The 57,671-nt window shown below is 46.7% G+C and carries 46 protein-coding genes, 1 pseudogene and 1 other annotated feature (2 of these 48 running past the window's edge); of the genes and pseudogenes, 32 read left to right on the top strand and 15 right to left on the bottom strand.

The features are described 5' to 3' along the window. Positions 1 to 1,179, top strand: the 3' portion of a protein-coding gene (locus tag M1D71_RS17820; protein ID WP_458123057.1) for a multi-tm2 domain protein. Its footprint begins 111 nt before the window's first position; the window shows 1,179 of its 1,290 coding nt (coding positions 112-1,290); its start codon lies off the left edge, out of view; the stop codon is at positions 1,177 to 1,179. Positions 1,180 to 1,330: 151 nt separating this feature from the next. On the opposite strand, the gene M1D71_RS17815 is transcribed toward M1D71_RS17820, so the two are convergent. The 7 genes from M1D71_RS17815 to M1D71_RS17785 all read right to left on the bottom strand — a co-directional run bounded on the left by M1D71_RS17815 (position 1,331) and on the right by M1D71_RS17785 (position 8,757). Further along, complete coding sequence (locus tag M1D71_RS17815; protein WP_458123056.1) at positions 1,331 to 1,984, bottom strand: methylthioribulose 1-phosphate dehydratase; 654 nt, start codon at positions 1,982 to 1,984, stop codon at positions 1,331 to 1,333. 3 nt (positions 1,985 to 1,987) lie between these two features. Then, positions 1,988 to 2,665, bottom strand: a complete 678-nt coding sequence (locus M1D71_RS17810; RefSeq protein ID WP_458123055.1) for a 2-hydroxy-3-keto-5-methylthiopentenyl-1-phosphate phosphatase — start codon at positions 2,663 to 2,665, stop codon at positions 1,988 to 1,990. After that, positions 2,662 to 3,885, bottom strand: a complete 1,224-nt coding sequence (locus M1D71_RS17805; RefSeq protein WP_458123054.1) for a 2,3-diketo-5-methylthiopentyl-1-phosphate enolase — start codon at positions 3,883 to 3,885, stop codon at positions 2,662 to 2,664. Before M1D71_RS17805 ends, M1D71_RS17810 begins: the two co-directional genes overlap by 4 nt. Further along, positions 3,882 to 4,742 (bottom strand): pyrroline-5-carboxylate reductase, encoded by an 861-nt coding sequence (gene proC / locus M1D71_RS17800; protein WP_036607595.1) that lies wholly within the window; start codon positions 4,740 to 4,742, stop codon positions 3,882 to 3,884. Before proC ends, M1D71_RS17805 begins: the two co-directional genes overlap by 4 nt. 36 nt (positions 4,743 to 4,778) lie before the next feature. Further along, positions 4,779 to 6,026: a glutamate-5-semialdehyde dehydrogenase gene (locus tag M1D71_RS17795; RefSeq protein WP_458123053.1), complete on the bottom strand. Its 1,248-nt coding sequence runs from the start codon at positions 6,024 to 6,026 to the stop codon at positions 4,779 to 4,781. Positions 6,027 to 6,082: 56 nt separating this feature from the next. After that, positions 6,083 to 7,186 carry a glutamate 5-kinase gene (gene proB / locus M1D71_RS17790; protein WP_458123052.1) on the bottom strand — a complete coding sequence of 368 codons (1,104 nt, stop codon included), beginning with the start codon at positions 7,184 to 7,186 and terminating at the stop codon, positions 6,083 to 6,085. Between the two features lie 83 nt (positions 7,187 to 7,269). Then, positions 7,270 to 7,484: a binding site (T-box leader), on the bottom strand. Between the two features lie 64 nt (positions 7,485 to 7,548). Further along, positions 7,549 to 8,757, bottom strand: coding sequence for an aminotransferase class I/II-fold pyridoxal phosphate-dependent enzyme (locus M1D71_RS17785; protein WP_458123051.1), 1,209 nt, complete (start codon positions 8,755 to 8,757; stop codon positions 7,549 to 7,551). A gap of 83 nt (positions 8,758 to 8,840) precedes the next feature. Between M1D71_RS17785 and M1D71_RS17780 the strand changes: the two are divergent. The 3 genes and pseudogenes from M1D71_RS17780 to M1D71_RS17770 all read left to right on the top strand — a co-directional run. Then, positions 8,841 to 9,005 (top strand): annotated as a pseudogene (locus tag M1D71_RS17780) (ABC transporter substrate-binding protein); the annotation flags it as partial. Between the two features lie 11 nt (positions 9,006 to 9,016). Next, positions 9,017 to 9,166, top strand: coding sequence for a hypothetical protein (locus M1D71_RS17775; RefSeq protein WP_458123050.1), 150 nt, complete (start codon positions 9,017 to 9,019; stop codon positions 9,164 to 9,166). A 134-nt stretch (positions 9,167 to 9,300) separates the two neighbouring features. Then, complete coding sequence (locus tag M1D71_RS17770; protein WP_458123049.1) at positions 9,301 to 10,122, top strand: carbon-nitrogen family hydrolase; 822 nt, start codon at positions 9,301 to 9,303, stop codon at positions 10,120 to 10,122. Between the two features lie 510 nt (positions 10,123 to 10,632). Here M1D71_RS17770 and M1D71_RS17765 read toward each other — a convergent pair. Further along, on the bottom strand, positions 10,633 to 11,553 hold the full coding sequence (locus tag M1D71_RS17765; RefSeq protein ID WP_458123048.1) for a LysR family transcriptional regulator: 921 nt from the start codon (positions 11,551 to 11,553) through the stop codon (positions 10,633 to 10,635). Positions 11,554 to 11,916: 363 nt separating this feature from the next. On the opposite strand from M1D71_RS17765, the gene M1D71_RS17760 reads away from it, so the two are divergent. The 5 genes from M1D71_RS17760 (at position 11,917) to leuD (ending at position 18,627) form a co-directional block, all read left to right on the top strand. Next, positions 11,917 to 13,815 (top strand): beta-glucoside-specific PTS transporter subunit IIABC, encoded by a 1,899-nt coding sequence (locus tag M1D71_RS17760; protein WP_458123047.1) that lies wholly within the window; start codon positions 11,917 to 11,919, stop codon positions 13,813 to 13,815. A 36-nt stretch (positions 13,816 to 13,851) separates the two neighbouring features. After that, entirely contained in the window at positions 13,852 to 14,691 is an 840-nt protein-coding gene (licT, locus tag M1D71_RS17755) for a BglG family transcription antiterminator LicT (RefSeq protein ID WP_458123046.1), read from the top strand. A 46-nt stretch (positions 14,692 to 14,737) separates the two neighbouring features. Beyond that, on the top strand, positions 14,738 to 16,195 hold the full coding sequence (locus M1D71_RS17750; RefSeq protein ID WP_458123045.1) for a glycoside hydrolase family 1 protein: 1,458 nt from the start codon (positions 14,738 to 14,740) through the stop codon (positions 16,193 to 16,195). 376 nt (positions 16,196 to 16,571) lie between these two features. Beyond that, positions 16,572 to 17,993 carry a 3-isopropylmalate dehydratase large subunit gene (gene leuC, locus M1D71_RS17745; RefSeq protein ID WP_458127287.1) on the top strand — a complete coding sequence of 474 codons (1,422 nt, stop codon included), beginning with the start codon at positions 16,572 to 16,574 and terminating at the stop codon, positions 17,991 to 17,993. A gap of 31 nt (positions 17,994 to 18,024) precedes the next feature. Next, positions 18,025 to 18,627: a 3-isopropylmalate dehydratase small subunit gene (leuD, locus tag M1D71_RS17740; RefSeq protein WP_458123044.1), complete on the top strand. Its 603-nt coding sequence runs from the start codon at positions 18,025 to 18,027 to the stop codon at positions 18,625 to 18,627. A 198-nt stretch (positions 18,628 to 18,825) separates the two neighbouring features. Here leuD and M1D71_RS17735 read toward each other — a convergent pair whose 3' ends face one another. The 3 genes from M1D71_RS17735 to M1D71_RS17725 are packed head-to-tail and all read right to left on the bottom strand — an operon-like array spanning position 18,826 to position 22,106. Further along, positions 18,826 to 20,298 (bottom strand): serine hydrolase domain-containing protein, encoded by a 1,473-nt coding sequence (locus tag M1D71_RS17735; protein ID WP_458123043.1) that lies wholly within the window; start codon positions 20,296 to 20,298, stop codon positions 18,826 to 18,828. Positions 20,299 to 20,349: 51 nt separating this feature from the next. Continuing rightward, positions 20,350 to 21,447: a HAMP domain-containing sensor histidine kinase gene (locus tag M1D71_RS17730; RefSeq protein ID WP_458123042.1), complete on the bottom strand. Its 1,098-nt coding sequence runs from the start codon at positions 21,445 to 21,447 to the stop codon at positions 20,350 to 20,352. After that, positions 21,432 to 22,106 carry a response regulator transcription factor gene (locus M1D71_RS17725; protein ID WP_458123041.1) on the bottom strand — a complete coding sequence of 225 codons (675 nt, stop codon included), beginning with the start codon at positions 22,104 to 22,106 and terminating at the stop codon, positions 21,432 to 21,434. Before M1D71_RS17725 ends, M1D71_RS17730 begins: the two co-directional genes overlap by 16 nt. A 276-nt stretch (positions 22,107 to 22,382) precedes the next feature. Between M1D71_RS17725 and M1D71_RS17720 the strand changes: the two genes are divergently transcribed. The 20 genes from M1D71_RS17720 (at position 22,383) to M1D71_RS17625 (ending at position 51,923) form a co-directional block, all read left to right on the top strand. Continuing rightward, positions 22,383 to 23,789 carry an N-acetylmuramoyl-L-alanine amidase gene (locus tag M1D71_RS17720; RefSeq protein WP_458123040.1) on the top strand — a complete coding sequence of 469 codons (1,407 nt, stop codon included), beginning with the start codon at positions 22,383 to 22,385 and terminating at the stop codon, positions 23,787 to 23,789. A gap of 259 nt (positions 23,790 to 24,048) precedes the next feature. Further along, positions 24,049 to 25,458 carry an N-acetylmuramoyl-L-alanine amidase gene (locus M1D71_RS17715; protein WP_458123039.1) on the top strand — a complete coding sequence of 470 codons (1,410 nt, stop codon included), beginning with the start codon at positions 24,049 to 24,051 and terminating at the stop codon, positions 25,456 to 25,458. 35 nt (positions 25,459 to 25,493) lie between these two features. Beyond that, positions 25,494 to 26,177: a GerMN domain-containing protein gene (locus M1D71_RS17710; RefSeq protein ID WP_458123038.1), complete on the top strand. Its 684-nt coding sequence runs from the start codon at positions 25,494 to 25,496 to the stop codon at positions 26,175 to 26,177. Between the two features lie 72 nt (positions 26,178 to 26,249). After that, the gene (locus M1D71_RS17705; protein WP_458123037.1) at positions 26,250 to 28,988 is read left to right on the top strand and encodes an S-layer homology domain-containing protein; all 2,739 of its coding nucleotides are present in this window, start codon (positions 26,250 to 26,252) and stop codon (positions 28,986 to 28,988) included. A 163-nt stretch (positions 28,989 to 29,151) separates the two neighbouring features. Next, positions 29,152 to 29,841 (top strand): endonuclease III, encoded by a 690-nt coding sequence (gene nth, locus M1D71_RS17700; protein ID WP_458123036.1) that lies wholly within the window; start codon positions 29,152 to 29,154, stop codon positions 29,839 to 29,841. A gap of 28 nt (positions 29,842 to 29,869) precedes the next feature. Beyond that, entirely contained in the window at positions 29,870 to 30,142 is a 273-nt protein-coding gene (locus M1D71_RS17695) for a hypothetical protein (protein ID WP_017687779.1), read from the top strand. A 414-nt stretch (positions 30,143 to 30,556) separates the two neighbouring features. Next, complete coding sequence (locus tag M1D71_RS17690) at positions 30,557 to 34,246, top strand: dynamin family protein (RefSeq protein ID WP_458123035.1); 3,690 nt, start codon at positions 30,557 to 30,559, stop codon at positions 34,244 to 34,246. Positions 34,247 to 34,570: 324 nt separating this feature from the next. After that, complete coding sequence (locus M1D71_RS17685) at positions 34,571 to 36,343, top strand: ABC transporter ATP-binding protein (RefSeq protein ID WP_458123034.1); 1,773 nt, start codon at positions 34,571 to 34,573, stop codon at positions 36,341 to 36,343. Then, entirely contained in the window at positions 36,340 to 38,190 is a 1,851-nt protein-coding gene (locus M1D71_RS17680) for an ABC transporter ATP-binding protein (protein WP_036613270.1), read from the top strand. Before M1D71_RS17685 ends, M1D71_RS17680 begins: the two co-directional genes overlap by 4 nt. A 458-nt stretch (positions 38,191 to 38,648) precedes the next feature. Continuing rightward, positions 38,649 to 39,836 carry a formate-dependent phosphoribosylglycinamide formyltransferase gene (purT, locus tag M1D71_RS17675; protein ID WP_458123033.1) on the top strand — a complete coding sequence of 396 codons (1,188 nt, stop codon included), beginning with the start codon at positions 38,649 to 38,651 and terminating at the stop codon, positions 39,834 to 39,836. After that, complete coding sequence (locus M1D71_RS17670; protein ID WP_253438357.1) at positions 39,826 to 40,284, top strand: GNAT family N-acetyltransferase; 459 nt, start codon at positions 39,826 to 39,828, stop codon at positions 40,282 to 40,284. Before purT ends, M1D71_RS17670 begins: the two co-directional genes overlap by 11 nt. Positions 40,285 to 40,598: 314 nt before the next feature. Further along, positions 40,599 to 41,384: a CAP domain-containing protein gene (locus M1D71_RS17665; protein ID WP_458123032.1), complete on the top strand. Its 786-nt coding sequence runs from the start codon at positions 40,599 to 40,601 to the stop codon at positions 41,382 to 41,384. A gap of 291 nt (positions 41,385 to 41,675) precedes the next feature. Beyond that, a complete protein-coding gene (locus tag M1D71_RS17660) occupies positions 41,676 to 42,545 on the top strand; it encodes a GDSL-type esterase/lipase family protein (protein WP_458123031.1) in 870 nt (289 codons plus the stop codon). Further along, the gene (locus M1D71_RS17655) at positions 42,546 to 43,511 is read left to right on the top strand and encodes an ABC transporter ATP-binding protein (protein ID WP_458123030.1); all 966 of its coding nucleotides are present in this window, start codon (positions 42,546 to 42,548) and stop codon (positions 43,509 to 43,511) included. Further along, positions 43,504 to 44,493 (top strand): ABC transporter permease, encoded by a 990-nt coding sequence (locus tag M1D71_RS17650; protein WP_458123029.1) that lies wholly within the window; start codon positions 43,504 to 43,506, stop codon positions 44,491 to 44,493. The genes M1D71_RS17655 and M1D71_RS17650 overlap by 8 nt, the downstream gene beginning before the upstream one ends. Positions 44,494 to 44,569: 76 nt before the next feature. Continuing rightward, a complete protein-coding gene (gene parE / locus M1D71_RS17645; protein ID WP_458123028.1) occupies positions 44,570 to 46,549 on the top strand; it encodes a DNA topoisomerase IV subunit B in 1,980 nt (659 codons plus the stop codon). A 12-nt stretch (positions 46,550 to 46,561) separates the two neighbouring features. After that, positions 46,562 to 49,024 (top strand): DNA gyrase subunit A, encoded by a 2,463-nt coding sequence (gene gyrA / locus M1D71_RS17640; protein WP_458123027.1) that lies wholly within the window; start codon positions 46,562 to 46,564, stop codon positions 49,022 to 49,024. Between the two features lie 229 nt (positions 49,025 to 49,253). Continuing rightward, the gene (locus M1D71_RS17635) at positions 49,254 to 49,694 is read left to right on the top strand and encodes a MarR family winged helix-turn-helix transcriptional regulator (RefSeq protein WP_062835119.1); all 441 of its coding nucleotides are present in this window, start codon (positions 49,254 to 49,256) and stop codon (positions 49,692 to 49,694) included. 274 nt (positions 49,695 to 49,968) lie between these two features. Next, a complete protein-coding gene (locus tag M1D71_RS17630; RefSeq protein ID WP_036613308.1) occupies positions 49,969 to 50,415 on the top strand; it encodes a MarR family winged helix-turn-helix transcriptional regulator in 447 nt (148 codons plus the stop codon). Further along, complete coding sequence (locus tag M1D71_RS17625) at positions 50,412 to 51,923, top strand: DHA2 family efflux MFS transporter permease subunit (RefSeq protein ID WP_458123026.1); 1,512 nt, start codon at positions 50,412 to 50,414, stop codon at positions 51,921 to 51,923. Before M1D71_RS17630 ends, M1D71_RS17625 begins: the two co-directional genes overlap by 4 nt. 110 nt (positions 51,924 to 52,033) lie before the next feature. Here M1D71_RS17625 and M1D71_RS17620 read toward each other — a convergent pair whose 3' ends face one another. The 3 genes from M1D71_RS17620 to M1D71_RS17610 form a co-directional block, all read right to left on the bottom strand. After that, complete coding sequence (locus M1D71_RS17620) at positions 52,034 to 52,378, bottom strand: MGMT family protein (protein WP_458123025.1); 345 nt, start codon at positions 52,376 to 52,378, stop codon at positions 52,034 to 52,036. Between the two features lie 116 nt (positions 52,379 to 52,494). Then, on the bottom strand, positions 52,495 to 53,229 hold the full coding sequence (locus M1D71_RS17615) for an RluA family pseudouridine synthase (RefSeq protein ID WP_458123024.1): 735 nt from the start codon (positions 53,227 to 53,229) through the stop codon (positions 52,495 to 52,497). Positions 53,230 to 53,231: 2 nt separating this feature from the next. Continuing rightward, positions 53,232 to 54,095 carry a class I SAM-dependent methyltransferase gene (locus M1D71_RS17610; protein WP_036613317.1) on the bottom strand — a complete coding sequence of 288 codons (864 nt, stop codon included), beginning with the start codon at positions 54,093 to 54,095 and terminating at the stop codon, positions 53,232 to 53,234. A gap of 292 nt (positions 54,096 to 54,387) precedes the next feature. On the opposite strand from M1D71_RS17610, the gene M1D71_RS17605 reads away from it, so the two are divergent. From M1D71_RS17605 to M1D71_RS17595, 3 genes are read left to right on the top strand one after another with little or no spacing between them, the layout of a single operon-like run. Further along, positions 54,388 to 54,840, top strand: a complete 453-nt coding sequence (locus M1D71_RS17605) for a flavodoxin (protein ID WP_145322341.1) — start codon at positions 54,388 to 54,390, stop codon at positions 54,838 to 54,840. Between the two features lie 5 nt (positions 54,841 to 54,845). After that, entirely contained in the window at positions 54,846 to 55,652 is an 807-nt protein-coding gene (locus M1D71_RS17600; RefSeq protein ID WP_458123023.1) for a hypothetical protein, read from the top strand. A 52-nt stretch (positions 55,653 to 55,704) separates the two neighbouring features. Next, on the top strand, positions 55,705 to 56,271 hold the full coding sequence (locus M1D71_RS17595; RefSeq protein WP_336764461.1) for a nitroreductase family protein: 567 nt from the start codon (positions 55,705 to 55,707) through the stop codon (positions 56,269 to 56,271). A gap of 24 nt (positions 56,272 to 56,295) precedes the next feature. On the opposite strand, the gene M1D71_RS17590 is transcribed toward M1D71_RS17595, so the two are convergent. Next, positions 56,296 to 57,671, bottom strand: partial view of a 4-hydroxyphenylacetate 3-hydroxylase N-terminal domain-containing protein gene (locus tag M1D71_RS17590; protein WP_458123022.1) — the 3' portion only. It continues 82 nt past the right edge of the window; the window shows 1,376 of its 1,458 coding nt (coding positions 83-1,458); its start codon lies off the right edge, out of view — the gene reads right to left on this strand; it ends in the stop codon at positions 56,296 to 56,298.

The raw sequence follows: 57,671 nt of genomic DNA, 5'->3' as shown, positions 1-57,671 counted from the left end.
TTCGGAACAGCTGTTGGCTCATTCATGCTAGCAATGGTCACTAATGAACAAGATTTAATGATTTTCGGTGCACTTGGTGCTGCTTTCTTCTGGGGGATCAGCATGCTGGACATCGTGATTGTTCTGCTCCGTGCACCTTCTGCCCGAGAAGCACATTATAGGGGATACGGTGCACCTTATGAAGCACCACACCAAGGAGCCGCTTACCAGGGAGCATACATGGGTCAGCACGGGCCTATGGAGCAGATGAATGAAGATGAGCTGCATCAACATCCTGGTGGTGAATATGGTCATCCTGAGGGTCCCTATGGTCAACCCATGTATCGAAAAGGTAGTGAGGGTGAACGGTTCTTCACCATTTTGCTCTCATTTGTTCCGGGATTGGGCCACCTTCATCTGGGATTGTTGCATCGCGGGTTGTCGTTCCTGATGGCGTTCTTTGGTTCATTTGCCATGATGGTTTTCGTGGCTTCGATCACCAATGAATCGGTATTTCTAATGTTCTTACTCATTCTGCCAGTAATATGGGTATACTGCATGTTTGATGCGGTACAGCACGTCCATCGTAAGCAGGCTGGTGAGGTGTTGCAGGATCGGACATTATTCGAAGAATTGGAGATGGGCAGAGTAGCCGGACGACGTAGCAAAGTGCTTGCAACGCTGCTATCCGCTTTTCCAGGTGCGGGTCATCTATATCTGGGATTGCAAAAAAGAGGCATGCAGTTGATGTTCCTGTTTCTCGGCAGTATCTACATTCTGGACCTGCTTCATTTATCGGTGTTCCTGTTCATGATTCCGTTGATCTGGTTCTACAGCTTTTTTGACGGATTACAGTGCTCCAGTCGTTATGGACGCGAGCCATTGGTTGATCAGCCGATCTTCAAGGATTGGGCCCGCCATCAGCGCCTGATTGGATTCGGGATTGCGGCGCTTGGACTATATTACCTAACGATCCGGCTTGTCATTCCACAGCTGAATGAGCTGTTCCCGAATGCCTTTATGACGTATGAGATCCGTTCCTATTTGAACACCGTCATTGTTTCCTTGCTGCTCATTTTTGGCGGCTTGAAATTGCTGTTTGGTAAGCAACGGGAATTGGGAACGAATCGCTCGTTTCATCGAAATGACGAAGAAGCAGACAGTCTCTTTTTATTCAAGGATCGGGATGATCGACTGTAGAGTGACCTAAAGAAAAGTTACACTGACACCACGATGACAGAGCAACCTTTCTAATCGCTGTTATCCCACAAACAAAAAACACGCCGTGGCCTATGTATATCAGCCTTGGCGTGTTTTTAGTTGTGCAGCTTTGATTTCGAATAAATGATTGCTATTTCGTAGCACCCTTCAGCAGAAGTTGACGGTACATCACTTCGAATAGGAATTCGAAAGCCTCCAGATGACGTTTCGCTTCAAAAGCATCCTTGCCCCACGCATATATGCCGTGGTTACGAAGCAAGATTCCCGGAACTTTGGCATCAAGCACATCCGGTACCAATTCAGCAATGGACGGAATGTCCGCAAAGTTAGGCAGGACCGGTACACGAATCTCCGCATTTTCTTCCCAGATGTTGAATGCTTTAATCAGTTCAATACCTTGAATCGGCACATGACCTTCTGTTCCAAAGAATTCACTGATCAGGTTATTAAACACGGTATGCACGTGGAATACAGCGCCACAACCCGTCAAACGATAGATTTCGCAGTGAATCAACGTTTCTGCACTTGGTTTCAACGTTGTCGTTTCGATCGCTTTGCCGTGCTTGTCCACAAAAAGGAAGTCTTCCGGTGTGCGAAGAGATTTGTCTTTGCCAGAGGCGGTAACCGCAAAATAAAATTGTTCTGGATCAAAGTCTCCTACACGCATCGACAGATTGCCACTTGTACCCGGGAACCAGTTACGACTGGCGAACAGTGCTTTAATATCAGCCAGTTCTTCAAGGACCTGACGTTTGTGTTCCAATGTAATCTTTTCAAAGCCCATCGTTTACAGCACTCCTTGTGTTTGCTTCTGTTTCATATCTTCGATGATATCGTAAAAGGTTGCGAATGGCACATGGTCTACACCCAGCTCAATACACTTGTCCGTTAGAATGGAACGGGAATAGACGAGATCCGCGATCTTGGCACCTTCAAAATCCGTCAGACTGTCTCCAATGAGGATTCGATTGAATTGTTCTTCCGGGAAGGTACGAATCACGGTCGTTTTACACATGCCGCAGCCATTCTCACAAGGAGGCTGGCAGGGGTTCGGCCATTCAATCCGAATGGTTTCACCCGAGAAGTCAGCTCCATTGCAATAGACATGATCCTGCGGGATATCGAACGGTGCGAGTAAGGGGTCAATAAAAAAGTCCATGCCGCCACTCGTCACATTGAATTCGATACCTTCGCTACGGACATATTCAAGAAACTCGCTGAATCCTTCGCGGATCCCCGCTTGTCCAAGCACAAATTCCACAATCTCGTCTTTCTGCGATGCAGGCAACAGAGCGAACATGGCCCCAACACCTTCGCGCAGCGAAATTTTTTGCTCAATCGTCTCTTTCATAATCGCTTCAATGCCCTTAGGCTTGAAATGTTTCATGATCGCTACGATGTTGTCCGATAGGGTAATCGTCCCATCAAAGTCACAGAAAATAACGGTTTTCTTATCACTTCTCATCGTTCGCCACCCCACAGATCCAGTGCGCTTTTCAACTCCGGATGCTCGGTTGCATACTGAGCGAGTGGAATGGAACGCTGGGCTGCCTCGATAGCCTGCAGGAATGCACGTCCGCCTGCCTCAGTGCCCATAGGATGCCCATGTATACCTCCACCAGCATTAACGATGACATCTGTGCCAAAGTCGCGCAAAATAAGCGGTACAAGGCCTGGATGGATACCGGCTGAAGGTACGGGCATACTGGTTCGTACTGGCAGATCAGCTGTCAGTAATTGCTCCGTGATCGCCATATTTTCTTCCTTCGGCATCGTAACCGAACCATAAGGAGAAGGGAAGAGCACCAGATCGGCACCCGCTAGACGCATCAACTGGCCTAGTACAACTGAAGCCGACATGCCGTAATGTGGTGAAGGATACAGTGCACCTGCAAGAGCAGGGTGAGCCATAATCGGCACATTAATATCTGGATCACTGCTGAGTTCATGCAGCACATCATATCCGTAGGACAATACGTTGAATAGCAGTGCATTGGCTCCTGCACCAATAGCGCGTTCAGCTTGCTCTTTCAGACGAGATGTAGGTCCCGTAAGATTGGTTGCATACAGAAGTTTCTTACCTGTCTCCTGGCGTGCCTGTTCGGCAGCTTTCATGCAGACCTCGACTCTTTTTTCAATAGGTGTCAATTTATTCTCGAACAGAATTTCATCGTCCTTGATCAGATCAACGCCACCAAGAGCCTGACGAATGAATTGTTCACGCAGTTCATCTGCGTCCAGCCCAATAACCGATTTGAAGATACTCATTAACAGTGGACGGTCATGTACACCAAGCAGATCACGAACACCATTTAGTCCAAATTTGGGTCCCGGGAATGCACGGAGGAAACCATCCGAGAAACCAAGCTTTGTCAATTTGATCCGTCCATCCATTGAGATCTTGCCAAAGACCGTTACGAGCAGGGCAGGGATATCACGGCTGAAGTTCACATCAGGATATCCGATGGTAATATCGGCGTAACGCTCCCCTGCGGCCATGCCATCAGCTTCATGGACTTCTACGCTGATCACTTCACCCAGATGCTTTTGCATGGCTTCACGCTGGGCCTGTGGCAACTCAGTCCAGCTACCAACGGTCATGCCGATGGCGATGGATTGAGCCTTCTTGCGAAAGTCTGCATGATCATCATGCAGACGATATGTGGCTGTGCACATGTTGTTCATTTTAAATCCCCTTCCAAAGCAGCTCCCATCTCCCGTGAGCGCTCTGCACAGCGGTTGACGGCTGCGATTACATTTTCAAAGAAATCTCCTTCGTCCAGCGTCTTCAATGCTGCCTGGGTTGCCCCTCCCGGGGAGGTCACATCACTACGCAGCTTCATCGGCTCCAAACCGGTTTGTTGTACCATACGTGACGCGCCCAGCACCGTCTGAACAGTGAGATCGCGAGATTGCTGGCTGGATAAGCCACCACGAATACCTGCGGCAATCATGGCCTCCATTAAATAGTATACATAAGCAGGGCCGCTTCCGGAAATACCTGTGAGCACTTCAAGTTTATCTTCAGGCACAATGGTCACGATTCCAACCGCTTCAAACATGGTCATTACCGTACTGCGCTGATCATCCGTAATCTCCGCAGAGAAAGCAAGACCGGTTGCGCCAAGTCCGATGGTACTGGAAGTATTCGGCATGGTTCTGGCAATCGGCTGTTTGCGACCGAGCAAGGACTGCATCGTGCGGATCGATAATCCGGCAATGACAGACACGATCAGTTGATCAGGTGATAACAGCGGACCCAGTTCGCGCAGCGCTGCGGCAGCATCTTTGGGTTTCATACAGAGTACAATGACCGGAGTGGAGGCAAGATGATCCAAGGATTGTGAGGCAGTTCCGGTATGTACAGCATAACGGGTGCTGAGCTCCTCCTGACGTTTCTGGTTGCTACGGTTCAGCATCGTAATATCCTGAGGACGAACGACCAGGCGGGAGATCAGTCCGCGCACGATGGCCTCAGCCATCGCGCCTGCTCCGTGGAAAGTAATCTTCTGTTGTAGTAACGTCTGCTGCTCTTGACTCATATTTATCGTTCCTCCTATATAACTGGTGCTGGGATATTATTGACGAATCTGTCCATTGCCGGTAATCCGATATTTGGTTGACGTGAGTGCTGGAAGTCCCATCGGTCCACGTGCATGCAGTTTCTGGGTACTGATCCCGATTTCGGCTCCATAGCCAAATTCGTATCCGTCGGTGAACCGTGTGGACGCATTGTGATAGACGGCTGCTGCATCCACATCATGCATGAAGCGTTCTGCATGAATTGTATCTCTGGTTACGATACATTCGGAATGTTTGGTTCCGTAATGTGCGATGTGCTGCATCGCTTCGTCCAGGTTCTCGACCACACGGATATTTAAAATATAGTCGTTGTACTCGGTCGCATAGTCTTCCTCGGTTGCCTCAAGAGCGGAAGGGACAAGACGGCGCACCGTGTCGCAACCTTTCAAAACCACATTGGCCTCACGGAATTGCTCGGCAAGAGCAGGCAGATGCTCTTCCGCGTATGCGGCATGCAGCAGTAACGTTTCCATGGAGTTACATACCGATGGACGTTGTGCCTTGGCATTGATGGCAATTTCGGCTGCCATGACTGGATCGGCTGACTCATCCACGTAGGTATGGCAGATGCCTGCCCCAGTTTCGATGACAGGTACTGTCGCATTAGCAACCACATTACGAATGAGTGAAGCCCCTCCGCGTGGAATGATGACGTCCAGCAGTCCGTTCAATTTGAGCATTTCATCCACGGAAGCACGATCTGCATCCTCAACGAGTTGCAGCGCATCAGCAGGCATGTCTGTCGTTGCCAATGCCTGATGCAGCACCTCTACAATTTTGCGGTTGGAGGACAGGGCAGAGGAGCCGCCGCGCAGAAGCACTGCATTACCTGTTTTGAGACATAATCCCGCTGCGTCCACGGTTACATTAGGTCGAGCTTCGTAGATGATACCGATCAGACCAATCGGCACTCTCCGTTTTTCAACATGCAATCCGTTAGGGCGAGTGAATGTCTCCAGCACTTCACCGACTGGATCAGGCAGATCCGCAATCTGACGTAATCCTTCAGCAATGCCAGCAATGCGCTCCTTATTGAGGGCGAGTCGATCCAGCATGGATTCCGGTGTACCTTGTTCTCTGCCTCGTACCAGATCTTCGGCATTTGCCGTAATGATGGAATCCGTCTGCGTAATCAATGCATCTGCCATGACACGCAGGGCTGTATTTTTCTGTTCTGTATTCAATCGGTTCAGTTGTGGAACCGTGGCTTGGGCTTTGCTGGCTTTTTCTCTAACTTCACTCATCTTAATTCCTCCTCATATATATAAAGTTAAAATTTTAAATTAATATAGCTTCATCTTTATTTTAACGTAATCCATTCGTCTCTATGAATAACTTCGAGTCTGTGGATGCTAGCGAGTTGTTTCATCACTTCGCCACTGGGAAGGCCGGCAATGAGTCGAAGCTGGTCATCATCATAATTGACAATACCGCGACCTAGCAAGGTTTCATCCATTCCAATGACTTCTACGACGTCTCCGGCATGGAATGTTCCCAGTACTCGCTTGACCCCTACAGGTAGAAGACTGTGGCCCCCATGGACAAGTGCTTCTTCAGCACCATCATCCACAACAACTGTTCCCAGCGGAGTAGACATGAACCCGAGCCACTGCTTTTTACGGGATAGCGAAGCGAGTCGTGTCTCAAAGTACGTTCCTTTGCCCGTGCCATCAACCGCCTGCTGCATATCTCCAGGTACTTTCACACTTCCGACGAATACAGGTACGCCTCCACGTGTCGCAACCTTGGCTGCATCGACTTTGGATCGCATTCCACCTGTACCAACCGATGATCCTGAACCACCGGCAAAAGCGTAGATCTCAGCCGTTATCTCGGGGATACGGTCGTAACGCATGGCAGACGGATCTTTCCGCGGATCTGCGGTGTACAGCCCGTTGGTATCGGTAAGAATGATCAGATGCTGTGCCTTGACCAGGTTTGCAACCAACGCGGATAACAGATCGTTATCACCAAACTTCAATTCATCCACCGATACCGTATCATTCTCATTGAAAATCGGAATCACTCGCTGTTTGAGCAACTCTTCTACGGTCATGCCTGCATTACCCATGCGTTTACGACTGTGAAAGTCTGTGCGGGTTAACAGAATTTGCGCCGTAGTAACGCGGTGCGCTGCAAAAGCCTGTTGATATGCCTGCATCAGTAATGCCTGCCCAACGGCCGCTGCGGCTTGTTTCTCATGCAGAAGTTTGGGACGCTGAGGGTAGCCGATCTCCCGGAATCCGGCCGCTACCGCTCCAGAGGTGACCAAGAGCACTTCATGACCCTGATCAGCCAATGCTGCAATTTCTCCGGCAAAAAAAGTGATCGAACTGCGATCCAGACCGCCTTCTTCCGTTGTAAGCGAGCTGCTTCCAATCTTAACTACAATACGTGAAGTCATGGTTTCACTTCCTTAAACATGATTAATAAGTGCTTCTTGGAGCAGGCTTTTGCGGGTACAAAAAAAACTCCCGCCCTTTAGTTAAAAAGGACGAAAGTTCGTTACTTCCGCGGTACCACCTTTATTGATGATTAGATCATCCGGCTTCATGCCCTGTAACAGAAGGCACTGTCCTGTACGTAACAGGCCGCTCAGGGGTAGGTTTCAGAGAAGAGTCGCGGTAAATTCTTTCAGCAGGGTGGAATTTACTCTCTGGGCGCGACTGATATTCTCTTACTGGTCCCGTCATCACGTTTCGTTCAATATTTCTTATAACATACCATGGAAACTTGGCATATGCAAAGGGGTTATGGTCCTGTAAATTACTTGAATAAATTCAGCTTGCCAATCCGCTCCACAGCTTCGCATAATCGGTTTTCATCACTTAGCAGTCCTGCGCGCACATAGCCTTCACCATGCGAACCAAAACCAATACCTGGAGCTACGGCCACCTTGGCTTCTCGCAGTAACAAGTCTGCAAATGAAGCGGAGGTATAACCGGCAGGTACAGGCAACCAACTGAAGAATGAACCTGCTGGTTTCGAAGCTTGCCAGCCAATCGAGGATAGAGCGTCATAGAACGCATTGCGACGGGATTCGTAACGTGAAACCAGCGAGGCAACACATTCCTGGGAGCCAGTCAGTGCTTCCGTTGCCGCAGCTTGAATCCCACCGAAAAGACTGACATAGATATGATCCTGAAGCAGATTGATTTTAGAGACAATCTCTGCGTTACCAAGTGCGAATCCAACACGCCATCCAGCCATATTATATGTTTTGGATAACGTATAGAACTCAATGCCCACTTCTTTGGCACCAGGAGCTTGCAGGAAACTTACTGGACGATGTCCGTCGAATCCAATCGCACCGTAAGCAAAGTCGCTGGCAACTACGATTTGATTTTGAAGGGCAAATTCAACCGTATCTTCGTAGAACGAAAGGGGTGCCGTCGCTGACGTTGGGTTGTTGGGATAGTTCAGGAACATCAGCTTGGCCTTCTCCCGATCTTCCGCAGTAACGGCTTCGTAATCAGGCAGGAATGCGTTGGACTCCAGCAAAGGCATAAATGACATGTTTGCTTTGGCGAGTGCAACACCAGACCAGTAATCCGGGTATCCCGGATCTGGAACGAGAACGGTGTCTCCGGGGTTAAGCAGTACCTGGGGTAACTGAACCAATCCTGTTTTGCCTCCGAACAGAATCGCTACTTCAGTCTCGGGATCCAGATCAACGTTGTAATCTTCCTTATAACGTTTGGCGACAGCTTCCTTCAGGAAAGAGTATCCTCTAAAAGGGGAGTATTTGTGGTAGAGGGGATTTTCAGCCGACTCTTGCAGTGTTTTCACAATATGGGGTGGTGTCGGTGTGTCCGGGTTCCCCTGACCCAGATTAATCACGTCCTGACCACTTGCGATTTCGCGATTTACATTTTGAACAAGGGTAGCAAAAAATTGCGTTGGCAACTGTGCCATCACATCAGAAGTCGGTATCGTAAAGGCTGAACGAGCAGTTATATGGTCTGAATGGGTCATTATATTCATCACTCCGGTTATTAAAAATGGCAAATAGTTCTCATTAATTTATCACGCCAATCCCGAGCTGTATAGAGGGAAATCTACTTGCGAACGGATTAAAAGAAGGGGAGACCGCTTCGGTATTCAGGGTGTATCCCGGGAATCGCCTGTTTGTCATGGCGGGTGCAGGATTGCCCCAGTTGTTATTGTTATATGGAAAAGACGGGCTGAAGCCAACTGCGGAAATTCAGAAAGTATTAGATGAAGGTGAACCGACATGAAGGCTTTGGATGCCGATGGGGAGCGTACGAAGCAGATATGGGCGAAGATCCATACAGCGATTGAAGAAGGGGAAACGGCATCTGTATTTACAGATCATCGGGGTGCACGATTATTTGTTATGGGCAATATCGGTGAATGTGGGTGATGCGCTCACGATCCATCGATTGCTGACCCTACTCCCTGAGTTGTTATGTAGAAGTTTATAACGGAAACAGGGTTGCAGTCCTTAAGATGATCAAGCTATGATAGCAGGTATTACGGTTCAGAGGAGTGCTTGTCATGACAGAACAACAACATGGGGAAATGCGTGTAGCCCTGATTCAGGGCGATATTCAGCTCGGAGACCCTGAGGCCAATCATAAACATATGCAGTCGTTGCTTGAACGTGCGGTAGAACAATATCCGGATCTGGGGCTGGCTGTGTTGCCTGAGATGTGGAATACGGGCTACGCTCTGACGCAAATTCATGAACTCGCTGACCCGGAAGGCCAGAAATCACGGGAGTGGTTATCTGCTTTTGCTCAAAAACATCAAATCTCCATCGTGGGCGGTTCAATCGCCGAGAAGCGGGATGGACAGATCTACAATACAATGTACGCTTATAATCGTGAAGGAAAACAGGTAACACGATACGATAAATTACATTTGTTTCGCCTGATGGATGAAGAGAAATATCTACAGCCTGGTGCGGAACCTGAAATTTTTGAATTGCAGAACGGTCTTACAGCTGGTGCTTCGATCTGTTACGACATCCGGTTTCCGGAACTGGCCCGCACACTTGCTCTAAACGGGGCCAAGGCCTTGATTGTACCTGCGGAATGGCCGAATCCTCGTCTGCACCACTGGCGTACCTTGCTTACAGCACGAGCCATTGAGAATCAAATGTATGTAATCGCCTGTAACCGTGTGGGTAAAGGGGGAGAGACCGAATTTTTCGGGCATTCCCTCATCATTGATCCTTGGGGTGAGATTGTGGCTGAAGGTGGCGAAGGGGAAGAGATCGTGACCGGAATCATTCGTCCTTCCCTGGTAGATGAGGTTCGAGGCCGTATTCCCGTATTTGAGGACCGTAGACCTGGCGTTTATTTTGGCAAAAAATAAAAAAGCGGAATAAAATTTTTCGTAGAAGTGTTTATTCATCCAGGACGCGGGTAATGATAACTATCCCGTCACCAAGGAGGATGATCAATCAATGGACAACCATGTGAAAGATACGCTCAGGAGACTGGAACAGGATAACACAAGGGAAGATCACTTAAGGGCATTCTTAGAGAATGGAGCAGGAGGGCTATCACCCCCTGATTCAACTGTTCAGGACGAAGGCCGTGTAATGAATCAGCAAAACAGGCTGACAAGCGATCGTAATTTGCGAAAATAAACCGCCAGACATGAAGTTTTCTTATGTACGTTTCTACGTTAACATTATAAATAAGCATCGAAGCTAAACAACTTAACAAGCAACATTGTACTGGAACCAGTTACTGTGATTGCAAAGTAAGAACTTTATCCTGCGGATGCGGGAAACGAGTAAAACAAAGGCTTGGCCCATAGGGGTCAAGCCTTTGTTTTGGTTCAGTACCATATGCCCTCCATATCCATAGGAACAATTCATTAGTCCCCTCTAGACAGTTCGGCAACGGTTTGTTGAAACGTATGGATGAAGGCCTCGGCTGCTTTTGACAGTACTCTTCCTTGACGATAAGCTACAACAAGTGTTCTGCTTGGAGTAGGCTCAGCAAGTGGCACATACACAGGCACGAATTCACTGCGCGGTGCACGGGCAATAAAGCGTGGAACCAGTGTAATGCCCATACCTGTGGCGACCAGCGACTGAACGGTTTCAATATTTGTACTCTCAAACACAACTTGGGGATCAAAACCGGCCTGCTCACAGAGATCAAATGTAAGTTTGCGGAAACCCTGTCCTTTTTTCAACACAACAAAGGGTTCATCACGAAGCTCTTCAATTCGCACAGGAATCGGATGTTCCGGATCTGCCCTGCGTGCCAGAGGGTGATTCGGGGGGACCGCCAGATCAATCCGTTCCTCTCCAATGGTTACATAAGACAAGCTTGGCTCTTGTAAAGGAAGAGATAGCAAACTCAGATCAGCTTTGCCGCTTGCTGTCAATTTCTCCAGTGTAAGCCCGGAGTCTTCCAATAAGGTAACCTCAATCTCCGGATAAGCTTGTTGGAACGCTGGAAGCACATGTGGGAGCAAGTGTGAGCCCGTGATCGGCATGCTGCCCACTACGACTTTACCTTTGCGAAGCTGGGAGATGTCTGACATTTCCTGACGCAATAGCTCCATGGCATCTACGATCTTTTGGGCTTGCTCGACAAACGTAACACCGGCATGGGTTAACTCCACCGTACTTGTATTTCGCTGAAAAAGGAGTACTCCCAATTCTTTTTCCAATTTGGATAATTGCTGACTTAATGAAGGTTGGGCAATATGCAGCTTCTCTGCTGCCCGGGAGAAATTGCGCTCGGCCGCGATTTGCAGCGTATATTGAAGTTGTCTGAATTCCATCGTCATCGGTCATTCCTTTCGTTATGCCACCATTATATCACTACAGATGAAGAAATCATTAATTTCGCTTAATCGCTTGCACTACATCAGAAAAGTTGTTATACTGATTTTGAAAACGCTTAAGAGAATCACTTACCCGGGTAAAACAAAATCAACGTTTTCATATGTATCAGCTTTAAGCTTCAGCACGGATACATTTCAAATGTCATATTCTTTTTTGTTCATATAATTGAATAACAGTTCATCCAACGATGGCGTGTTACTGTTCGGCAGGCAAGACCTAGATTGGGTGGGAAGATTTATTTTTCCTACCCTTTTTAGGTCTTTTTTTGTTTCCTACATGAAATATTGCGGAGGTGCACCATGAATCACAAACAATTAGCCCAATCGATTATGGAGCTAGTCGGTGGCAATGATAATATCAACACGTTAATTCATTGCTCTACCAGGCTCAGACTTACCCTGAAGAATCCGGATATGGCGAAGACCCAAGAAATTAAGAGCCTCGATGGCGTTATTGGCGCAGTGAATAGCGGCGGACAATATCAGATAATTATCGGTAATGACGTTGCATACGTCTACAATGAACTTGCCAAGATGGTGGATACTCAGCAATCAAACGAGATTCAGGAGAAACAAAAAGCGGATTATAGCCCCAAAGGTCTGTTTAATACCTTTGCCAGTGTCATTGCAGGCATTTTCCAACCTATTATCCCAGCTATTGCTGCCTCGGGCATGCTTAAGGCACTGTTGCTACTGGCGACCGTGACCGGCTTGATGTCCAAAGAGAGCCAGACATATACCGTTTTGAGTGTCATGTCTGATGCTGCCTTTTACTTTCTTCCGATTCTACTGGCCTATTCCAGTGCAAATAGATTTAAAACCAATCCCTTTGTTGCCGTTCTGTTTGGTGGCATCATGTTACACCCGAATATGATTGGTCTGCTTGGCGGTGAAGATCCGGTGTCCTTTATTGGCATACCTGTTGCATCCGTTCAATATGCGACATCCGTGGTACCGATTATTCTAACGGTCTGGTTCATGTCTTACATTGAAAAGTTCGCGGACAAGATCTCACCAGGGCCGGTCAAGATTTTCCTTAAACCGTTGATTGTTATTCTCATTGTTGCTCCAGTTGCTCTGATTGTACTTGGACCTTTGGGGATGTATCTCGGAACGGGAATGTCCAACCTGATCTATTGGATTCAGGATAAGATTGGATGGTTGACCGTTGTCATTATGGCTATATTGATGCCTCTAATTGTCATGTTCGGTATGCATAAAGTATTTTATCCTATTATTTTTGCAGCCTTGGCTTCACCTGGATACGAGACACTGGTGCTGGTCGCGATGCTGGCATCCAATATGGCGCAGGGAGCAGGCGCACTGGCGGTGTCATTCAAAACCAAAGATATCAAGCTGAAACAAGTCGCTTTGTCTGCAGGAATTTCAGGTGTATTCGGTATCACGGAACCCGCTCTGTACGGTGTACATTTAAGGCTCAAGAAAACACTGTTTGCCTGCATGATCGGCGCCGGAGTCGCTGGGTTGTTCGCAGGTATTGTGAATCTTAAAGCATATGCTGCCGTGGGTCCGGGGATTGCCTCCATGCCCATGTTTATCAGTGAAGATCATATGAATATTATCTATGCGATCATTACCATGCTGATCTCTGCCATTGTCGCGTTTGTCGCCGTATATGTCATTGGATTTCAGGATGTTGTTCCAACAGCAGTGTCGATGGCAGGCAGTCCCACAATCAAAGCGAGAGGCGAATCTGAAATCCAGCCATCCACAGGGATCAAATCGAAAAAGATCGTTTTTGCTCCATTGGAAGGCAAAGTGCTGCCTTTAAGAGAGGTGAAGGACGAAGCCTTCTCACAAGAGGCCATGGGACAAGGTATGGCGATTCAGCCAAGTGTTGGAAAGGTGTTTGCCCCGTTTGATGGTACCGTTGAGACGGTGTTTCGTACCAAACATTCCATCGGTCTGAGATCAGTAGAGGGAGTTGAACTTCTGATTCATGTCGGATTGGATACGGTGAAACTGAAAGGCCAGCATTTTGATGTAAAAGTAAACGAAGGAGAACAGATCTCTCATGGTCAGCTCCTGATCGAATTTGATCTTGAGGCAATACAAGCCGCAGGTTATGACACCACGACCCCTGTAATTGTGACCAATTCATCGGATTATCTGGAGGTGTTGGGCAATGAAACTGCATCGATAACAGGACCGGGGAAACCATTAATTACGGTGTTATAACCCGCTGAAATATGAATGAAAGGCAGGCAGCCTGATATGGAAGTCGTAAAAATACTGAATTCGAGCATTGTTCTCGCCAGACGTGGTGAGGATGACAAGGAAATTATTGTGATGGGAAAGGGCATCGGCTACAAGAGCAAACCGGGAGATGTCGTGAGTGAGGATGAGATCGAGAAGATCTATGTCCTTGAAAATGAAACGATCTCCTCAGATCTCACTGCCCTGATGAAGGAAACGCCAAAAGAATATCTGATTCTGGCTGATGAAATCATCTCCCATGCCAAACATACATTGTCCCGCCATCTGAGTGATCATCTCTATGTCGCATTAACGGATCACCTGTATATGGCCATGAAGCGATTCAAGGACAATATGACGATCCAGAACCGAATGCTGTGGGAAGTGAAAAAGTTCTATCCACAGGAGTTCAGTATCGGGTTGCACGGCCTGTCTCTCATTCAAAAAGAGCTTGGTCTCACCCTGCCAGAAGAGGAAGCGGCCAATATCGCCTTTCATCTCGTTAATGCCCAGCAGAATGATGACAATATGAATCAGGTCATGTTGATGACTAACACCGTCAAGGATGTACTTAATATTATCAAAATTCACTATCACGTGGAGCTGGATACACACAGCATCAACTATTCACGCTTTTTGACCCATTTGCAGTTCTTCATTCAACGGCTCTTTGAGCATAAAACATTAAATACGCAGGATCATGAGCTCTTTGAGCAGATCGCGAGTAAATATCCGCAGGAAGAAGCCTGCGTACTTCTGATCAAGGATTATATTGAAGCCCGGTTTGAACATACGATCTCCAATGAGGAGATGATGTATTTGATTATTCATATCAATCGGGTCATGAGTCGTAATTAAGCAAGAATGAAAAGAGTCACAGCGTTAATCCAAGGAGGAATACACAATGACCAATACAACAAGAACGTTTCCAGAAGACTTTCTATGGGGAGGGGCAATAGCTGCCAATCAGGCGGAAGGAGCCTGGAATGTGGACGGCAAAGGTCTGTCAACAGCCGACATTGCTATCTATCGAAAAGGTGTGGCCAAGAGTGAGTATAAGAAACACAATGCAATCAATGAAGAACAAATCAAGACTGCGATGGAGTCTACCTCGGATAGAGAGTATCCGAAACGCAGAGGCATTGATTTCTACCACCGTTACGAGGAGGATCTGGCCTTGTTTGGGGAGATGGGTCTAAAAACGTTGCGCCTATCTATTGCGTGGACCCGAATTTTCCCAAATGGTAACGAAACAGAGCCGAATGAAGCCGGTTTGCAGTTCTATGACCGTGTTATTGATGGCATGCTGAAACAAGGAATTGAACCATTGATTACGTTGTCTCATTATGAAATGCCGATGTATCTGGTGAATAACCACGGTGGATGGACGGATCGGACAGTCGTCGATTATTTTGTTCACTTTTGTAAAACCGTGTTCACCCGTTATAAGGGCAAAGTGAAATATTGGATTACATTTAATGAAATTGACAGCATTGTTCGTCATCCGTTTACCAGTGGTGGCATTGTTCCAGAGCGTTTTGAGAATGTGGAGCAGGCGGTATACCAAGGGTTACACCATCAATTTGTAGCAAGTGCGCTCGCAGTGAAGTACTGTCATGAGATCATTCCAGGTTCCCGGATCGGATGTATGCTTACCAAACTGACGACGTACGCTCATACATGTAATCCCGAAGACGTACTCGTTGCTTCCCGGGATAATCAATTCAATCTGATGTTCACGGATGTACAGGTGCGCGGAGCGTATCCGTACTTTACAAAGAGATTTTTTACCGAAAAAGGAATTCATCTGGATATGCTTGAGGGGGATGAGGAGATTCTGAAAGTACACACTGTGGACTTTATCTCATTCAGTTATTATATGTCCCTCGTCTCGAGTGTGGATGGCGACCGATTGGAACAGGTGAGTGGCAATACAACTGGAGGGGTGAAGAATCCGTATCTCCACACCAATGATTGGGGCTGGCAGATTGACCCGGTAGGTTTGCGTATCTCATTGAATGAACTGTATAGCCGTTACGAGGTGCCCTTGTTTATCGTTGAAAATGGGATTGGAGCTGTAGATACGATTGAAGCCGATGGTAGCATTCAGGATAATTATCGTATTGATTATTTCCGTTCTCACATTGAACAAATGCATGAAGCGATTCTGGACGGTGTTGAACTGTTGGGCTATACCAGTTGGGGAGTGATTGATCTGATCAGTTATTCTTCTTCAGAGATGGAGAAACGATATGGCTTTATTTATGTAGATCAGGATAATGACGGCAATGGAACACTGGAGAGAAAACGCAAGAAGAGTTTCCATTGGTACAAAGATGTGATTGCGAATAATGGCTTGTAATACGCGAGTAGGACAAGCACTCCATAAGACGTGTTGACTGGAATGGATCATCTAATGAGTCTAATGAGGAAGTGGGAAAGCAGCTCTGGATTCAGGGCTGTTTTTTCCTGTTTTAGATAAAAGCATTGACAGCGAAGAAGCGGGAACGTAGTATAGACTTTATATGATAATGATAATTGTTATCAACTGAAACCTCTGCTATGAGCAGTGGTTTATTTGCTTTTCCCTCATTATAGGTTAAACCTATTACATCTATAGATATTATATCTTGGAACAATGAAGGACAGGGTGATATATTTATGTCATTCAAGAGCTTCACTTTTTAGAAGAAACACGAGGCTCTTCCAAGGACCGAACTTATGATGAGGTGAAAATGATGAGTAAAAAAACGATGTTTGAGAAAATTTGGGAAAATCACGTAATTCATCAAGAAGAAGGCAAACCGAGCATTCTGTATATCGATCTGCATCTGGTGCACGAAGTAACTTCTCCGCAGGCATTTGAAGGACTTCGTCTGAGTGGGCGTAAAGTTCGTCGCCCTGAGCTGACATTTGCGACAATGGACCACAACGTTCCAACAAAAGATCGTTTCAACATTACAGACCCAATCTCCAAGCAACAAATTGATACACTTTCGCAAAACTGCCGTGATTTCGGCGTGAAATTGTATGATCTGGACACAATTGATCAAGGCGTTGTGCACGTTATGGGACCTGAACTCGGTCTGACTCACCCAGGCAAAACGATTGTATGTGGTGACAGTCATACGTCCACACACGGTGCGTTTGGTGCACTGGCATTCGGAATCGGAACAAGTGAAGTTGAGCACGTTATGGCAACCCAATGTTTGCAACAAGCGAAAGCCAAAACAATGGAAGTTCGTTTTGTCGGCAAACGTAACCCGGGTGTAACCGCGAAGGACATGATCCTCGCAGTTATTGCCAAATACGGTACAGACTTTGCAACAGGTTATGTTATTGAGTACACAGGCGAATCCATCCGTGAGTTGAGCATGGAAGAGCGTATGACGGTCTGCAACATGTCCATCGAAGGTGGAGCAAGAGCAGGATTGATCGCTCCGGATGAAACAACATTCGAATATCTGCGTGGACGTGAATACGTACCAGCGGATGCCAAATTCGATGAAGCTGTAGCAGGTTGGAAACAGCTTGTAACCGATGAAGGTGCCGAGTTCGACCATGTGGTTGAAATCGATGTGGAAACATTGATTCCGCAAGTAACTTGGGGAACAAGCCCTGGCATGGGAACCGACATTTCTTCGAAAGTTCCTGTTCCGGCTGAATTGCCTACAGAAAACGAACGCAAAGCGGCTGAAAAAGCACTTGAATATATGGGACTTGAACCGGGAACACCAATCGCCGAGATTCCAATTGACTATGTATTTATCGGTTCTTGCACCAATGGACGGATCGAAGATCTGCGTGCAGCAGCACAAGTGGCTAAAGGTCACACGGTATCCAGTCGGGTTACAGCAATTGTTGTACCAGGCTCAGGACGAGTTAAAATCCAAGCAGAACAAGAAGGTTTGGATAAAATCTTCACGGAAGCCGGATTTGAATGGCGTGATGCGGGATGCAGCATGTGTCTGGCGATGAACCCGGATGTATTGAAGCCAGGACAACGTTGTGCTTCGACTTCCAACCGTAACTTTGAAGGACGTCAAGGACGCGGAGGACGTACGCATCTGGTGTCTCCGGCAATGGCAGCGGCAGCAGCAGTTAAGGGCCACTTTGTGGACGTACGGGACTGGAATTTCAAAACGGAAGCAGCGATCTAACCAATAACGGACAGAAGGGAGAACGTTTAATATGGAAGAATTCAAAACATTACAAGGCATCGTTGCACCGGTAGACCGGGTCAATGTAGATACAGATGCAATCATTCCGAAACAGTTTCTGAAACGGATTGAGCGTACAGGATTTGGACAATTTTTGTTCTATGAATGGCGTTTTGATGAAGAGGGGAACAACATTGCTTCCTTCGAAATGAACAAACCTCGTTACGAGGGAGCATCCATCCTGATCTCGCGTGCCAACTTTGGCTGCGGATCTTCCCGTGAGCATGCGCCATGGGCGATTATGGACTATGGATTCCGTTGTGTCATCGCACCATCGTTTGCGGATATCTTCTATAATAACTGCTTTAAGAACGGAATCTTGCCCATCAGGCTGTCGGAAGAGCAGGTTGAGGACCTGTTCCAGCGTACAGCAACACATGAAGGCTACGAGATGAATGTGAGTCTGGAAAACAAAACGATTACTGATGCATACGGACTGCATATCGATTTTGATCTGGATGAGCACCGTCGTCAATTCCTGTTGCAAGGATTGGACGACATCGGTCTCACCCTTCAACATGATGATGAGATTGCTGCATATGAACAACGCCACGCGGCAAAACTGTTCGGTTAATCTCTAAAGTATCCTATAACAAAAAGCTTCTGCCTCCGAAAGGAACCTTGTTCCGATCAGTGAGACAGAAGTTTTTTGTAGTTTCAGAAGCTAAATTAGCTTAATAAGTCAGCTATACATAGAACTCCTGATTCTTCTTGGCCGAATACTTCAACAGATACAATAACAGCCGACTAAATAGAGGAATCTAAAAATCGATTACTGAGGTAACTTCAAATGGTCGTTTTTTGTATTCTGAAAATAGACATAGATATAACAAGCCAAATGCACGAAATTCACAAGTGACCATATCATAAGCCATATGATTGGAGATGACAGGGTAGTCCAGATGCCGAACCAAGGCAGCACACGTCCTCCGCCGATAAACGTAACCAATGGGGACAGAGACAAGAGAATTAGAACCGGGATCAGTCTACCGACCGTGATCAGAATCAATTTGCTGATCGTTAGGCGTTGGTTGTTCCGACTTATGCGAAAATAGGCGTATATACCCCATACAAGCGTAGCGATGATCAGCGCAATCATGATCGTTTCCATATTCCGACCGTTTACAAAAGAGGTGTGGGGTTCAAGCCCCCTCATAATATCCGCTATTCCATCAATAAATGCCGAGTAATTCACATAAGCGTTTATACCAGAATTAAACATTACGGCTATGCCCATTTGCTCGTTCAAATAAACCAGTTCTTCTGACTTATAGGTCCAGAAAATGCCGCTGTGGGAGATCGTTCGACCGCTAGACCCATCTTGGTTTGCCAGCCAGCCTATGCCGTACGGACCGATAGCTCCTGCGGCATGGTATTGTTTCATCAACACAGGGGAAACGAGGCGGCCGTGATATTGGGAAAGCATCCATAGGGACATGTCTTCTGCGGTTGAAACGATGCCGGCGGGGCCCTCAATGAACCAAAGCGGTTCGGATTGACCTATAGAGCGTCCCAAACTCAAGTAATGACCTAGCGGAATAGTATTATTCTCATAGAATTGCTGCGTCGTGCTGACACTGAAGGTATGATTCATTCCTAGCGGTTCAAAAATATGTTCTTTCAGGTAATCCGAAAAGCGCTCTCCGCTAACGCTTTCCACGAGGTTCGCCAGCAGCGCGTAATTGGGATTATGATAGCTGTAGGTTGTTCCGGGGATATGGGCAAGTTGAACCGTGTTTAATAATTGGTTCGCCTCAGCCAGCGATTGGAATTGCGGAGTCTTTGTCATATCGGGCTTTATCTTGTCATTGAGACCACTGGTCTGATTCAGTAAATGACGGACCGTGATGTCAAGAACGCGGGGATCCTGTGGAGAAAGCTCTGGAAAATAGGAAGCGTAAGTAGCATCCAAGTCGATCCGACTCTTGTCCACCAGCTGCAGAACGGCCAATGCAGTAAAGGACTTGCTTAGTGAAGCAATGGGAAAAGGGGTATGGCCCGTAACCTTCTGGCCATCCGCGAATGTCCCATAGCCTTTTGCGTAAAAGACCTCATCGTTATTGGCAATTGCCAGTGAAGCAGCCTTAATGTGATTGGCCTTCATGCTCCGGTTCATATATTCGTCGATTTTCTGCAGAACTTCTGTCTTGTCTTTAGCTTCATTGGCGGATAAGGGGGTTGCCCACGTGGTACATAACAATAAGCAGCTAATTGTGATATACATTCTTTTTTTCAGTTTTAGCATGATAACACTCCTTGAATTCAAGATAAGGAGATGTTATCAGATCATTTTCAACTATTTATCAACTTGGGTCCCAATACTTGCCGTCACGCTTCCGCCTCCGTTAGGACCGTTTGTAATCTGGAGATTCCCTTCATGTTTTTCGCAAAACACCTTGCAAACGTAAAGGCCCAGCCCGCGATGTTCGCTCGCATCCCATACTTCTCCTCGGTAAAAAGGGAGTATAGCCTTACTCAGGGCTTCGTCAGAGAAACCAGGACCGTCCTCTGAGACGGTAATCTTCATCATGCCCTCCTGAACGTCATAGTGGACGTTCACTTGACTGGCTGCGTATCTCGCCCCATTAGCCACCATATTCTCGAAAATCTGCATGACGAGATAGGCATCTACATGTATTGAGGCAATATCATATTCCACGGAAGAGACAAAACGTATACCAAACTGTTTCACGATTTGTTCAGCGCTGCCGTCCAGCAAAGCCGTCAATGAGATCGTATCCATCGACTGGAAGTTCAACGGGACATCCTCCAGCCTCTGAATCGAGTTCATGGCCTCTGCATAGCTCTCCAGACGCAAAATGTGAAGGTTCATGGTATGGATCAGGTCCAGCACCTTTTCTTCCGACAACTTCTTCTCGGGAAGATAGGTGGCGAGAAGCTCGGCGTTTCCTTTTAACACTGACAGGGGTGTTCGCAGATCATGGGCAAAAATAGCATTGATCTGCTTGCGCTCTTCAACCGACCGCCAAAGCGTCTCAAGGTTTTTTTCCAATTGTGAGCGCATGTTTTCAAATACCGCGATCAGCTCGCCCATCTCATCCTGGCTGTCATAGGAAATGCGGAAGCCTAGATCGTTGGCCGAAATGTTCTCGGAAGCCCGTTCTAATATCTCCAGCGGACGTTTTAGCTTCCATCTGTAAAATAAAACGGCCATGGTGACAATTCCAGTCGCTACGGTCAGCAGAACCGCCGTGACGAGGGAGGGCAGCACCCAATCCGTTTCTCCGAAACGCAGCCGTAGAATCTCCGCCCAAGCAAACTCCATGGTTATGATGGCCAGCACGGCAATGAGTGTGACCACACACAACAGTATAAAAGATTGCAGTAAGGATAATCGCTTTAAAAACAGGAGTCTAGTCATGAACTCGGCCATTTGTACCCTACTCCCCAAACGGTCTCGATTTGGTTATCACAGCCGTATTCCTTTAATTTGTAGCGAATTCGCCGGATATGCTCTGCGATCACGTTACTGTCGCCTGGCTCGTCTATACCCCAAATCTTTTCGTATATGCGTTCCTTTCCAAACACCATACCAGGATGCGTGGACAGCAATTCGACAATATCAAACTCTTTTTTGGGCAGTGAAATTCGCTTATCCAGGTAGTAGAGCTCCCTGGCCGTATAGTCAATGACCAAATCATCGTTAAACCTTACTGAAGATTTAGTCTGGATTCGCTGTTCCCTGCGTATATGTGCTTCGACCCTGGCCCCCAACTCGCGAATGCTGAAAGGTTTCAAGATATAGTCATCGCCTCCGGCACGAAATCCCGCTATTTTATCAGTATCTTCGATACGGGCCGTTAAGAATAAGATCGGGCAAGAGACGAAGTTACGAATTTTTTCACATAATTGAAGGCCGTTTTGTTCAGGCATGTTGATATCTAACAAAACGAGATCGGGTTGTTTTTCCACTTTCCGCAGCGCTTCCCGGCTGTCCTTGGCCGTCATCACGGAATAACCGTTAATTTCAAAATAATCAGTCAGTAGCTTTCGAAGATCTGCTTCATCATCCACGATCAATATTTTAGGCATCAAGTCTCAATCTCCTGTATTCAAGTATTTGAACTCAGCATAGCAAAAATGGATGAGGAATGTAATTTCCATATGATTTCGGTAACTGGAATAATGGAGAAAGTAACCTTTTTGCCACTCTGTTTCCGACTAAATATGACAACGTTGTAACCGGATGATCAGACAATATCTGATAAACTGATTAGTAGATTATGGAAGGTTACATATTGTCATTGATGTTACGCTGCAGAGAATCAGGTCGGATGTTCAAAAGACAAAAAGAATGGTGGATGAGGTATGAAAAAATGGTCGGCAGCAGTCGTTTTTCTTCTGTTCCTATGTTTATTCCCAGTCATGGCCCATGCAGACACCACTCCCTCGATTGTACTCGACGGTGTAACCATTAACCAGCAGACGGGTGCACCTGCAGAGAATATCGGGAAAACGGTCATGGTTCCAATTCGAATTGTATCCGAGAACCTGGGTTATAAGGTGAAGTGGGAGAAGGAAACTCAGTCTGTCCAGGTTCAAAAAGGAAACAGCATGATCCAAATGACGGCTGGCAAAGATGCAGCTACAGTGAATGGAAACGTGGTGAACTTGGATGCGCCTCCACTGATCAAACAGGGAACTACGCTTGTTCCGTTACGCTTTGTTGGGGAAGGCATGGGACTGCGTGTTGGCTGGGACAATGGAACCAAGACAGTAAGCCTATTTAGTATTCCTCCCGTAGTTGAAACGGAAGGTGACAGTGACCCCGTCGAGGCACCTGTCCCGGATGGTTTGACAGAACTGCAAGGGATCAGCTTCAGCGGAGATCGCTTAATTGTAGCGACAAACGGTACTATTAGCCCGAAAGTTTCCAGTATTGGTGGGCCAGACCGTATTATTGTTGATCTGCCTGCAGCGACATTTTCTCAGGAATTTATTCAAGGACAAGCCTCTAATCCGGATGGCAGCGGACAGATTCTCGTTACGGATTCATCTCTGGTGTCCAAAGTTCGATATGCCATGTTCAGCAAGACGCCTTCCACCGTGCGTGTCGTTCTGGATCTAAGTCAGAAGGCAACAGCCAAATGGTCTGTTGGAGATAACAATGTCTTGCTCGTTGATCTGACAGCCACGAGTGGAGAACCCACAAGCCAACCGACAGTACCTACGAATGACGGGAAAACGACAGTAGTCATTGATCCGGGACATGGTGGTCGTCAATCTGGTGCAGTGAGTTTGTCAGGAGCTTATGAGAAGGATTTCAATCTGGCTGTAGGACTGAAGGTACAGGCAATCCTTCAAAAATACCCAAATATTCAAACAGTCATTACACGCCAGGATGATACAGAACTTTCGCTCAAACAGCGTGTGGATATTGCTGGATTGAATCAGGCAGATGTTTTTGTATCCATTCATGGAAACAAATTCACTACACCGGTACCAAACGGCATTGAAACGCTCTACAGTCGTAAAGAAAGTAAAACTTTGGCTGACACTCTTCACAAATATGTATTGCCGGTAACAGGACTCAAGGATCGTGGGGTTAAAACGGCTAGTCTGCATGTGACGCGTGAAACAACCATGCCTGCTGTGTTACTTGAACTTGGTTTTTTAAGTAACCCTACCGATGAAGCAGTTATGCTCACGGAAGAATACCAGGACAAATGTGCACAGGCAATTGTGGACGGAATTGTTGAATTTTTGGGACTGTAAATTGAATTGTGCGCAAATATGAAGGTTAGGGTAGTACGTTGTTTAGAGATGTATACTTGATAAATAAGGAAAAAAGAAGACATTAAAATGTAAAAAAAAGCTTGATCTGACAACGTTTTTTTTCTGTTATGTTGGAATATATTCGCAACTTTTGAGCGCGAGGGGCGTCTAATAGGTGTCTGGTAATGCCCAAGCGGTCAGTCGGAGTTGGAAAATGACAACATGCGGCAAAAAAATATGAGAATGGTAGGGGTGAAGGATGAAGAAGTTCGGTTTTTTGGTACTGTTATTTGTCTTTGGGCTCGTATTCCCGGGCTATAGTCACGCAGCAACAGACACGAAAATTATCCTAGACGGAAAAGAAATCGTACAGCCATCGGATACAAAAGCGGAAATTATCAACAGCAAGGTGATGGTTCCGATCCGGGTTGTGTCTGAAAATCTTGGATATAGCGTGGAGTGGAAGCAACAAACGCAAACGGTGACTATTAGCAAAGACAACACTGCCATGCAGATGATTGTTGGACAGAAGACGGCAACGGTGAACGGCAGTAACGTAAACCTGGATGCCCCGCCACTCGTGAAAAATGGTACTACGCTCGTACCTCTCCGATTTATTGGTGAGGAAATGGGTCTTAAGGTGGGTTGGAACAATACCACGAAGACGGTAACATTAGTTACCCAGAATTCAGGTTCCGGAAACGGGACAACCACACCTCCGAACTCTGGCAATGAAGGCGGAGGATCGGATCAGGAAGGTCTTGTACTGGTGAACGGCATCAGCTTCAGCGACAACCGCTTCATGATTGCAACAAGCGGAAGTACGAAGCCGAACGTCTTCACGATGACAGGACCAGATCGAATCGTTATAGACTTGCCGAATACCGCATTTGCTGATTCATTCAGTGAAGGACAGGCTTTAGACAGCAACCAGAATGGACAACTCGTCGTTAGCGGCTATCCGGATGTGTCTAAGATTCGTTACTCGTTATACAGCAACAGTCCATCCACACTTCGTTTTGTGATCGATCTGTCGAGTTCAAAAGGGTACAGTGTGCAAAATGATTCCGGACTGATCATGATTGACCTCAACAATCAAAGTGGTACGCCTGCTCCTCCAGTTGGTGATAATGGCAAAAAAGTTGTCGTTATTGATGCAGGTCACGGAGATCAGGATCCTGGGGCAATCGGTGTAACAGGCAAACGTGAAAAGGACTTCAATCTGGCAATAGCTCTGAAAGTAGAAGCCTTGTTGAAAAAAGAATCCAAAATTGACGTTGTGTTAACGCGCAGTGATGATACATTTTTGGCATTAAAAGAACGTGTGAAGATTGCACAAGACATAAAAGCGGATATCTTTATCTCCATTCATGCTAACAGTGGCCCAGCTGCTGCGAACGGTGTAGAGACATTCTATACACGCTCCAACAGCAAAGCACTTGCCACTGTAATGCACAAGTATCTTTTGCAGTCTTCCGGACTGAAAGATCGTGGAGTGAAAACGGCAAGTCTCCACGTAACCCGTGAAACGACAATGCCAGCAGTTCTGCTGGAAGGTGGATTCCTTAGCAACAAGAGTGACGAAGCAGCCTTGTTCACGGAGAGTTTCCAGAACAGCGTTGCCAAAGGGATTGTTGCAGGAATCAAGGAGTACCTGGGAATTCAATAAGGGACAAGCCCTTATGTTGAGGAGGCGGAGTTAGAATGAACAAGAAAATATGGATTGCAGCCTTGCTGGTCACGGTTATGGCAGTTGCTGCTGGATGTGGAAGCAAGCCAACAGCTGCTCCGAATCAGACGCAAGGCTCAGGAACCGAAACCGAAACCGAAACCAATATGACCGAAGTTGAAGGCGAAACAATTACCGAACCGGTAACTGCTGATCCTGAAGAGAACACAACACCTACAGAATCCACGGAAGGAAGCTCAGAGGAAACGACTACTCCGCCTAGCGGAACGTCCACGGAGACGCCAGCAACTTCCGAAGGCAATGAAAAGAAAACGATCACTGTATTCTATACGGATGAAGAAGAACTGGAGTTGCACAAAGCTTCGGCAGAGATTTCATATGCATCGGAGGATGCCAAGTATAAGGCTGCCTTTGAATCATTGCAACAGAGCAAAGACGATAAACTAGTTCCACTGTGGGCGAAAGAGATTGAATTGAAATCTGTGCAGTTCAAAGATGGGGCCCTTACGCTGGATATTCATATGCCAGATACGGCACGTCTGGGTGCAGGTGGAGAATCCTATGCGCTGGATGCTTTGAAACAAACATTCTTCCAGTTTGATGAAGTTAAATCACTTGATTTACTGGTAGACGGTCAACAGTCCGAGAGTCTGATGGGCCATGTGGATCTTGAACATCCAATGACAAGATCCGAATAGGCTGTACAAGATGCTGTCGTACCGTGAATTCACGGAATATAGGTCGTTTTATATGAGAGAGGGGAATCATAGGTGACTTTTAAATATAACCATACATCACACTCTAAAAAAGTAGTATCAGCCGTGCTTGCAGGCATGATGGCCCTTAGCGCCGGTGGAGCTGCCATGGCAGCAGAATCAACAGAAACGGGGCAGGGTCAGACTGCTAAAATAACGAATACGGCTGCACCAACTGGTTTGTTCAGTGACATCAAGGTCGGATACTGGGCTGAGAAACATGTGTACAAACTGGCATATCAAGGTATTCTCCTCGGTAATAACGGCTTGTTCCGTCCAGGAGACGCGGTAACTCAGCAAGAAGCTGTAACGATGGCAATCCGTTTTATGAATCAAGAGGGCCAGTTGAATACCGACACGGCTGCGGCATTACCGACAAACATGGAAGTGGGAAATTATTTCAAGCCATATGTCGCGCTGGCACTTCAACTGGGACTGATTGACAAGACGGAAGAATCAACTGTGGATGTATCGAAGACATCCTGGGGTCAAAAACCGGCTTCACGGGAATGGATTACGAAATTGTTAATCCGTTCATTGGACAAGGATGCTGAAGCCAAGGCACAAAACAATCAATCTACCGGATTTGCTGATAATGCAAGTATCTCCGAAAGTGGTAAAGGTTATGTCAATCTGGCTGTTAGCCTGGATCTGGCCAAAGGTGTGGAAGGCAACAAATTCAATCCAACCGGTTCCGTAACCCGTGCTCAACTCGCTACCTTCTTCAGTCGTGGCGAATCGTTAACGGATACAACGTATCCGAACACATCCACGGGTTATGTGACTGGATTGAAAGATGGGCAGATCACGCTGGTTGTGGACGGTAAAGCCGTTAACTTCGCAGTGAACAGCAGTACGCCTTACTTTACGAAAGACAGTGAAACCCGTGCTTCATCCACAGATGTGAAGCTATATACTAAAGTTATGGTTGTAGGTTCGGCAGGTGGGGCTTCTTATGTGGAAGTCGTTGATGCTACACCGCAGGTGGAAAGCGTTGAAGGTACTTTTGCGCGTTCATTGTCTGGTAACAAGATTGGTATCTTTGTGGGCGAAAATTACGAAACGTACAGTTATGATGAGGCAACTGCATTCATTGATCAGAATGGTAATACAATCAAACTGTCCGATATTACAGCTGATAGCATCATTGAAATACAGCGTGAGACGTTCTCGGCTGACAAAAAAACAGTTGCTATTCGTGTGAAATCCGGCATTGTTAACAAGAGTGACAATGGTGTAATTGCTGAAGTATCCACTTCTGGCAAAACAATCAAACTTGTCAATGCAGCGGGTGCTACAGAGCAGTTTGCATACAATGACAATCTGCTTGTCACATATCAAAACCGTATTCTGTCAGTGGCTGATCTCAAAGCTGGCAGTGCCGTGAAATACACCGTAAAGGACAGTATTTTGCAAACAATCGCATTGTCTCAAGGTGTGGAGCAATCGGTGCGCGGAACATTGGTTGAGATCGGTGGCAACCAGTCCACGTTAACGTTCAAACGTGAAGGGGGTTCCCTTGAGGCGAAACTGCTGACTGAAAAACCGGAAGTTATTATTAATGGTATTCAGGATGCGACACTAAATGATCTAATTACAGATGCAACGAACGGAGATCAGGTGGAGCTGTCATTGAACTCTGACGATCAGGTAACGCGTATTCAGGTGATTGGACGTCAAATGGAACCTATGAACGGAGTAACGGTTGTATCTTACAACAGCAAAACAAAGGTACTTACCGTACTGGACAACAACAAAAAACCGTTTGTATTTACATTGGACGAAAAAACCAAATTGGACTACAATACGACCAAACCTACACTCGCTGGTCTGGAGTCGATTTTAAATGATGGTCGCAAATTGGATCTGGCCTATGTGGGAACACGTGCGTTGTCCGTTAAAGTGATTTACAAGTACGAAGGTACGATTAGCAACATTGACACATCGGGCAGAAAAATCAGTTTGTTGTCTGGTAATCAGACGATTACAGTGCCTTATACTACCGCTCCTACGGTTGAGATCTATAATAAATCGGGCGCAAGTCTGGGAGATTTGAAGATTGGTGACAAAGTTACCGTAACGCTTGGAGCGAATCAGGATGTGGTGCAGAAGGTTGCACTGAACACTGTGGCTCAATTCGAAGTCGTTGCCTTGGAAGCGAATGGTCGTATTCGAGTGAAATCCGATTTGTTGACAAGTCAGTTCTACGTGGATCAAGCGGTATTGACAGGAGAGAGTGGTCAGACGATCACGCCTTCACAACTGACAGCAGGCAACCTGATTAATGTAACGTTTGAAGGAGCTACGCCAAAAGCGGTTCAAGTCGTCAAGCGCACGTTGGCTGAAGTTACAGCGGTGGATGCTTCATCCGTAACACTCAAGCAGTTTAACGGTCAGACTGAAACTGTGCCTGTTAGCGGTTCGGTTAAAGTCGTAAAATCCGGCTCAACCTTAACTTCACTGACGAGTCTTACGGTCGGAGATCGTGTCGAAATGACAAAAGATACGGATAATTCTACACGTTTCAGAGTGCTGACTGTCATGAGCAAACAATTCTGGTCTTATGATGGCGTTGGCAACCAGATTCTGGTTAAACGGGAAACGACAACAGACACAAACTATCGTTTTGCACTCGGATCAAGTGTATTTGTTCACCAGGGTGACAATACTTTAAGCGTGCAATCTCTCAGAGATAATGATAATATTGTATTGTATCTCCTGAACAATGTTATTCTGGAGATTCAAAAACAGTAATCGTTTCTTTTCGAGGATCAAAAGAATGACCGTCTTGATACGGGATCTTTCCCGCATCAAGACGTTTTTTTTGCAAGCTTTTTGGGGTCCCCGCAAAGCACTTGGATGAAGCTTCGAAGTAAGGCTCCGCAGAATGGAGTCATTTTGTGGGAGGTAGCTCTTCATGAATGCAGCGACGGTTAGACATATACTCGAAACTATGGAAGCAATGTTTCCTGATGCACATTGCGAATTAAATCACAGCAATGCATTTGAATTGACGGTAGCTGTCCTTTTGTCTGCACAGTGCACCGATGAAACGGTGAACAAGGTAACTGCAGATTTGTTCCAAAAATACAGAAGCCCAGCAGATTATCTGGCGGTTCCTCTCGAAGAGCTGGAACAGGATATTCGGCGTATTGGTTTGTATCGGAACAAGGCCAAGCATATTCAGAACATGAGCCGAATTTTAATAGAGCAGTATGGCGGCGATGTACCGCAGGAACATGATCAGCTTGTGACGCTACCAGGTGTCGGGCGGAAAACCGCGAATGTAGTTGTTTCCAATGCATTTGGAGTACCGGCAATTGCGGTAGATACTCATGTAGAACGAGTATCCAAGCGGCTGGCCCTTGCAGGTTGGGATGACTCCGTACTTGAAGTCGAGAAGAAACTAATGAAGCGCGTACCCCGGGATGAGTGGACTTTAACTCACCACCGGTTTATATTTTTTGGACGCTACCATTGCAAGGCACAGAACCCTGCGTGTCATATCTGTCCATTGCTGGACATATGCAGGGAAGGGAAAAAACGTATGAAAACGTCCCAAATCAGGAAAGATAAGGAACGTGTCACCACCCGAAAACGAAAATAAATTAATGAGCAGAAAAGGATGAATAATCATGAAATGCATTTCCGTGTACACTGACAATTTTGAGGCCTTCTCCGATATTTTTGAACAGATCGTTGAACAGGAAATGGCTGAAAATGAAGAAAAAGAAGTAGAAGGCATCACAGTAAGCCATTCTGGCGACGTGCCTGAACATTATCTGGAGCGTATGTCCGTAAAACCAGAAGTTGTTGTCATGAGAGACAAAGGCAGAGACATTACAATTCTGCAACATGGACAAGTATTTGAAATCTTGCTGCCTTCCATGGAGAACGCAGTTTCTTAAGAAGTGATCACGCCAGTGGTCTTGTTGCGTTAATGCCATGTGGATCGTCTTGGTTAAGGTGATTGCGTCGGCCTTTAATGCAACAGACATTTGACTGATTGCTGATTATAGAACGTAATACAGATAAAACCGACTTGTTTCGGTTTTATTTTTTTTTAGATTTTAGAATCTATACGCTTAAAGTGGAGCGCTGAAAGATTCGTTAATCGCAAGAAAAGAAATCGCTAAACCATGAATGGTTCATCATATCGATAGTGCTTCGATTGGAAGCTTTTCTTATATTTACTGGGTAGTGTCATGTATATTCAATTCCAACCGTTCAAATTCAAACTTGATAATGTTAAAATAAATGTTGTAAAAGAGATAGACGTCGAAACGGATGTCAAATTAGAGGAGCCAGGGGGAAGGCCAGTCATGTCCAGAACAGCAGATTACCCAAAAGAAATGGCCAAACCTCTGCTTCCGCTGCGTGAAGCGATGGAGCAGACAGGGGACCATACGGCTGTAAAGGCTTTAACGGATTTAATCAGCAAGGCGGAAATGAAACATCTGACGATTGCGTTCTGTGGTCACTTCTCTGCAGGCAAATCGAGTCTAATCAACAGTTTGTGCGGTAAGCGGGTGTTGCCTTCAAGCCCCGTGCCAACAAGTGCGAATGTGGTATCCATACGTAATGGTAAACCGAGAGCACTTATTTATACATCTGCAAACGTAAGCGCTGACAATGGAACAGAAACCCTTGAAGTTTCTCCAGAGGAATTGGAGGCGTATTGCAAAAATGGTGGAGCTTACAGCTCGATTGAGGTATGGGATGATATCCCGCTGCTGAAAGATGATGCTGTTCTGCTGGATACACCAGGTGTGGATTCAACAGATCGGGGGCACAGTCTCGCGACCCATTCCGCGCTCCATCTGGCTGATGTGGTGTTCTATGTCATGGACTATAATCATGTTCAGTCCGAGACAAACCTTTCATTTGCCAAGAGTCTGTCAGATTGGGGCAAACCGCTGTTTCTGATCGTGAACCAGATCGACAAGCATCGGGAGCGGGAGCTTTCTTTTGACCAATACTCCGAAGGTGTGGAAGCTATATTTGCGGCCTGGGAAGTCAGATATGACGGACTGTTATTTACTTCCCTCCGCGATAAGGAGCATCGCTACAACCAGTGGGATTTGCTTCCGGAACTCATTGGACACATGATGCAAGAGAAGGAAGCGTTAATTAAACACAGTTTGGCAAGTTCGGCCAATCATGTAACGGAGCAACACCTGACGAGACAAGCGGAGAAACGCGAGGATGAAGAGAATTCCCTCCTGGATGAGATCGGTGGCAAGGAAGGGATTGAACGCTTGGAACGAGAACTGGAGCTTCTCGATCAACAAGCAGCAGATATTCGTACCGGACCTTCGCGAGTGCGTGAGAAGTTCAGGGCAGAGCTGGAACCCCTTCTGGCGAACGCGAATCTGACTCCTGCGGATATTCGTACGTCGGCTGCCGCCTATTTGGAGAGCCGTAAACCGGGCTTCAGGGTAGGCTTATTATTCTCAGGCGGCAAAACCGAGCAGGAGAAACAGCGTCGTTCATCTGAGCTGGTACGACTATTACAGGATCAGGTTTCCGGACAAGTGGAAGTACATATTCGTACGATGCTTAGGCAACTGGGTGAATCCCATCAGCTATGGGGTGCGGAGTGGGAGCAGACGCTCAATACGGAACTGCCTGCTGTAGATGAAGCACTATTGGAGATGAAACGCAGTGCCAGTGCGGAAGTCTCTCCAGAGTATGTGATTCAATTCAGCAAAGATCTGCGGGGCGAGATCGAGGCCCGCTATCGCAGGGCGGCCATGATGCTGGCCGACCGCATGCTGGAAGTGCTGGCTGCGCAAGGCGAAGCTGCGCTCCAGGCGCTGGACGCCAGCCGCGCAGCGCTGCTGGCGCAATCCGCGGCGGCGGCGCGCTACACGGCGCTCCAGCGCAGCGCCGCCGCAGAGGCAGCAGGGCTGCGCAGCCTGCTGCCGCATGCGGGCCCCCTTCCCTCCGGGCTATTGCCGGAGGTGAAGGGCCCGCACGTGCCCGCGGTGCCTGGACCGAGCGAAGCTCCCGGTCCGCATGCGGGCACGTCAGCGTCTGTGGCTGCGCAGCCACAGACGCAAGAGGCACCGCCGACGCAGCGCACAGCTGCAGCGGGGGTGCCTGGGCCATCGTCGGCGGCTGGCGCACAGCGCCGCCGACGCCTGGACGCAGCAGCGGCACGGCTCGAAGCCGCTGCTGCGCTGGTGGAGCCGTACCCCGCCATGGGGTCGGCGGTACGGGATCTGCGTGCACGCGCGGCTTCGCTTGCGGGCGGCACGTTCACTCTGGCGCTGTTCGGAGCATTCAGCGCCGGCAAATCCTCCTTCGCCAACGCGTTGCTGGGCGAAGCCGTACTACCCGTCTCGCCGCATCCAACGACAGCGGCGATTAACCGGATCATGGCTCCTGCCGGGGGCGCGGAACATGGAACAGCCCGGGTCCGCATGAAGACCCGGGCTGCCTTCCAGGAAGACCTCGGTTATTCCTTCCGATTGCTCGGATTGGGGGAGCCTGGAACCGAGTGGCAGAAGCGAGTACGTTCCCTATCGCCACAGGATGTCCATCCCGCGGGGCGCCCGCATTACAGCTTTTTGCAGGCAGCAGCATCCGGCTGGGAAGAGACAGCGGACCAGTTAGGTCAGGATGTGTTGGTTGATCTGGAGGGTTACCGTAACTTTGTCGCAAACGAGAAGAAGTCCTGTTTTGTAGACAGTATCGATCTCTACTACAGCTGCGATGTAACTGAGCAAGGTATTGTATTGGTGGACACACCAGGAGCAGACTCCGTGAATGCTCGTCATACGGGTGTGACCTTCAATTATATGAAGAATGCAGATGCACTCATTTTCGTAACGTATTACAACCATGCTTTCTCACAAGGAGATCGCCAGTTCCTGAACCAGTTGGGACGTGTCAAGGATAGTTCTGCCATGGATCAGATGTTCTTTGTTGTGAATGCCAGTGACCTGTCTTCCTCCGAGGAAGAACTGGAGCAGGTTCTCGATCATGTGAGCACTCAACTGCGCAGTAACGGAATTCGGGCACCACGACTCTTCCCGGTATCCAGTATACTGGCGATGGAAGGCAAGATGGCTGGGGATTCGAAGCTGCTTGAGCAATCCGGTTTTATCCGGTTTGAGGAAGAGTTCAATCAATTTGCAGGCAGAGAATTAGCCGATCTTGCCATCGGTGGTGCTTCCGAAGAGATGGCACGCGTCATTCAGCGACTGAAGAAGCGTGCGGAGGATGCGGCTCAGGGCGAAGAAGCATTGCAGCAGCGGCGGGATGAACTTGGGACCATTCAGGGACAGTCACGCCAGCGCATACAGCGGCTTGCAGAGCGATCCATGAAGGAAGAATTGTCACAGGAAACAGCAGAATTGCTCTTCCATGTGCGTCAGCGACTTGCCTATCGCCTTGGTCTATTCATGGCAGAAGCATTCCATCCATCCGTGCTTCGGGAGGATCGGGGGAATCTGAAGGCAGCTTTTGCAGCCTGTGGACGTGAGCTTTTGCGCATGATTGCAATTGAACTGGAGCAGGAACTGCTCGCCACAACCCTCAGACTCGAACAGGCTGGTCAGACCTGGCTGATGAAGCAAGTTACGGAATGTATAGACGAGGTGAGACAGTTATCTGGGGGCATGGATGTATCTTTGCCATTGAACGAACATTGGAGTACACCTGTGCTCGAAGAAGTCCGTTTGGAAGAACCGTCCGGGTGGAAGAACTATTTGAATTATTTCCGTAATCCGAAGCAGTTCTTCGAAGGGGATGGACGTCAGCGGTTACAAGAGGCACTGGATCCTGTCCTCAAACAGATGATCATTGAAGTTCTTCCTGCTGCACAAGACAAGCTGATTCAGTTTTATGACAACCAGCTTCGTCAATCATTGCAGCACCAATCCCGTCAGTTGGAAGAACGTCTGGACGAGGCGGTGAGCGGAATTCAAGATACGCTGGAGAGTGGAATTCCGGCCGAGCAATGGTCGAGCTTGTCTGTACAACTGGAACAGATTGAACGCAGTTAAAATCGTAGCATGACGTGTATTCTCTGGAAGTCTTTGTAAAACAAAATGATGGATACAGCAACATATTGAAAATGTTGCGTAAACCAACCCAAAAAGGCTCCTGCCGAAAAGGCATATAGGGAGCCTTTTTTTTGTACGAACAACCTGAAATAAAGAGAATATTCAAACATTTGATTGAAAGGTGGGCATTTACCTTCGTTAATGCGTCAATAAGCTGAAAGCAGGCAGAATATGGTCTGTTATTCGCTTTGCCGCGAATGGGGTACGGTGATAAACTTCATAAATGTTCATAGTATTTTTGAACGACATAAGAGGAGGAGAAACATGGATGTTCTTAGGCAACTGCAAACCTTTTTTTGGGAAAAGCGAACGTATTTATTTGTATCAATCTTTTTCCTCGCCTTAGCGACCGCGCTTGGGTTGGTGTATCCGTACATGCTGAGGATACTGATTGATGATATTATTGTTCCGCGCACTTTTGAAGACGTTCCCATAATTGCCTTGACTGTGTTAGGTGTAGTTATTTTGAAAGCGGGAATGCAGTTTTTACATGGCTTTTTTGGAGGACGCTTGGGTAACTTCCTGGCGTACAGACTCCGTAACGCATGTTACGAAAAGCTTCAATTTTTATCCTTCCGTTATTATGATACGGCCAAGACAGGTGATCTGATGTCCCGCCTCACGGGAGATTTGGAAGCCATCCGTAACTTTATCGGATTTGGTTTCGCCCAGATTCTTAACATGGTTTTGATGGTCGTATTCGGCGCAATCATGATGATGACCATGAGTTGGCAGCTTACGCTGTTCACGCTCATATGCATCCCATTACTTGCCTTCGTTGCGCTGAGATTCGAATCCAAAATTCACCCTGCATTTCAGGAGATGCGGCTGGCGCTCAGTTCACTGACGACAGCGGTACAGGAGAATATCACTGGAGTACGTACGGTAAAATCCTTTGCACGTGAGCCTTATGAAGTGGAGAAATTCTCTATACGCAATGAGCGTTACAAGACGAATCAGATCCATGCCGCAACATTGTGGAGTCGCTATTTTCCAATCATGGAGATTCTAGCTTCGGTGAGTATCGTTCTGTTGCTGGTAATCGGTGGAAAAATGGTTATACAGAAGACGCTGACACTCGGTGAACTCGTTGCCTTTTTCAGTTTGATCTGGTACATAATCGGTCCAATGTGGAACCTTGGGTTCCATATCAACAACTATACGCAATCCAAGGCTTCAGGTGAACGGGTGCTCGAACTGCTCAATACGCCAGTGGATGTGGAAGAAACGCAAGATCCGGTCATTGTGGAGGCAGACCAAGTGAACGGCCATGTGACATTTGAATCCGTTACCTTTGCCTACGGCAACAAAATGCCAGCGGTAACCGATATTAATTTTGATGCTGCACCCGGTTCTGTAATCGGTTTCCTCGGGGGAACAGGGTCAGGTAAATCGACCATTATTCAGCTCCTGATGCGTGCATACAACGTGAACTCGGGAACGATCAAGCTCGATGGAAAAAACATCAAAGATATAGGTATCCGCAGTTTGCGGAGTCAGATCGCTTCTGTATTCCAGGAAACATTCCTGTTCTCATCCAGCATTCGCAATAACATATCATACGGACTTAAGAACGTCACCATGGATGAAATTATCCGTGCAGCCAAGCTGGCCAAGGCACATGAATTCATTATGGAGTTCCCAGACGGATATGACACGGTGGTTGGTGAACGTGGTATGGGATTATCGGGAGGACAGAAACAGCGGATTGCGATCGCAAGGGCTTTGCTGAAAAATCCAAAAATTCTGGTACTTGATGATGCAACCAGTGCCGTGGACATGGAGACGGAACATGAGATTCAATCCGGTTTCCAGGAAGTCATGCGCGGCAGAACTACATTTATTATTGCACACCGGATATCTTCACTACGACATGCAGATGAGATTCTGGTACTCGATGAAGGTCGCGTGGTACAACGTGGCAAACATACCGAACTCATTGAGGTGCCTGGACCATATCAGGATGTTTATAAAATTCAATATGCAGATTATATTGCCCGCGGTAAGCGGGAGGCTGGGGAGCAGGTGAATTCATGAGTGCCGAAACGATAGCAGACAGGCGCGAGGCCAAAGTGGCCTCTGAGAAGAAACTGAATGAACGATTTGTTTATCAGGACGATGAAATTATTGAAAAGCCGTTTAACTGGAAAGAATTCGGACGTTTATTTGCATACATGAAACCTTATGCGAAACAATTGTTACCACTCGTTATTCTAATGATGATTTTGGGTACCATCACGAAATTGTCCGTACCGTTTCTGATCAGTCTGGCGATTGACCGGGCCATCGCACCGGCAACGGGGTTGCCGAGTATGACTATGCTTTATCTTATTGCAGGCTCCATATTCGTGTTGTATCTCATTCAATGGGCAGCCAATACGTACCGGATCAAACTGACGAACATTATTGGACAGCGCGTTATCTATGATCTTCGCTCGGATCTGTTCAAGCATATCCAGAAGCTGTCCTTTAACTTTTTTGACAAAAGACCGGCAGGTTCCGTACTGGTGCGTGTGACGAATGATATTAACTCTCTTCAAGATCTGTTCACCAACGGTGCAGTTAACGTCATGATCGACTGCGTGCAGCTGCTCGGGATCATTGTGATCTTGCTGTTGATTAACTGGAAACTGGGTCTTGCCGTGATCATTACGGTGCCGATCATGTTTATCATCTCTACCAAACTGCGGGTGCTGATCCGTCGTGCCTGGCAGGATGTGCGCATGAAGAACTCCCGTATTAACTCCCATTTGAATGAATCTATTCAGGGGATTCGAGTGACTCAGGCTTATACACAGGAAAAAGAGAACATGAAGTATTTTGACAACATGAACCTGTCCAGCAAAAAGTCATGGGATAGAGCATCAGCGATGAACCAAGGCTTCGGACCGCTGATTGAAATTACCGGCGGTTTCGGTACATTGATTCTCTTCTGGTTTGGTGCTTACCTGATTCAGGAAGGTCAGTTGACCGTGGGATTACTTGTTGCTTTTGCCAACTATGTCGGCAACTTCTGGGACCCGATCAACCGTCTGGGACAGATGTACAATCAGCTGCTGGTTGCGATGGCGTCATCGGAGCGCATCTTCGAATTCATGGATGAAAAGCCAAGTATCGCAGACAAACCAGGTGCCAAGCCGCTTCCTTCTATTAAAGGAGATATCGCATTCGAAAATGTTGTGTTCGAATACGAGAAGGGCAGACAGGCGCTGAAAGGAATCAGCTTCTCGGCGGCTGCAGGACAATCGATTGCACTTGTTGGTCATACGGGCTCAGGTAAAAGTACGATCATCAATCTAATCAGCCGTTTCTACGATATATCCGGCGGACGTCTCACCATTGACGGACAGGATGTGCGGGATGTAACGGTAGAGAGTTTACGCAGCCAGATCAGTATTGTATTACAGGATACCTTCATCTTCTCGGGTACAATCCGTGACAATATTCGATTTGGAAGACTGGATGCAACGAATGAAGAGGTGGAAGACGCGGCAAAAGCAGTCAATGCACATGAGTTCATCATGAAGCTGCCTGGTGGATATGATACTGAAGTAGAAGAACGCGGAAACGTATTATCCATGGGACAACGGCAATTGTTATCCTTTGCCCGTGCGCTTCTTGCCGATCCACGCATATTGATCCTGGATGAAGCTACAGCCAGCATCGACACCGAAACAGAGCTTAAAATCCAGGAAGCGTTGAAGGTGCTGTTGCAGGGAAGAACGTCCTTTATGGTTGCTCACCGTCTATCGACAATCCGGAACGCAGATAACATTATCGTCCTGGATCATGGAGAAATTAAAGAAGAGGGTAACCATGAGCAACTTATCCAGAAACAAGGCGTTTATAATGGATTAATAGAAGCTCAATACAGATTTTTGTGATGATATCCTTGGACGACTGTGAAGTGTCTGATCACATATGAACTTATAACACTCTGGCGTTCTTTAGCCTGATCCTTCAATAATAAGTGCATCTTATTCATTGAAGACAGGTGAAGTAGCCGGAGTGGCTTATGAGGAACACCAAGAGTGGTTCAAAGATTAAATGAAATCTTCAGAGAATAAATCGAAAAATCCCAAGGTTTTAAACTTGGGATTTTTTTGTGTATTTCGATCCGCTGGAGTATTAAAATCTGTTCTTTTAACATTTCCTTAATTATGGGAGGAATGGAAGGAGTATCGAATCTGTGAACGGTAATTGTAAAATTTGATCGAAAAAACACAAAAAATCTTGTAAAATTCACAAGAAAAATAGGGGACACTCTTGCAATCTTTAACCAAAACCCCGAAAATAGAGAGACAGATATAGAAGATTTCTCTTTGGGAGGATTGGAAAGAACATGTGGGGTGCTCCTTTTACGGCTCAAGCCAAAAAAATGCTGCTACTAGGCAGTGGAGAATTGGGAAAAGAGGTCGTTATTGAGGCCCAACGACTGGGAGTAGAGACGATCGCTGTTGATCGTTATGAGAACGCACCTGCAATGCAGGTCGCGCACCGGTCTTACTGCATCGACATGCTGGATGCTGAAGCTTTGAAGCAATTGATCCGTAAAGAAAAGCCTCATTACATCGTACCTGAGATTGAAGCTATTGCAACAGAAGCTTTACTGGAGCTTGAGGAAGAGGGATTTTGTGTAGTACCTACTGCCCGAGCTGCACGTCTAACGATGGATCGCGAAGGCATCCGTCGGCTTGCAGCCGAACAATTGGAACTTCCGACAGCTGATTACCTTTTTGCGGATAACCTGGAACAACTTCAGGAAGCCGTACGTAAGCTTGGCACACCTTGTGTTATTAAACCATTGATGAGTTCTTCCGGTAAAGGGCAGAGTGTATGCCATACGCCGGGCGACGTGAAGGATTGCTGGAACATTGCTCTTTCGGGAGCACGTGGCAAATCCGTTCGTGTCATCGTGGAGAGCTTTGTGCAATTTGACAGTGAGATTACATTACTTACCGTTAGGTCGGTATCAGGCACCGTTTTCTGTCCTCCGATTGGCCATATTCAGAAGGATGGGGATTATGTCGAATCCTGGCAACCTCATGCAATGACTCCTGAACAATGGGAGCAGGCTTGTCATATTGCCAAATCTGTTACGGATGAACTTGGCGGTTATGGACTGTTTGGAGTGGAATTGTTCCTGACTCCGGATGGTGTTGTGTTCAGCGAGGTATCTCCTCGTCCGCATGACACCGGCATGGTAACAATGGTGACGCAAGACAGTTCCGAGTTTGCGCTGCATGTACGTGCAATTCTTGGTTTTCCGGTTACAGGTGTACATCTGTTGACACCGGGAGCTTCAGCAACGCTGAAGGCTAATGATGAGACATCTGACTTTACTATAGGCGGGATTGAAGAAGCACTGGCTCTTCCTCGTACTCAGATTCGTGTATTTGGCAAACCTGAGACCAAAGTAGGACGCCGAATGGCTGTAGCGCTAAGTGCTGGTCAAGATGTGGAAGAAGCTCGTAGAACAGCGGTGCAAGCCGCTAATATGCTGAAAGTGGAGGTAAATCATGTCCAATAATGTTGAGGCCCCTGTACTGATGATCCGAGAGTGTGAACTGCGAGATGCTGAAGCGGTAACGGGACTGATGCGAGAGGTCAGCTATCCGACAACAGCCAATGTCATGAAAGAGCGCATTGAATGTTTGGAAACCAATCCAAACGCGTGCATGCTTGTTGCCGAAGTGGATGAACAAATTATTGGTGTGATTGGCTTGCAATGTGTGCAAAGTCATGCCTATCCAGAACCTGCCGCACAAATTACTTCTCTGATCGTTGGCCAGGAACATCGTGGTGGTGGAATTGGCCGTCGTCTGATGGCTCGTGCTGAAGATTGGGGCAGACAGCAAGGTGGTAAACAACTGTTTGTCACGGGTGCGAACCGTGAAGTGACTTCAACAACATACTCTTTTTATGAGCACATTGGTTTTCAGAAGAGAGGTTATCGGTTCAGTAAGGTTCTTCTATAGTATAAAAAGGTCTTTCCTATAACATGAAAATTCTCCTTATATCCTGATCTGCACCTTCTGGTGTCGTGAATGATAAATAGATGGTGAAGTGGCATTCGACTAGCATCTTTAGTCTGAATGTCTTTTTTTTATGGTTTTGTAAACAGGGATAGTGGCATGCAGAATAAGTGACAGGGCGTGTTTGAAACACTTTAAAAATGACAAAAAAGTTACTTTTCCATATTTTATAGGTACACAATCTCCGTATGAATTGATATACTGCTAGAGTATTAATTACAAAGTTGTAATAACTATTCTTAAGGAGATGAATGAATTTGAAAAAGAAATGGATGAAAACCGTCGTAACGAGCAGTCTGACAGCCGTATTGGCCGTAGGGGTAATGCTCCCTGCTTCCGCGTCTGCTGCAGATTCATCATATAAGACTACCACAACGTACAAAATTACGAGTACAGACAGCCTGAAAGCATATATTGAGCAATGGCTTAAACAAAACGGATACACGGTATCTGAGGGGCAAATTGTAGTGAAACCTGCTACGCAGCCTGATCAAACTCCCAAACCTGCTGAGCCGACAACAAAACCTGCTGAGCCAACAACTAAGCCTGAGCAACCGGCAAAACCAGCACAACCAGCTCCAGAAGAAAAACCGGCAACTACACCAGCCAAAGATCCTTCGAACACGGGCAATACTGGCAACAATACAAATAATAAAGGCAGTGAAAGCACGCAATCTGACTTTTCTGCACAAGTTGTTAAACTGGTCAATGCTGAGCGTGCCAAAGCAGGTCTGAGCGCACTGTCTTCTGATGCCCTTCTGGACAAAGTAGCTGTAGCCAAAGTAAAAGATATGAGCAACAATAACTATTTTGATCACCAGTCACCAACGTATGGTTCTCCGTTTGATATGATGAAACAATTCGGAGTAACTTACAGCTATGCTGGCGAGAACATTGCCAAAGGACAAAAAACACCACAGGAAGTTGTAACAGCCTGGATGAATAGTGAAGGCCACCGTGCCAATATCCTGAGTAAAAACTTTACGCATATCGGTGTAGGATACTACAATGGATATTGGGCTCAAGAGTTTATCGGTAAATAAAACATTTAATGAAGTAATTGTAGATTTGTTATCCATAAAGGTTATGCCTGCACAGTTGAAATCTGTGTATGGTATAGCCTTTTTTCCGTAAAATGACATATGGAAAATGAATTCTACGAATATAGCGCCAAAATTTGCAAATTAACGACAGAACATTTATGTTATTTAGGAATAGCATCATCAGGGCGTGTCTGAAAACTCCGAAGTAAGCGGATTTTCAGACACGCCTTAATGTAAAGTCATTATAAATTATAAGCACCCGGATTGGTGTACATGAGCGGAGATGTGATGATGAAAAAGAAAAAAAGCCTTGATTCAGCACCTTGGATCTGGAGAACCGTTAGTACAGTATCCATTTTGGCAACCTTGTTGTTATTATTTGGATTTGGATACGCGATAAAAGATGTGATTTTCCCCAAGGGAGATTCTGTGTTAACTACGGGACAGGAGACAACTGCACCACCTGAGGATCACGTGGGGGAACCAGCGGTCGTGGAGAATGGCAAAATACGAATGGCCGTCATCGGGGATTCCCTGGCAAGAGGTACGGGGGATGATAAAGGACTTGGCTTCGTGAGACGTGCAGGGAATCTGCTCAAAGATAAAGGATATGACGTCCAGGTTCTCAATAATTTAGGTGTTAACGGGTTGAGAACAGATGCTTTATTGACAAAACTGGATGAGCAAGGTGTGCGTTACGTATTACAACAGTCTAATTTTATTTTAATCTCCATCGGCGCGAATGATCTGTTCCAGGGCGGGCAGGTTTTGCAGGGGGAAGATCCGCCAACAGCAGAACAATTGGCAGCGGCTTTGCCGGAAACGTCGAAACGTCTCCAAGAGATTTTGAAGAAAGTAAAAGAAATCAATCCCAATGCACAGATTGCGTACATAGGGTTGTACAATCCATTTGGCGATGTAAAGGAACTGGAGAAGCCAGGCAATGCAGTTGTTGCTGCATGGAACGATGCTGCGTTGGCTATTTTGAACAATGAGGACAAGATGACACTCGTCCCTACATTCGATTTATTTGAAAATCATCTGGGGGAGTATCTCTCGTCAGATCATTTTCATCCTAACGGACAAGGTTACGAGCAGATTGCAGTTCGAATCTCACAGGAATTCCAGGCGGATACACCTGCAGAAGGGAGCGGAAATTAAATGGCAGAGAAGCAGTATGATTCCGTCCTGTCCGTACAGCATCTGAAGAAGAGGATCGGACGCAAGTGGATTATCAAGGATGTTACATTTGATGTGAAACCTGGTGAAATCTTTGGATTTCTCGGACCTAACGGTGCTGGGAAAACAACAACGATTCGGATGTTGGTGGATCTGATCAAACCGACAGAAGGGAAAATTAAAGTCTGTGGTTATGATGTGAATCGGGATCCTGAGCGTGCTTTGAAGTATGTAGGTTCCATTGTTGAGAATCCGGAGGTATATACATATCTGACCGGGTGGGAGAATCTGGAGCATTTTGCCCGCATGCAACCAGGTGTGGACAACGAACGGATTCAGGAAGTTGTGGATATTGTACGTCTGGATCAACGCATTCATGATAAAGTCAGAACATACTCACTCGGTATGCGTCAACGGCTCGGTATTGCGCAAGCATTGCTCGGGCGTCCGCGTCTGCTCATTCTGGATGAACCGACGAATGGTCTTGATCCGAAAGGCATTAAAGAACTTCGTGTCTTTATTAAGCAACTTGCCAGTGAAGGTATGGCTGTATTTGTCAGCAGTCACTTGTTAAGTGAGATCCAGCTTCTCTGTGACAGAGTAGCGATTATCAGTGCTGGACGTGTGCTTGCCGTTGGAGGCGTTAGCGAACTGATTGAAGATCATTCCAAGTTGGCTATATGGCATGTTTCACCTCTGGAGCAGGGCAAAAAAATGTTGTTGGATGCAGGCATTACTCTGGTAAGTCGACCTGCGGATGTGATGGATGATACCATTGTTGCGGGCCTTGGTCCAAACGCTGTTGTTGCCGAGATGCATGAAGATCGTATTTCTGATATGGTGCAACAGATGGTTGAAGCGGGGTTACAGGTTGAAGGGGTACAGCGGATTCAGCCTACACTCGAACAACTATTCTTAAAAATGACAGAAGGTGAATCCATTGAATAACATCATGCCCCTGGTTCGGAATGAAACGATCAAGATGGTCAAGAAAAAACGCCTTTATATTATTTTTATTGTACTAGCGATCCTTGTACCGATGTTTACGTATGCCCAGATGAAATCTGCGGAGAATAATCGGGACAAGTTTGGTGGCGATTGGCGGCTTGAACTGCAACAGGCCATCACAGACAATCAAAACTCGCTCGGTAGTGATCGGGTACCCGAAGAATATAAAAAGTATAGAACAGTATATATACAGCAGATGCAGTATTATCTTGAAAATGATATCAATCCCAAAGAACCGGGCGGTGTTACCTTTACGCGGGAGTTCATGAACAACGCGGTTGGATTGTTCATTCCACTGTTGATCATGGCCATTGCCTCGGATCTTGTGTCTGGCGAACGAACGACAGGAACCATTAAAATGCTCCTAACTCGTCCGGTTAGACGCTGGAAAGTGCTTCTGAGCAAATTAATCACCCTGATTATGTTTGTATCCATTATAGTGGTATCAGCCTACATTATCTGTTATGTCATATCTGGTGCCGTCTTTGGATACAAAGGTTTCAATATGCCCATCTTCACAGGATTTAAGGTTGTGGGAACAGATGTCGATATGTCGGCAGTGCATGCTGTAGACCAGTGGCTGTATATGCTGATGCAGGCAGGACTGATCTGGTTTGTGAGTATAATCGTGGCTATGCTTGCATTTATGGTATCTGTGCTCGTTCGCAGTACTGCGGCAAGTATCGTCATTATGATGGCTGCACTAATTGCAGGAACGATCTTAACCAGTATGGCAGCATCCTGGCAGACAGCGAAGTATCTGTTCATGGTTAACCTCGAACTTCCGGATTATTTGTCTGGCGGATTACCACCAATCGAGGGAATGAATTTGGGTTTTTCCCTTATTGTACTTAGTGTTTGGGGGATTGCTTCACTCATTGTGTCATTCCTTGTCTTTACGAAACGGGATATCTTGAATTAAAATGGACAAGGATAAGAAAACATCTGTTTGCATTTTAAGCATTTTTTTAGTTGCAAGTTAAGAAGGGGGAGCATGAATGGTCGAGCAAATCGATATGTCGGCAGGATCGACAGGCGGAGGACAAGGGTCTTCAGGCTACGAAGCGGACGACATTCAAGTACTTGAAGGGTTGGTAGCGGTACGGAAACGGCCGGGGATGTATATCGGCAGCACCAGCACTTCAGGTCTACATCATTTGGTATGGGAGATTGTGGACAACGCTGTCGACGAGCATCTCGCCAAATTCTGCTCCAAAATCGATATCACGCTGCATAAGGACGGTTCTATTACGGTTCAGGATAACGGAAGGGGAATTCCGACAGGTATACATAAAACAGGGATTCCTACTCCCCAGGTCGTGTTTACGATTTTGCACGCAGGCGGAAAGTTTGGTGGATCAGGATACAAAAAATCCGGCGGTTTGCACGGTGTAGGTGCGTCAGTTACAAACGCACTGTCCGAATGGCTTGAAGTCGAGATTTTCCGTGATGGCAAGATTCATCGTCAACGATTCGAGTATTGGAAGGACAAAAAAGGGATTGAACATGTCGGAGAATCAGTGTCAGGTCTCGAAGTGTTGGGCAATACCAATCGCACAGGTACAAAAGTTACATTTAAACCGGATATTCGGGTGTTCCAGAGCGGTATTCAATTCAATTATGATACACTGGCAGAACGTCTTCAGGAGATTGCTTTTCTGAACTCAGGTCTGAGAATTGTGCTCAAGGACGAACGTTCGGGCAATCAGGATGAATACATGTATGAAGGCGGAGCAAGCCAGTTTGTTGCTTTTCTTAACGAAAATAAAGATGTATTGCATGATGTCATTCACTTCTATGCGGAGAAGGATGACATTGAGGTTGAAGTGGCGATCCAGTATAACGCAGGTTATACAGAAACGCTGGCTTCGTTTGTAAACTCGATCCCTACTCGGGGTGGCGGTACTCATGAGACCGGATTCAGGGCGGCGTATACCCGTGTTATGAATGACTATGCACGGCGTACCAGCATGATCAAGGAAAAAGATAAAAACCTCGAAGGCAATGATTTGCGTGAAGGTATGATGGCCGTTATCAGTGTCAAAATGTCAGAGGTTGAGTTCGTAGGTCAGACAAAGGATCAGCTCGGCAGCGCTTCCGCTCGAAGTGCAGTGGATTCGGTCGTGTCCGAAAATATTCAAAGGTTCCTGGAAGAAAACCCGCAGGTAGCGCAAACGTTAATTCGCAAAGCGGTTCAAGCCTCCAGAGCCAGAGAAGCGGCTCGCAAAGCACGCGATGATATGCGTACAGGTAAAAAGCGCAGTGAAAGTTCTAACCTGAACGGCAAGCTGACGCCGGCGCAATCGAAGGATTTTACCCGAAATGAGTTATTTATTGTCGAAGGGGATTCCGCAGGTGGTTCTGCCAAACAGGGACGCGACTCGAAGATTCAAGCTATTCTGCCCCTTAAGGGAAAACCGCTCAATCCGGAAAAATCGAAGCTGGCCGATATTCTCAAAAATGAAGAATACCGTGCTATTACAGCGGCGATCGGGGCGGGCATTGGAACCGAATTTGCAGTTGAAGACAGCAATTATTCCAAAATTATCATTATGACCGATGCCGATACCGATGGTGCACATATTCAGGTACTGTTGTTAACCTTCTTTTATCGTTATATGAAGCCATTAATTGATGCAGGCAAAGTATATATAGCTCAGCCGCCATTGTACAAACTTACTCGTAAGTCTGGTAAGCTTGCGAGCGTTCGCTATGCATGGACGGATGAAGAACTGGCTAATTATATGAAGGAATTCGGAAATAATGTTGAGCTTCAACGTTACAAAGGACTTGGTGAAATGAACCCGGATCAATTGTGGGAGACAACCATGAATCCGGAAACACGTGCGATGCTGAAGGTACAGATCGTTGATGCAGCAAAAGCAGAACGTCGTGTATCTACGCTCATGGGTGATAAGGTTGATCCGCGTAAACGCTGGATTGTAGAGAACGTCGACTTTACAGAGTACGAAGAATAGAAGGTGCTTGGAATGAGTCCATCAGAACAATTTATGCCGGCCTTTCTGGAAGAGGTCGTTGGGGACCGTTTCGGTCGCTACTCCAAATATATTATTCAGGATCGAGCCATTCCGGATGTTCGGGATGGGTTGAAGCCTGTACAGCGGCGTATTCTGTACGCCATGTATGATTCAGGCAATACGCCTGACAAGACTTACCGCAAGTCTGCCAAAACCGTTGGAGACGTAATGGGTAATTATCATCCTCATGGTGACTCCTCCATCTATGAGGGCATGGTGCGGATGGCACAACCATGGAAAATGGGCCATATGCTCGTGGATGGTCATGGTAACTGGGGATCTCAGGATGATGACCCGGCAGCGGCGATGCGGTATACGGAGGCCCGTTTGTCGCCGATCGCGATGGAGATGCTTCGCGATATCGAGAAACGGACTGTTCTGTTTAAGGATAATTTTGATAATACGGCCAAAGAACCAGTTGTATTGCCATCCCGTTATCCGAACTTGCTGGTTAATGGTGTCAGCGGAATTTCCTCGGGATTTGCAACGGAGATTCCTACACACAATCTGCGTGAAGTCATTGATGCTTCCATCGCTGTAATGGAAAAACCATCCATTGAGTTGGATGAGATCATGATGTTTATGAAGGGCCCTGACTTTCCGACAGGCGGATTGATCATGGGTGGGGACGGTATTCTGGATGCCTATCGCACAGGTAAAGGACGGATCTATATCCGGTCCAAAACCGAGATTGAAAACATGCGCGGTGGCAAACAACAGATCGTCATTACCGAGATCCCTTATCAGGTCGTGAAGTCTCGTCTGGTTACAGCGATGGAGAACATTCGACTTGAGAAAAAGGTTGAAGGTATCGCCGAAGTGCGTGATGAGAGCGGACGTGAAGGTCTGCGAATTGTGGTTGAGCTGAAGAAAGAAGCGGACGCACAAGGTATTTTGGCTTATTTGCTGAAGAAAACCGACCTGCAGGTCACCTATAATTTCAATATGGTTGCGATCGTGAATAAAGCACCTCATCAATTAGGATTGAAATCGATCCTAGAGGCTTACATTGCCCATCAGCGGGAAGTTGTGACATTCCGTACCCGGTTTGAGCTGGAGAAGGCGCAAGACCGTGCTCATGTACTCGAGGGCCTGGTAAAAGCACTTAACATCCTCGATGAGGTCATTGCGGCCATCAAAGCGTCGAAGAACCGTCAGGATGCTCAAAATAACCTGATGTGGATGTTTGGATTCACGGAACGCCAAGCGGATTCCATCCTTACTTTGCAATTGTACCGTTTGACTAATCTGGAGATCAATTCTCTGGAGAAGGAACTCGGTGAACTGATGAAAAAGATTGCTCAATTACAATCCATTCTGGATAGTGACCGCAAGCTCATCGGAGTCATCCGCAAAGAATTGATGGAGATTCGTGAGAAATACGGCATAGACCGTCGTTCTACGATCCAGGGTGAAGTGGAAGAACTCAAGGTAAATCTAGAAGTACTTGTGAATGCCGAAGATGTATTTGTCACATTATCCAAAGAGGGATACGTGAAACGAACAGGAATGCAGTCCTTTACACGTTCTGGTGGTGAACGGAGCGGAAGTGGGGTAAAAGACGGCGATTATATCGCTCAGGTTCTGGAAGTAAATACGCTTGAGAATCTGCTTGTCTTTACTCGAAAAGGTCAGTATTTCCTGTTACCTGTTCATCAGGTGCCTGAGTTCAAGTGGAAAGATCCAGGTACAGCCATTGTGAACGTCATTCCACTCGCGAAAGATGACCGTATTGCAAGTGTGCTTGCTGTGAAATCCTTCGAAGAGCCAAATCATAGTCTGGTCTTTGTGACACGCAGAGGACAGGTGAAGCGAACGGAATTGAAGGATTACGTTACCAAGCGTTCCGGTGCAGTTGCGGCGTGCAAAGTGGGAAAAGACGATGAAGTCTTATCTGTACATCTAAGTACAGGCGGACAAGATATTATGTTGATTACGAAAGAAGCCATGGCGATTCGTTTCCGAGAGGATGAAGTCAATCCAATGGGACGTGTATCCGGTGGTGTTCGTGGTATTCAGTTAAGAGATTCAGACGAAGTTGTATCTGCCCTATGGGTAGAAGGAGATGAAGGTGAAGTTGCTGTGTTGTCCGATTTGGGATATGGTAAACGTTCATTGCTCCTGGATTACGCTGTGCAGAGTCGTGGAGGCAAGGGGCTTGCCACATTCGAGTTCAAGGAAGGCAAACGTGTGAAACCGAATGGCAGCCGCTTGGTTGGAGCGTTTTATTGCAAAGAGAAACGTAATATCACCGTCATGACCAAAGAAGGTCAAGTGGTTCCGATATCTTCAGAAGGTGTTCCAATAACCGAACGCAAACAAATTGGTAAGCTGCTCGTTCATGTGGACAAACAGGATGAGATCGTTGAACTTCTGAGGGACTTTAATGAGAATCAGCCAGCATCATCTTCATAAAAAATAAGCAAACGAGACTTTTCGCAGAACAGCTAATCCTGTCATGCGAGGAGTCTTTTTTTGTTGTTCAAAGGCGGATTAGAAGAGCGCATCCATGCGAAGTTTAACAACCTTCGTCGATTACGGTCGATCGCTAGGAAAATGAAAAAAGGCAGCAGGAATGCGGCTTTGGAGAGCGAAAACTTAAGCAGGTGAAGTGATAACCGGTTGCAGAGAGGAGCGATGAAAGATGTATAATTCCGATTTTGCCAAGTGCTGGTCAAGACTAACCAAAGATTATAAACTGCATATGGATCAGGAACTGGCACCCTCATTAACGGAGGCTCAACTGGCTGTTCTGGAGGTACTTGAAGATCATCAGAAGATGAAACCTTCGGATCTGATTCCTTTTCTGGCGACTACGCCAGCAGCTGTAACGATGCTGCTCGATCGTATGGAGAAGAACGACCTGATTCGCAGGAATCGAGATAATCAGGATCGACGCATTGTATGGGTATCTCTGTCCGACAAAGGAAGAATGGAGACAGAGCGGGGGATCACCATCCGTAATGAATTCATGAATTCCGTGCTCAGTAACATTTCAATGCACAATCAACAACTGCTGGTATATCTGTTAGGCAAAATGACAACCCCCAAGACCAAAGAGCCTGCATTATCCACTTCGGTATGATAAAATGTTGATTCTTTTGTATAGCCATAGGTGTGCCTGCTCGTTTCGTGCAGGAGTCCTATGGTTATTTTATTTACAAAATACATATGCTACTCACTGTATCTGGGTAAGTTGATTCAGGGCTGAGATATAACCATGTAGTATGTCCTAATATTATTTTGGTGAATTCATATGTAAAGAGTTGACTATGTAAATATTTTTGTTATAATAAGTAATTGTTCCCCTGATATTTCGTGTACGAAATATTATATTCCAAAAGTAAAAGGGTGAATCAATGACTGATACGTATGAAGTATTCTATATTATCAATTCGTTCCGCCAAGTGAATCAAATGCTTTTTCGAGCATTTTGGAATGAAAACAAGGAGATCGAGCTGACTTCGATCCAGTTTATGGTGTTATCCATCCTGAGAGAGCGTCCTTCCATCGGTATCAACGAAGTGGCTGAATTATGCCACATGGGCAGTAGTTCAATGAGCGCTGTTGTAGAGCGGCTGGTCAAAGGGGAATATATCGTTCGGACACGTTCGGATGCTGACCGCCGATCCGTTAAGCTTCAAATTACGGATAAAGGGGAACAGGCACAACAGGAGACGCACCATTTATGGATGGAAAGAGTATCACCCATTCTGGATATATCGAAGGAAGATCTGGAGCACCTGCTTAGAATCCATAGTCAAATGATTGAAAAGTTAGAAGGAAGAGAGATGAACAACATATGAGTACGACTACTGCTGTAGCTCCATCTTCGGCGATGGACAACATCAAGAAAGGCCCAATTGTAGCGGCATTGTTAATTGGTGCCTTTGTAGCATTCCTGAACCAAACCCTGATGAACGTAGCTCTTCCTAAAATCATGGAAGACCTCGCTATCAATGCGAACAAAGCCCAATGGTTGACTACGGGTTATATGCTCGTCAACGGTGTACTGATTCCGGTTACGGCATATCTGATTGCAAAATTTTCGACACGTCAAATTTTTATTACGGCTATGACACTCTTTACCATAGGGACGTTAGTCTGTGGTCTTAGTCCGACCTTTACCATTCTGATGGTAGGTCGTGTCATTCAAGCGGCAGGTGCAGGTATTCTGATGCCTCTTATGACCGTTGTATTTCTGACTATCTTCCCGATCGAGAAACGTGGTCAGGCAATGGGCACGATGGGGATTGCAATGATTCTGGCTCCTGCAATTGGACCTACACTTTCCGGTTATGTGGTTGAGCATTATTCATGGAGATTATTGTTCTACATTATCTTGCCATTCTCTATTATTGCAACGGCAATCGGTATTGCTTTTGTCAAAAATGTAACACGCCAGTCCAAGCCTAAACTGGATTATCCAGGCGTTATTTTATCCACGCTTGGTTTTGGTAGTTTGCTCTACGGATTTAGTGATGCGGGAACAGATGGATGGGGCAGTGTCATTGTTGTTAGCTGCCTGGTTGTAGGTGCGTTATCCTTGATCCTGTTCGTTATTCGTCAGTTGACGACAGATCATCCGCTCCTTGAGTTCCGTATTTTCAAGTACAATATGTATACATTAACGACGATCATCAATATGCTCGTGACAATGGCGATGTTTGCAGGTATGATTCTGCTTCCTATTTTCCTGCAAAACATTCGTGGATTCTCACCCATTGAATCAGGACTTCTGATGATGCCTGGTGCGATATTGATGGGGATCATGTCTCCAATAACAGGTCGTATCTTTGATAAAGTGGGCGCTCGCTGGCTCTCGGTTGCAGGTCTTGCCATTACGGCGATTACAACTTGGGGACTGAGTCGTTTGGCAATTGATACGACGTACGGCTACATGATGTTTATTTACACGGCTCGTATGTTCGGTATGTCGATGCTGATGATGCCGATCCAGACAGCAGGTCTGAATCAACTGCCTCAGCGTCTGAATGCTCATGGTACAGCAATGTCCAACACATTGCGTACGGTCGCGGGTGCAATTGGTACAGCCGTTCTCGTTACCATCATGAGCAGCAAGCTCAAAACGCATCTGGCAGAGACATTGGCTGCGGGTCAGGTTAATCCGAATGATCAGGCGGCAATGGTTCGTGCTACGGCAGATGCAACGATTTACGGCGTAAACTATGCATTCATCGTTGCGACGGGAATGACCGTGGTTGCGTTGATCATGGCGTTCTTTATCCGTAAAACTAAACCGGCGATTGAACCGGTAACAGTGGAACAGGAAAAAGTGACTGCGACAGCATAATTCAATGTCGTCTAAACAAGAAAAGAGAACTCTAGCAGTTGAAGTGGGCGTACCCCATTAACTGTCTTGAGTTCTCTTTTTTGTGTGTGCGCGATATGAGGAGAGTCGTCTTAGTCGGGCTGGGCCGATGGATCGAGAAGGAATACAGGATCGGGCTCATGTCCAAACCGTTTGAGGTCAATGGTTCCGTTCATCTGAAACTCCACACCTTCGCTAATAAGTTCTGTTTCCTGCATCATGCGCGACTGTTCATCCGGTATGGAGATTTCGCCTTTTGCATTGACGACACGGTGCCAGGGAAGGCGTTCCTTGCGGCTCAAGGAGTGCAGAATCCGTACGACTTGTCTCGCGGCTCTTGGGCTTCCAGCGTGGGCGGCAATCTGACCGTAAGTCATCACTTTACCTTCGGGAATCGCCGCGATGATTGCAACGACTTGTTTGGTAAATGGGGTCATTTTATGGCTCCTCTCTGTATCTTACGCATATAGCTGAAAATATTAAAAAACGTGTCATTCAGATACAGAATCTGAACGACACGTTGTATGGACAGATGTGACCTGATCCTGTGCACTTATAGAGGTTGTTGTTCAAAAGCTTTTTGGTACACAGCAGCTGGCCATTCTGCCCAGGGAAATTCTCTTGCAGGCAAAGATTGCAAAATAACCTCTTCCTTGGTAACCGGATGGGGAAAAGCTGCAATTGCAGACCACAGAGCGATCTGTTGCCCGGGTTTATTCACGTTTGCACCGTACTTCTGATCCCCGTACAGCGGGCAGCCGATTTCTTTCATTTGCACTCGAATCTGATGAGATCTGCCGGTGTGCAGTTCGATATGAACCAGGCTGTATCGGTCCGTCTCACCAATGACCTGATAATCCAGAACGGCATCCTTACCGCCAGCCGTACCCTTAGGTACAACAGTAACGGTATTCGTACGTGCATCTTTCAGCAGCGTGTGCTTTAACGTTCCCTGCTGTGCAGGCAACTTGCCATGTACAACAGCCGCATATATTTTACGGAAATGACGTCCCCGCACAGTCTCGGACAATCTCGAAGCGGCTTTGGATGTCTTGGCGAAGATCATTGCCCCTCCAACAGGACGGTCAAGTCGGTGCACTAACCCAAGATAGACATTGCCGGGCTTGTTATAGCGTTCTTTCAGATCCTGCTTCAGCAATGTAAGCAAATCCGGATCCCCTGATGCATCTTCCTGGGTGGGTACATTGACCGGCTTCGTAATACCTAACAGATGATTGTCTTCGAACAGAATCGGAATCGCATCGTGATCATGCCGATGTTCTGACATGATTAGGACTCCCAGCGGCCCAAAATGCCACAAGGCAGATCGAGACCACTGCGTGTGATCGGCAGACCGATTTCACCTGCAGTAATTTCACCACCGTACTGAGCAGACATCGTCATGGTTAGCATGTTGCGCAGAACCGTGGAGGAGATGCCCGTAGTGTAGGAGTTAACCAGCATGAATAATGGATTATCCGACAAGATCGTCATACACGACTTCAAGAAAGGATAAAGGTTCTCTTCCAGCTTCCATGTCTCTCCATTAGGACCTCGGCCATAAGAAGGAGGGTCCATAATAATGGCGTCATAACGATTCCCGCGCCGTTGTTCCCGTTGTACGAATTTGAAAACATCATCTGTAATAAAACGAACAGGGCGGTCAGCCAGTCCGGATAATTGAACATTTTCCTTGGCCCATTGAACCATGCCTTTGGCTGCATCTACGTGAACCACCGAAGCACCGGCATAAGCAGCCGCAACAGTAGCACCGCCTGTATAGGCAAACAGGTTCAAGACGGAAATAGGGCGTCCTGCATTGGAGATTTTATCCATCATCCAGCTCCAGTTGGCGGCTTGTTCAGGGAACAGGCCAGTGTGCTTAAAGCTGGTAGGTTTAATGTGGAATTTCAGGTTTTCGTATCCGATCGTCCAGCGCTCGGGAATGGGCTTTTTCATATCCCAGTTACCGCCACCGGAAGAGCTGCGATGATAGTGACCATGGACTTGACGCCATTCATTAGTCTCTTGCTCAAGGGGCCAGATAATCTGTGGATCGGGTCTGCGTAGAATAACATCTCCCCAACGCTCCAGTTTCTCGCCGCCGCCTGTATCGATTACTTCATAGTCCTTCCAATTCTTAGCTACGTACATAATGATTTATCCATCCTTCAAAAGTCATTTGGATACTATTGTACAACAAAAAAGGGCTTGTACGCCAGTTGGGGGACGGGAGTAAGGAAGGAACCGAGTGGATCTGACCTGAAAGGTCAAAGTATTTTTAGCTGTGTTGAAATCCAACGTGCACCATATACTGAAAAACAAAGATAACCAAAAATTTAATTTGACAATGATAATCATTATCACATATGATTTTGATAATTCAAATTCATTCTTTCTTCGGAGAGAATATTAACATGATCAAACTAAAGTGAGGGAAAAATAGATGGCTAAATTGTTAGTGGCTTATGCAAGCATGACGGGAAATACAGAAGAAATTGCAGAACTGATTGTGGAAGGAATTACACAGGGAGGTCACGAGGCAGACCTGAAATCCGTAACGGATTGTAATGCATCCGATGTAATGGACTATGACGGATTCATGATCGGTGTCTACACTTGGGGAGACGGGGAGTTGCCTGATGAATTCCTTGATTTCTATGAAGAACTGGATGAGCTTGACTTGAGTGGCAAGAGAGCAGCAGTGTTCGGTAGTGGTGACACCTCTTATGAGCAGTTCTGCGGAGCGGTTGATCTCGCCGCTGCCAAGCTGCAAGAGCGTGGGGCGGAGGTATCTCCAGAGATGTTAAAGATTGAATACAGTCCGCTTGAGCAGGAGAAGGATACATGCCGTGACTTTGGCAAACGGTTCGCTGCTGCCGGATTACAGGTGTCCTAAAGGTCATGATAAGACATAATGTTCAGGCGGCGATGCCGGTTGGAAGGAAAGACCTTCCTGGACATCTGCTTGAAGATTACAGATTGGAAGAGATGCTGCGCAGCCCACACCGGTTCATCCGCCCTGAACCGGCGCCTGAACAGCATTCTCCTCTGCAATGGAGGCATCGTGTACAGTATGCGGTCAGTCATGCGGTCAATGCTTTTTACAGTCTTGACCCTGATGTTCGCAAAGAGGTACCCATACAGTATTTACTTGAGAAATGGTGGCCCAAGAAGACGAATGGTTTCGAATCTGTTCTCCATTACTGGGATGTAAAGAACAAGATTACGGATGAATTGTCGCTCGCCGTTGCAATGAACGATGATCTGAAGCATCCAGCGATTCTTTTTGAACAGTGGAGAACGGAGTTGCCTTCATTATCCATGCACTTATCAATGATATTTCAGGCGGCCTGGCAACCAGAAGGCTGGGATTCACTGCTTATTCAGAAATATATGGTTGTCCATGATCCGAATGTGGTTGAGGCATTTCAGCATATGGTCAGTGCATTCTGCTGGGAAGCCTTCGGTCAATTACCGGGTATGATCGAGATTTATTGCCTGCTGGAAGGACGCAAAATAAGATACATCCCTGGACGCCAATCTTTGATTCGTTCCATGGATTATATTCGTTTGATACGAGACAGTATGCCGCAAGCAGAAGTGGTGGGATCGGAGCAGTTTACAACGCGTAACAAAGCACGGATACACGAAGAGGTAGATCGCTGGAGAACGGATGCCGCCGAACCGAAGAAAACATGGTTGATGTAAAGGCGGTCGAAGGATAACCATATATTATGCTGATAGAGGAGGGGATGTTGCCATGTCTACCGGTCTAAGTCAAGATATAAGTAGCGGCAAAAGACGTACAGGAGCTTGCGAATTCAGTCCGTTGCCAGTCCCACAGTCGGTCATACGAAAGCTGCTTGATGATGCAGATCCTTCATTATATGTCATGAGTTCAGAACCCTGGCGGTTTATGTTGTTCGCAGGCGAAGGACGGCAGCTTTATCTGGAAGCGGTCAGACAGAGCTATCCACCCCATCTGGCCGATCGCTACGGCGATTGGGCTACATATCAATACACGGAAGCGATCCCTGCCCACCTGGTTGTCGTGGCACCTACCAATGCCCGTGAGGATGATCTTCTACCCGCCAAAGCCTGGAGCAAGCGCTTTAGTATCCTGGCTGCGGAACAGGGCTTGAATGCTGTCTGGAAGATCAATGATTATCAACAACATCCTGTGTTTATGAATCTGATGGGCTTGACTAGTGAAGAGAAGGTGCTCGGGGTATTTCATATCGGTTACGGAGACCAGCCTGCATTGCGGGATATGGATGCAAGTCGACCAGCCTCTGAACTGATGACGGTCTATGACCATCTGGTATAAACATAAAATGACCCGTTAGTTCTCTTATTTGTTGGTGTTGGATAGAAAATCACGAACGAGCTGACGATTCGTCTGGTCCTTATTGCAGGCGGAGAACAGTCGATTCGATACCGTAATGGTATTGCCAAAAAAGAATCGTTCGAACTGGGTCTGTCTGCCCCCGAATGAACCCGCCCCAAGCTCCCAGATCAGGCGGAACAGAGCGTTGCGTTCGTGAGAAGCCATATCGTTTCCTTTAAGATATACATTCAGTGAAGGAGCGATGTTGGAATGAAACTCTTCTTCCTGAGGGACCATAATCACCCCGCTCGAGCCCAAGAGTTGCAGGATTTCAATCATTTCAGGATATAGTCTCGGAAAAAGGAGATTGGCTGCCATCAATGGTTTGGGTGCAGGTAACACAAATCCCCGCCCGTCTGGTATAGCACCTGCCTCTGCGGCCAAGGCCAATGCTTTTAACGTTTCGAGACCTGCGAACACACGCGCTGTTTTCTCGACAACATGTGCTTCTGTATTCAGATCCAGGGTATCTGTGAGAAGCTGGAGTGTACCGAGAACAAATTCCGTCTTTGCAATATAACGACACAACACCTGATGGCCTGCGTGAATATGAAAATGACTACTACTGAAGAGACGGGAGGACATCTTCTCACTTCCTGCAAAAAATATTCGTTCATGCGGAACAAGTACCTGGTCAAAGATGACGATATTGTCCATTTCTTCATATCTGGAACTCAGGGGATAGTTGGTGTGAGATTCGTCTGCGTAGGTATCCCTGCATACCAGACTGATTCCAGGCAGATCATTCGGGACAGCAAAGGAAAATGCAAATGGATTCTCATCTTCAAATGGGGCAGGCGAAGGTGAAGGATAGACAAAAATCTCATCTGAAGTTGCAGCTTGTGTAGCCATCATGAATGCACCGCTAATAATGAGGCCTTCCTCAGTGCGATCTACGACCTTTGCAGCAATAGCATCCTCCGTAGCGTCCATTTGCCCTGAGATTTTGCTGGCGTGTGGCTGAATGAAAGCATGGGATAGTGTGATATCATGGTCCCGGCAGTACACATAATAATTTTTGAGATTTTCTGCATATTGGGGAGATAATTCGTTCAGGAGATCCGCGCCTGTGTAAAAGGCCATAATGGCTGTATTCATATAGTCTGGTGAACGACCAAGAAAGCCATGATGCACATTCGCCCAGACATTCATTCCTTCCCGTCGTTTACGGAGGTCGTCGACACTGGTTGGAGGCAGGAAGGAAATGCCCACAGGTTTGCCGTCTACCGGGGAGGCATACGTCATCGTTTCTGCCAATGTTGGATCAGATTGCAGATCATACATGTACATCTGAGTCTCCATCAAACCAGCAAATGCAACATGTTCAGAGCGTTTTCCAG

It is taken from the genome of Paenibacillus sp. Z3-2, assembly GCF_054161325.1.
Note: the sequence above shows the minus strand (reverse complement) of the source record. Positions and strands in the feature narration are given on the sequence as shown.

What these genes read in the sequence shown, in the direction of transcription:
- M1D71_RS17815 (WP_458123056.1), bottom strand. Translation starts at nt 1,984, where the DNA reads ATGGGCTTTGAAAAGATTACATTGGAACACAAACGTCAGGTCCTTGAA.
- M1D71_RS17810 (WP_458123055.1), bottom strand. Translation starts at nt 2,665, where the DNA reads ATGAGAAGTGATAAGAAAACCGTTATTTTCTGTGACTTTGATGGGACG.
- M1D71_RS17805 (WP_458123054.1), bottom strand. Translation starts at nt 3,885, where the DNA reads ATGAACAACATGTGCACAGCCACATATCGTCTGCATGATGATCATGCA.
- proC (WP_036607595.1), bottom strand. Translation starts at nt 4,742, where the DNA reads ATGAGTCAAGAGCAGCAGACGTTACTACAACAGAAGATTACTTTCCAC.
- M1D71_RS17795 (WP_458123053.1), bottom strand. Translation starts at nt 6,026, where the DNA reads ATGAGTGAAGTTAGAGAAAAAGCCAGCAAAGCCCAAGCCACGGTTCCA.
- proB (WP_458123052.1), bottom strand. Translation starts at nt 7,186, where the DNA reads ATGACTTCACGTATTGTAGTTAAGATTGGAAGCAGCTCGCTTACAACG.
- M1D71_RS17785 (WP_458123051.1), bottom strand. Translation starts at nt 8,757, where the DNA reads ATGACCCATTCAGACCATATAACTGCTCGTTCAGCCTTTACGATACCG.
- M1D71_RS17775 (WP_458123050.1), top strand. Translation starts at nt 9,017, where the DNA reads ATGAAGGCTTTGGATGCCGATGGGGAGCGTACGAAGCAGATATGGGCG.
- M1D71_RS17770 (WP_458123049.1), top strand. Translation starts at nt 9,301, where the DNA reads ATGACAGAACAACAACATGGGGAAATGCGTGTAGCCCTGATTCAGGGC.
- M1D71_RS17765 (WP_458123048.1), bottom strand. Translation starts at nt 11,553, where the DNA reads ATGGAATTCAGACAACTTCAATATACGCTGCAAATCGCGGCCGAGCGC.
- M1D71_RS17760 (WP_458123047.1), top strand. Translation starts at nt 11,917, where the DNA reads ATGAATCACAAACAATTAGCCCAATCGATTATGGAGCTAGTCGGTGGC.
- licT (WP_458123046.1), top strand. Translation starts at nt 13,852, where the DNA reads ATGGAAGTCGTAAAAATACTGAATTCGAGCATTGTTCTCGCCAGACGT.
- M1D71_RS17750 (WP_458123045.1), top strand. Translation starts at nt 14,738, where the DNA reads ATGACCAATACAACAAGAACGTTTCCAGAAGACTTTCTATGGGGAGGG.
- leuC (WP_458127287.1), top strand. Translation starts at nt 16,572, where the DNA reads ATGAGTAAAAAAACGATGTTTGAGAAAATTTGGGAAAATCACGTAATT.
- leuD (WP_458123044.1), top strand. Translation starts at nt 18,025, where the DNA reads ATGGAAGAATTCAAAACATTACAAGGCATCGTTGCACCGGTAGACCGG.
- M1D71_RS17735 (WP_458123043.1), bottom strand. Translation starts at nt 20,298, where the DNA reads ATGCTAAAACTGAAAAAAAGAATGTATATCACAATTAGCTGCTTATTG.
- M1D71_RS17730 (WP_458123042.1), bottom strand. Translation starts at nt 21,447, where the DNA reads ATGGCCGAGTTCATGACTAGACTCCTGTTTTTAAAGCGATTATCCTTA.
- M1D71_RS17725 (WP_458123041.1), bottom strand. Translation starts at nt 22,106, where the DNA reads ATGCCTAAAATATTGATCGTGGATGATGAAGCAGATCTTCGAAAGCTA.
- M1D71_RS17720 (WP_458123040.1), top strand. Translation starts at nt 22,383, where the DNA reads ATGAAAAAATGGTCGGCAGCAGTCGTTTTTCTTCTGTTCCTATGTTTA.
- M1D71_RS17715 (WP_458123039.1), top strand. Translation starts at nt 24,049, where the DNA reads ATGAAGAAGTTCGGTTTTTTGGTACTGTTATTTGTCTTTGGGCTCGTA.
- M1D71_RS17710 (WP_458123038.1), top strand. Translation starts at nt 25,494, where the DNA reads ATGAACAAGAAAATATGGATTGCAGCCTTGCTGGTCACGGTTATGGCA.
- nth (WP_458123036.1), top strand. Translation starts at nt 29,152, where the DNA reads ATGAATGCAGCGACGGTTAGACATATACTCGAAACTATGGAAGCAATG.
- M1D71_RS17695 (WP_017687779.1), top strand. Translation starts at nt 29,870, where the DNA reads ATGAAATGCATTTCCGTGTACACTGACAATTTTGAGGCCTTCTCCGAT.
- M1D71_RS17690 (WP_458123035.1), top strand. Translation starts at nt 30,557, where the DNA reads ATGTCCAGAACAGCAGATTACCCAAAAGAAATGGCCAAACCTCTGCTT.
- M1D71_RS17685 (WP_458123034.1), top strand. Translation starts at nt 34,571, where the DNA reads ATGGATGTTCTTAGGCAACTGCAAACCTTTTTTTGGGAAAAGCGAACG.
- M1D71_RS17680 (WP_036613270.1), top strand. Translation starts at nt 36,340, where the DNA reads ATGAGTGCCGAAACGATAGCAGACAGGCGCGAGGCCAAAGTGGCCTCT.
- purT (WP_458123033.1), top strand. Translation starts at nt 38,649, where the DNA reads ATGTGGGGTGCTCCTTTTACGGCTCAAGCCAAAAAAATGCTGCTACTA.
- M1D71_RS17670 (WP_253438357.1), top strand. Translation starts at nt 39,826, where the DNA reads ATGTCCAATAATGTTGAGGCCCCTGTACTGATGATCCGAGAGTGTGAA.
- M1D71_RS17660 (WP_458123031.1), top strand. Translation starts at nt 41,676, where the DNA reads ATGAAAAAGAAAAAAAGCCTTGATTCAGCACCTTGGATCTGGAGAACC.
- M1D71_RS17655 (WP_458123030.1), top strand. Translation starts at nt 42,546, where the DNA reads ATGGCAGAGAAGCAGTATGATTCCGTCCTGTCCGTACAGCATCTGAAG.
- parE (WP_458123028.1), top strand. Translation starts at nt 44,570, where the DNA reads ATGGTCGAGCAAATCGATATGTCGGCAGGATCGACAGGCGGAGGACAA.
- gyrA (WP_458123027.1), top strand. Translation starts at nt 46,562, where the DNA reads ATGAGTCCATCAGAACAATTTATGCCGGCCTTTCTGGAAGAGGTCGTT.
- M1D71_RS17635 (WP_062835119.1), top strand. Translation starts at nt 49,254, where the DNA reads ATGTATAATTCCGATTTTGCCAAGTGCTGGTCAAGACTAACCAAAGAT.
- M1D71_RS17630 (WP_036613308.1), top strand. Translation starts at nt 49,969, where the DNA reads ATGACTGATACGTATGAAGTATTCTATATTATCAATTCGTTCCGCCAA.
- M1D71_RS17625 (WP_458123026.1), top strand. Translation starts at nt 50,412, where the DNA reads ATGAGTACGACTACTGCTGTAGCTCCATCTTCGGCGATGGACAACATC.
- M1D71_RS17620 (WP_458123025.1), bottom strand. Translation starts at nt 52,378, where the DNA reads ATGACCCCATTTACCAAACAAGTCGTTGCAATCATCGCGGCGATTCCC.
- M1D71_RS17615 (WP_458123024.1), bottom strand. Translation starts at nt 53,229, where the DNA reads ATGTCAGAACATCGGCATGATCACGATGCGATTCCGATTCTGTTCGAA.
- M1D71_RS17610 (WP_036613317.1), bottom strand. Translation starts at nt 54,095, where the DNA reads ATGTACGTAGCTAAGAATTGGAAGGACTATGAAGTAATCGATACAGGC.
- M1D71_RS17605 (WP_145322341.1), top strand. Translation starts at nt 54,388, where the DNA reads ATGGCTAAATTGTTAGTGGCTTATGCAAGCATGACGGGAAATACAGAA.
- M1D71_RS17600 (WP_458123023.1), top strand. Translation starts at nt 54,846, where the DNA reads ATGATAAGACATAATGTTCAGGCGGCGATGCCGGTTGGAAGGAAAGAC.
- M1D71_RS17595 (WP_336764461.1), top strand. Translation starts at nt 55,705, where the DNA reads ATGTCTACCGGTCTAAGTCAAGATATAAGTAGCGGCAAAAGACGTACA.